This is a genomic window from Maribacter spongiae, assembly GCF_047345125.1.
GTDB lineage: Bacteria > Bacteroidota > Bacteroidia > Flavobacteriales > Flavobacteriaceae > Maribacter.
In genome coordinates, this window is the sequence record NZ_JBLFEQ010000008.1 from 1 (window position 1) to 57,671 (window position 57,671).

Consider the following 57,671-nt stretch of genomic DNA (forward strand, 5'->3'; position numbering starts at 1 on the left):
CCCCGATGCGGAGCAGAACGTACAATCGGACTGGAACCAGACCACCGTGACGGCCGACGATTTCATACTGAACAAGCCTACTACGATAACGGGTGCCCAGGCGGCGGCCATTGCGGCGAACACTGCGAAGGTCACCAACGCTACGCATACCGGGGACGTGACCGGCGACGTGGCCCTTACGATATCCGACGATGCCGTTACATTAGATAAACTTGCAGATGGTACTGTTGATGGCCAATTGATGAGATGGAATGGAACAGATTGGGAATTGGTACTTCAAGAAGCAGACGATGTAGATTTAGCAACGGATATTGACGTTGATAATGATGGTACAGACGAAACTAATGTCCAAGATGCCCTAGCGGCTTTCGCGGCTTTACCACAAATCTATGCTACTGGAAAAGTAAATGCCAATGGAACTACAGCGGCAATATACAACGCAGCGATTACCAAAATAACTACGAATAACGGTTCCGGTGGCCCTGAAGGGGATTATCAGGTTACTTTTTCCACAGCATTGTCAAATGCAAACTATATTATTCAGCTTACAATTCCTGATTGTGGAGGGGATTGCCCTGGCAATTCAGGAGCTGATTATGATGATCCAGGTATTACTTATTACGATCAGCAAACAACTGGCTTTAAGGTTAATATAGGCGATAGTGATAATGGTACCACACAAAAAGACGATATTGACCTAGACTTCATGTTTACAGTGATAATCATACCAAACTAATAATTAATTAAGATTACAAAAACACACCAATGAAAAATACAATTCTAATTATCATTTTTTTAGTGACCGTCTTTGCAGGGAACGCACAGCTTGATGCAGATTCGGTAACAGGAATGCCTACTGGAACTACTGCGGAAATTACCGCTATTACAACAGCAGCGATCGGTTCTTCTGCTTATAATACGGATGATGATCAGGTATATATATACACAAGTACAGGATGGGTGGCTTCAGCCGATGATCAGGGTGCCAATGAGGTAAATCTGGTATCACCGGTAGATTCTAATGGGGATAGCACCAACGAGACTACCGTAGAGGATGTGGTTCAAGCCATAATTCCAATTACCTCTGCATCGGGAAGAATTTTTTATCCTCCTTCGATAGAAATAGATGCATCAACGAATATAGTTGATGAAACAAAAGATTTATATGCTGAATACGTAGCTCAGTTCGCTTCTGCAAATACAATAGCTAGTAATGGAGCTCCAAGCACTATACCTATTTATGCAGCAAATGAGTTATACTATTATGTTACCTATTTTGATCCGGCAGTTTTTGCGAATATAGAGATTAATGCTAGTGGTGTTATGGAATATGATATAATTGGTCAGCCATTGGACTATAATTCTTTAATAAATGTTGTATTCGTTGTAAAATAATAAAATCCGACCCCAAATCAATTTGAAACCGATCAACACATATAAAAAACTATTCCTCAGCTTCGTTTTTACATTGCTGGGGATTGCGGTATCCCATGCGCAATTTTTATTGCAGGCACCCAGCAGTGGCGATGAGAATAATTATCGTTGGTTTGAAGCTTCCGATACATCTACCGTATTGGGAACCGATTTCTTTTATGAAGCGACCGTTCCGGGCATTTATTTTGCGACCTATGACGGTACCTTATGTGGGTCAAATGCCACGGGCTATTTTATAGTAACGGATTGCAATGCCCCGGACAATCAAGTGACGCTGGATATTTCCGCCAATGTGGTCTCGGGAGCAACGGTAAGTTGGACTCCTGCCGTTTTGGGAAATCAATTAAATCCAACTGTTACGGCCACGGAGACCGTTATTAGATATACCGCCACCGTTACCAAAGTAGGGAATGATACAAGCTTGCCCAATTTTACGGTGGTCTGTTTACAGCAAGCGGCTACTTTGGCCGATGACCTTGTGAGTACCGATGAGGATATTCCCGTAATTATAGATATTTATGCAAATGATTCGGATTTACCTGTGACGGGTTCATTGACCACAACAAATCCGACGGATGGCTCGGTCAGTATCAATGACAATGGAACACCGAACGATCCAACAGATGATATCGTTACCTATACACCGAATCCCGATTATAATGGTTCGGATAGTTTTGATTATACCATATGTAACCAATCCGGTGATTGTAGTACCGCTACGGTAACGATTGATGTATTGCCGATAGTGGATGCAATCGATGATTCCGTGGCGACTAATGAAGATACACCTGCCGTTATTGATATATTGGCCAATGACAATGATATACCGACCTTAGGTACGTTTACAAATACCGCTCCAACGGACGGTAGCGTAGCACACAATGACAATGGAACACCGAATGATCCATCGGATGACAATATTACCTATACTCCCAATGGTGGCTATGTAGGAACGGACTCTTTTACCTATACACTTTGTGATAACCTATCAAATTGTAGTACCGCAACCATCACCGTAGTGGTAACGGATGTATCGGATTTGGATTCCGATGATGATGGAATCGTAGATAGTTTTGAAGACTTGAATTTGGATGGCGATAATGACCCTTCTACAGATCCAACAGATTCAGATAGTGACGGATTTGCGGATTATCTGGATATTGATAGTGATGATGATGGGATCCCTGATAATATAGAAGCACAGACCACGGTAGATTATATTGCACCTAGTGGAGTGGATGTTAATGGTAATGGTTTGGACGATGCTTATGAGGACAATGGTATTTTAGGTCTATTCCCGGTCGATACGGATTTTGATAGTTTACCCGATTACCTTGATGCCGATAGTGATAATGATAATGTGCCGGACAATATAGAGGCCCATGACTTTGATCATGATGGCATCGCGGATACAATGTATATTGGGTCTGACAAAGATGATGATGGTTTGGACGATGGGTATGAAGGAACGACTACCGTTGATATTGATGTGAACGATGAGTTGGACGACCCATATGGTCAATTACCGAATACGGATAATGATGATGAATCCGATTATAGGGATAGCGATGATGACGATGACGGTATTGAAACCATTGATGAGGACTTGGACTTGGACGGTAACTACGCAAATGATGACAGCAACGGAGATGGCATTCCCAATTATTTGGATTCGGATTTAGGAGAACAAGCGGAAAACGTAAAAGTAATCAATGTAATTACACCTAATGGGGATAATGTGCATGATGTACTACGAATAGACGGTCTTGAGAACTATCCGAACAATACCTTGAAAATTTATAACAGATGGGGCGTTTCCGTGTTCACGACCAGAGCGTACAATACCAATGGTAATGTTTTTGACGGAACCTCCCAGGGGCGTGTCACGGTTAATGAGGACAATAAACTACCCGTAGGAACGTATTTCTATATATTGGATTACGAGGACAATGGAGCCATGAAGACCCTTACAGGATATATTTATATTAATAGATAAGAGCAATGTTCAATTTTAAATCAACCTTAGTTCTAGCTACAAAACCATCTTTTGGACTACTCTTGCTATGCCTTGTTATGGGAATGATGGGATATGCGCAACAAGATGCCCAATATACACAGTATATGTACAATACGGTAAGTGTAAACCCTGGTTATGCAGGTTCTCGCGGACAAATAAGTATCGGGCTTTTACATAGGTCCCAATGGGTGGGATTGGAAGGAGCTCCGGTTACACAGACCCTTAATGTGCATTCCCCGATCGGGTATCGGGGTGTGGGTTTAGGGTTTTCCGTTGTAAACGATAAAATTGGACCGACATCGGAAACCAACCTCGACATAGACTTTTCCTATACGATTTGGACATCTACGGAAGGGAGGTTGAGTTTTGGTTTAAAAGGCAGTGCCAATCTTTTGGATGTTCGTTTTTCCGAACTGGATGAATTCTCCTCCGACCCGATCTTATTACAAAATATAGATAAAAGATTAACTCCCAACATTGGAGCGGGAGTATATTACCGTACCAATAAATTTTATGCGGGTTTATCGGTTCCCAGATTTTTGGAAACCTCCCATTTTGAGGAATCTTCGCTCTCTACCGCCAAAGAGCAAATGAATTTTTATTTCATTACGGGATATGTATGGGATTTGACCCCCTTGGTAAAGTTTAAGCCTACCCTTCTTACCAAGGTGGTGCAAGGAGCTCCCTTGCAGGTGGATCTGTCCGCCAATTTTATGCTCAATGAAAAATTTATTGTGGGAGCGGCCTATAGATGGGATGCAGCTTTTAGTGGTATGGCCGGGTTTAATCTCAGCAAAAAATTTCTTATCGGCATAGCCTATGACAGGGAAACGACGGAGTTGGGCAGTGCCGCTTTCAATGACGGTTCTTTCGAGGTCATATTAAGATATGATTTTATTTCTTCCAAGAACAATCTAAAATCACCAAGGTTCTTCTAGCTGATTTAGGCAATTATTCTTTGTTCTTTTTTTCAAACACGTATACTTAAATTGTGTAAAGACCTTATTTTTACATAATGAAGGAAGAAGAAGTGATTCTCGTTAATGAAAATGATGAGCAGATCGGGACCATGCCCAAAATGGAAGCCCATGAAAAAGCGGAATTACATAGGGCATTTTCAGTTTTTGTTTTGAATGACAGCGGAGAAATTATGCTACAGCAAAGAGCTGCGCATAAATATCATTCCCCTTTGTTATGGACCAATACCTGTTGCAGCCATCAACGAGTGGGGGAGAGCAATATTGAAGCAGGCAAGAGGCGACTTCGTGAAGAAATGGGTTTTTCCACCGAATTGAAGGAACTTTTTTCTTTCATCTATAAAGCTCCTTTTGATAATGGCCTAACCGAACATGAACTAGATCATGTAATGATCGGGTATGCTAACGAAGCACCCCATATAAATACCGATGAAGTAGGGGATTGGAAATGGATGAAACCGGAAACCATAAAAAAAGATATAGAGGACAACCCCCGGGATTATACGGTATGGTTCAAAATAATCTTTGAAAAGTTCTACCAATATTTACTAGATAATATACGGCTAAATGAAAATAAAGGTTAGTAGAAAAGCGCATTTTAATGCGGCACACAGACTGTACAGAAAAGATTGGTCAGACGGTAAAAACGATTCCATATTCGGCAAATGCAGTAATCCAAATTTTCATGGCCATAATTATGAGTTGATCGTTAGTGTCTATGGGGAAATAGATCCCGAGACAGGATTTGTGATGGATATGAAAATATTGAAAACCTTGATAAAAACAGAGATAGAGGATGCTTTTGATCATAAGAATTTAAACATAGAAGTTCCGGAATTTAAGGATTTGAATCCCACGGCCGAAAATATTGCCATTGTTGTTTGGAACAAACTAAGACCACATATTGACGCAGATCATCTGTTGGAAGTGGTCCTTTATGAAACCCCACGTAATTTTGTAACCTTTTCAGGATAATCGATGATGAATTTATACCCCTTAAAATTTAAGCCTATTTTAAAGGAACGTCTATGGGGCGGAACCAAATTAAAAGAAGTCCTGGACAAACCCATAAATAACGATATTACCGGTGAAAGTTGGGAACTCTCAACAGTCTCCGGTGATGTTTCGGTGGTGGCCAATGGAAATCTGGCGAACATCTCTTTGCAAGAGCTTATAGATCAGAATCCCCAAGCTCTTTTGGGTAAAAGTGTGGTGGATAGGTTTGGGACGGATTTCCCTATTTTGATCAAGTTTATAGATGCCAAAAAGGATCTTTCCATTCAATTGCACCCTAATGATGAATTGGCAAAAAAGAGACATGGTTCTTTTGGGAAAACCGAGATGTGGTACATTATGGATGCCGACCCGGAGGCGGAACTTATTGTAGGCTTTAATAAAAACGTAACCAAGGCCGAATATTCCAAAAGCCTGGAAGAGGACAAATTGTTGGAATTATTGAATTACGAACCTGTTAAAGAGGGAGACACTTTCTTTATAAATACAGGTAAGGTCCATGCCATTGGAGCAGGCGTGTTATTGGCAGAAATCCAACAGACCTCGGACATCACTTATCGTGTTTTTGATTTTAACAGAAAAGATAAAAACGGTAATTTAAGGGAACTACATACAGAACTGGCCTTGGATGCCATAGATTATGAAAAAAAGGACGATTTTAAAGTAAAGTACGATAATGCTATGGAAGCTTCAAACTTCATGGTGGATTGTCCGTACTTTAAAACGAATTTCCTAAACCTGACGAAAGATTTTTTTATTGATGCTACGGACCGGGATTCATTTACAATTTATATGTGTGTAGGCGGAAATGCTAAAGTAAAGGCCATAAATGAAGAGGTTGATGTAAGGAAGGGCGAAACAATTTTGATACCGGCATGTTCCCCTAACATTCTGATCAAGACGGAAGGGGCCAAACTATTAGAGGTTACTATTTAAGGATTCCTTATACTTCATACAATTCTAAAATTGTATTTTTGCCAAAAATAAATAGTAATGGCAAGCATTAAGAATTTAAAAAAAGATATTAATAATGTTCTAGGCGATATTATTGAGGCGGTCTATATTGTGGAAGCCGCCAATAATAAACCGGATTCCAAGGAAGGCTCTAAAATTATTGATGGGGCCATAATCATCTTTGACGATTTAATAGCTAAAGTGAACCAAAGGGACGTAGAAAATAGAAAGGTACATTTAAAAGAAGTGCGTTCAGAACTGGAAACAAAAGCAAAAGGCTTGGTGGATGAGCTTAATAAACTAGGCTAGAAAAAATAATGTATTGTAAAAAAGCATCCCGGATGGGATGCTTTTTTTATTGTTTTTCCCCCAAATATTTTTGGAGTGCCTTACCATATTTGGAAGCAGCGACTTCCGGAGTTAAGATGCTTAAAATAGAATCTAAATATTTTGGGTTGGCATCTGGAATTTCCTTTAAGGCAATATAAGGGGCCACATAAGAATCCTTATTGTTTATGGCAAAATTAATGGCATGGACATAACCCCTTTGTGTGTTTCTGACACTGAGCCGTTCTACCGAATCAATACTTACTTGATTCAAAGAATCTTCTGTTTGTAGTGCATTGATCATTATTTCCAGGCTCTTTTTGTTGACATTGGACATAATCTTGCGATATTCCTTATACTTTATGTGACTTTTAGAGCCTGTTATCTTAACATTGGTGTCAAAAGTATTCCAGTTCGTATTAATATTAATAGTACCGGGTTCTCCAAAAAAGGTTATCCTGTCATTAATGTCATTGTTGTCCTTTTTGTCCAGATACAAATAGAATATTTCCGGGCTTTCCAGTTCTGTTTTAAAGGTAAAACTGCCGTCGCCATCAATAATCAGGGAATCCAAAGATATAAGAACGGTATCGGGTACATGCTGTAGGTACAACTTTCCTTTTTTAAGGCCTTTTATTTTTCCGGTTACCGTCATGGTATTTACGGTATCGTCCTTGCCACAGGAGCTTAAAAGCAAAATGATGCCCAGAACGGTAATTATATTTTTCATGCCACGATTTTAGGTCGCAAATATCATTATTTTTTTGGAATATGGATCAAAGGATTCCTGGTCAAATTAAAGATAAACTACATTTTGGAGGCAATTTCCATGAGATAAGCACATAACAAAGCACCTCCCGTGCCCACAACATAACCAAGAACGGCCAATAATACCCCCACCGAAGTCAGTGAAGGATGAAACTCCGCAGCTACGACCGGTGCGGATGCCGCACCGCCTACATTGGCTTGACTGCCCACCGCCAGGAAAAAATAAGGGGCTTTTATCAGTTTTGCGACAAGGATCAATAATCCGGCATGGATGGCTATCCAAATAAGACCTATGGCAATAAGTCCCGGATTTTCCAATACTTTGCCCAAATCCATTTTCATACCGATGGTAGCTACCAAAATATAAATGAACATACCACCAATTTTACTGGCCCCGGCCCCCTCATAGTTTTTGATTTTCGTAAATGATAACAGAATACCAATTGTGGTAGCTATGACCACCATCCAAAAGAAACCGGACCCTAAAAAGGAAAGAAAACTTTTTTTATCATTGATTATTTCAAAACCTGAACTCAGGAACTCGCTTATGTTGTTGCCAAAAAAATGGGCTATCCCAACGGCCGAAAATGCTAGGCTTAGCATAATCATATAATCCTGTAGGGTGGGTACACGGGTTATTTTTTCCGTAAATTCCGTTACCTTTATTTTTAACGTTTCAATAGCAGAGGTATCCGCTTTCAACCAGTGGTCGATTCTCTTTGTTTTACCCGCCCCCAATAGAATAACTGCCATCCAAACATTGGCCACTACAATGTCTATCAAGACCATACCACCATACTTTTCGGGGGTATATTGGAAAATTTCCAGCATGGCCGCTTGGTTGGCACCACCACCGATCCAACTACCGGCTATGGTGGACAGCCCTCTCCAAATCGCATCAAAATCATTTCCCGCCACGGTTTCCGGGGAAAAAATGGAAACGATAAGAATGGCAATGGGCCCACCAATAATAATTCCCACACTGCCGGTTAAAAACATGATGAGTGCCTTTGAACCCAAATTGGCAATAGCCTTTAAGTCTATACTCAATGTCATGAGCACCAAAGCTGCCGGAAGTAAGTACCTACTGGCCATAAAATATAGATTGGAACTTTTGTCCGATATTAATCCGCTGCTGGCCAAAAGTGCAGGTAATAAATAACACATCAATACGGCCGGGACAATGGAATAAAACTTCCTCCAAAACCCTCTCTTAATACTGGAAGTGTAGAAAATAAAGCCCAGGCAAAGTGTTATAAGTCCAAAAACTATGGTATCGTCTGTAATCAAAGGTTGGGCAAGGTCGGTCTCCATAAACAAGCTTTGGTAGTTTGTCAAATATAATCAAATAACTAGGTGCTGGTTTAAGAAATGGGCCACTCCATTTTCGGTATTTTTTAGGGTGATATGATTCGCAATGGTTTTTACCTCTTCACGGGCATTTGCAACAGCTATACCTAAACCACATTTTTTCAACATCTCCATATCATTATAATTGTCTCCAAAGGCCCATACATCGTCCAGGGTTTCATTACCCGACAATAAAAGTTCAATGGCCTTTAATTTGGAAACGGCCTTGGGCGCTATTTCAATGAGTGTATCGTTGGAACGATAAAGATTCAATATAGATGAAAATTTATCGGTCAACATGGGCATTAATCTATCCGAACCTTCCTTGGTACCCATCAACATTATTTTATGCGCACTTACATCTCTTGTTTCCCAATCCGAAAGTGTCTCTAAGGTTGATTTAAAAACCGGGTCGGTCCTGGTGTATAATGTTTCTTTTTGGACCCTTTCCGAATCTTTGGGTACATACCATTCATCTTTATAATATAAACCCAGATCGGTTTTTAAGGGTTCTGATAATTGATGGATCTTCGCAACGATTTCCAGAGGTATGGTTACGGATAATTTTTCCTTTTCCCCATCCAATATCAATGCTCCGTTATAACAGATCAAAGGTTGGTCGTTAATTTTTAATCGCTTTTGAAGATAACGCATACCATTGGGCATTCTGGCCGATACCAAAATGACCTTGACCTCATTTTTGATCCGACCTATTTCTGCTATCGTAACTTCGGAAACATCACTTTTTGTGGTCAATAAAGTACCATCCAAATCTGAACAGAGTATTTTTATTTTCATTCTAGATATTTAACCAATAGGTAAATTTAAGATTTATGGACCTAAATTTCGGTTCAAATATATTGACCGAGTAATTATCGTTATATACGATGAAAAGATCAGAAAGTGGTGCAAACCGCCATTGTAATCTTGAATTGATACCTAGATTGTTCCTTTGATTGCTGTATTGAAAAAGTGTGGACCAAAAAATAGATTTGTTAAAAGTAATCCCCACCCTTGGACTTACCAGCCACAAATCTGCATTGGGATGAGGATTTGGAAGACTTATTTTATCATAATTGATATCAAGGCCCAGCCTTATTTTGGGCTGTATTCTCAAAACGGCCTCTGCTCTTGTGGAGAAACGGGATCCGTTAAAGAAGCCACCATAGGAAACGTCCCCTTCGAACGCAAAAATACGGGCCCTGTTGGATCGATAGCTTAAACGTGCCACATCGAAAATATAATTTCTGTTTCCGGGAAGTTCCACCGCTCCTTCGGTTCCTGTTGGATCGAAGGAATCCGTTAAAAATATCCCTCTATTTACATATTCAAATTCAAATTCCGAAAAATTCTTGAAATCAAAACTATAGCGCACCCTGATATCGTGATCGGTCTTTTTGTAATCGAGTCCCGGTCGTAAAGTAATCACGGGAAATATTTCTACCCCATGATTGTTAATGGAGCCGCTTTTCGGCCAAAACGATCTTTGTATGGAAGTGGCCGATTTTATAATGTCCGTTCTTCTAATAAAACCCAAATCCGATTGAAAATCCGCTCCTATATAGACCAAATCACTAAAAACATTCCAAAATCTTGAATTTCTTCCTAAGAAAGCTCCGGCAGAAAAATTACCCTTGCTATCTCCCGGTTGAAATGACTTGTGCAAATAAAATTTACCTGACCATACGTTGTTTTCGCTGACCAGATTATAATCCATCCCGATGACCCGATTGTATACATCTTCTTCTCTTATAAACTCCTCATTGCCCAAAGATTGTCTGTTAATAAAGAACATGCCAATATTGGATCGGGCAAAAATCTTTTGTTGCAAGGCGAACATTAAATTGTTGTTGGACGCAATTTCCTGTTCCCGATCTTTATCGGTCTGAACGGTAAGAAATCCAAGTCTGAGGTTTTTGTTGAGTTTGCCACTGAGCCGTAGTCCTCCCAGAATATCATTTTGGATAGAATTTCCGGCACTGTCCGTAGCAATTCCGATACGACGGGAAAAAAACGGATTGGCATCCCGGCCACCCCCAAAGCTTCCGAAGAGATCATTATTATCTACAAAAAACTGCCTTCTTTCGGGTAAGGAAACCTCAAATCTTGTGAGGTTGGTAAAAATATCATCCACTTCAACATTGGAGAAATCAGGATTAACTGTAATATCCAGATTCATGGCGTTACCGATCGCTATTTTGGCGTCTCCACCAATTTTAATGTCATTTCCGGAAACATTGGTCGTATAATCTTTATCGGCAATTGCATTGATATAAGGAACCAGGGTTAGCGGTGTCCTGGACCTGCCCAGCGGTTTTTCAAAATACATATCTCCCATAAAGGCCAGATTGATGACACTTTGGTTTTGGGGAATTATGAACCAGTTGCTCCTTTCATTGGATTGCATATCAAACCGATAGCTCTGGAACCGCCATTTGGTCTCGCCTTCGGCAAATTTGAAAGAGGTTAAGGGAATTGCCATTTCCGAGGTATAATAGCCATCGAATATTTTACTTTCCCCTCTCCACTTTACGTCCCATGATGTGGTAAAACCCCTTAGACCTTGCCCTCCACCTGAGATTAAGGCCTCACGCCTAACACCATATGGATTAATACCGAAGAGAAAGGCATTGGTGCCGTCGTTAAAAGTATCAAAAATAATACTGATATTATCATTGCCACCTGCCCTGAAATCCCGCTCAAGGGAGGGGATTACATAGTCATTTCCAGGGGTATATACCTTAATGCCCACATACAGTGTTTTATCATCCGTAAGTATTCGAATATCGGTCTGGTAGCGTGCCGGCACATCATCCGATGGAAAATACTGTTGAAATTGCCCCGCACTTTCGGCAGTCTGCCAAACGGATTCTTCCAAAACACCATCTATCGTAATCTTGTCCGTGGTATGTTTTACGGTAAATGATTTTTCAAGGTCTTGGGCATAAGCGTTGCTATATGACGATAAAAGTGCGATCGCACTTAAGATCCTGATCATTTTTGGGTGGAATTAGCAAACAAAGTTAGGAGTTTACTGCGTTAAAAAAATCCCAAAATTATTTAGCTTCCCCCTTCTTTTTTGGTGTTCTTTTGGCTTCTTTTAGACTTTTCATTAGCATCCACTCAATTTGACCATTGGTACTACGGAACTCGTCCGTAGCCCATTTTTCGATTGCTTTGAGCATATCTTCATTTATCCGTAATGCAAATCCCTTTTTCTTGCTCATTCATCAACTGCCTTGAAGTGACGCCGAATAACTTTTAATGCGTCCGTTTCTTTTTGAGTGCCGATCAATAATCTTTTCCCCGATTTAAATGCTATCTGAATGCCCTGGTTTCCCTTTATGTTGATGGCACTGCCTTTTTTGCCCATTGAAGAGCGGTACCCCCAACCACCGTACTCTTTGAGAGGATTATAGGTTTTGATATAGCACTTCTCCATTTCGTTCCAAAGAATGGTCCTATAAGAAAGATTGAATGGAAAAAATTGATAATGTACGCCTCTTTCGTCTATTTGGGTCCGTAATCTCATTATATGGAATAAAAGTAATATAGGAATTATGGAGACACCCATAACGGATTGCCCGATTATGTTCGTTGAACCTACATTTCCAATGGCTTCATTGGCAATATACCATTTGTATGCACAAAATGATAGAAATACGAGCAAACCCGTATTAATTAGCCGTATCCACCATTGATCAAAACGTTGGGTCTCATTGAAAATACGCATTTTCCTAGTGGTTTAAAGTACCGGTATTTACTACGGGCGAAACGTCTTTATCCGAACAGAGGACTACCATAAGATTGCTCACCATTGCCGCTTTACGTTCCTCGTCCAAAGCTACCGATTCTTTTTTATTCAACTCTTCCAAGGCCATTTCCACCATGCTTACCGCCCCTTCCACAATTTTATGCCTGGCTGCCACAATAGCTGTTGCCTGCTGTCTTTTTAGCATAGCGTTCGCTATTTCCTGGGCATAGGCCAAATATCCTATCCTAGCTTCTAAAACCTCTATGCCCGCCATGGAAAGACGTTCTTGGACTTCGGCCTCCAAGGCTTCGCTTACCTCGTTTACACTAGATCGTAACGTTATATCTTCAACAAGCCCTTCATCGGCGAAATTATCATAAGGATACATACTTGCCAACTTTCTGACCGCCGCATCGGTCTGTACCCGAACAAAATTCTGATAATCGTCTACATCAAATGCTGCTTTATACGTATTGGTGACTCTCCAGACCAATATGGTGCTTATCATCACGGGATTTCCCAATTTATCGTTCACTTTTAGTCGTTCACTATCAAAATTACTGGCACGTAATGAAATCTTCCGTTTAGAATAAAAAGGATTTACCCAAAAGAATCCATTCTTTTTTATGGTCCCCACATACTTTCCAAATAATAGAAGGACCCTGGAACTATTTGGATTAACAAGTACAAAGCCGGGAATACAGAGTATCGCAAGAAAAACCATAAAAACACCTATATATATTCGTAACAATGGGATTCCCCCAATAAGAAGTAATAGACAAACAAATAGCACAACATACCCGTTCATCGGATTGTAATTTTTTTCAGTATTCATAATAATGATATTATTTTAATATCGTAAATATATCAAAAATAATTATGCTGCCAAAATTTAGAGGTTTACAATAGTGTTGGAGTTGCTCCTAAATTTTCTTTACTTTTTTTTGATTTTTTTCCGGGATATATGCGTGTACGATTTTGTTTTAAGGTCAGGCCCATTATATTTAACAATGCTTTACAATCCGATACCTTATTTTTGGGTAAAAGTGAAATAATGAAAAGATTGACTTTAATCTTATTTTTAGCATTTCAGGCCTCATTTGGCAATGATATGGTATGGTCCAAGACCGGACATCGTGTTATAGGGGAAGTAGCTGAAAACTATTTGAGCAGAAAGGCCAGAAAAGCCATTGCTAAATTATTGAACGGTCAAAGTTTGGCTGCCATCTCCAACTTTGGGGATGAAATTAAAGCGGATAAAAGATATAGGGAATTCAGCGCTTGGCATTATGTGAATTTCCCGGAAGATAAGAAGTACGGTGAGGTACCACCCAGTAAGTATGGTGATTTGATTACGGGTATCCATAAATGCATAAGCGTTGTAAAGGATCAAAATAGCCCTTCTGGCCAAAAGGCGTTTTACCTGAAGTTATTGGTGCATTTGATAGGTGACCTTCACCAACCCATGCACGTAGGAAGGCTTAAGGATAGAGGTGGTAACGATTTGCAAGTGCAATGGTTCGGAAGGGAAAGCAATCTGCATAAAATTTGGGACCTGAATATGATCGAGGACTATGGTATGAGTTATACGGAACTTGCGGAAAAATTACCAAAAATCAATAAAGCGCAGGTAAAGGAGTTGCAAAAGGGAGATATTTATGATTGGGTAGAGGAATCCCGGGATATTGCCAACCTGCTCTATGCATCCGTAACGGCGGGTGAGAAAATAGGGTATGGGTACGGTTATAAATGGTGGGGTACGGTAGAGCATCAGTTACAAAAGGGAGGAGTACGGCTGGCCGCTGTTTTGAACGCCATTTTTGGATAACGGCCTTAAGGAAACCATAAAATGCATAAATCAGACAAAATATGTTTGGCACGACCTTTGAACTGTATTGGATACAGTTTATTATGAGGACATTAAAATATGTTGCCTATATTTTAAAGACAGTAATGGACTTGGGTTCGGGCAATAAAAAAATCGGTTCTTATAACCGATTTTTTATGGTATGATGCGAAAAGTCAGGTTGATGCGCTCCCCTATAATTCTGCTGGTCTTAGGGATTTGATGCTTCCAAAAATGTTGTGTTTCGCCCTGCATCAACAATAAACTACCATGACCCAATAAAAGTTTGTGCTTTTGCTCTGGCCTGTAATCGTGTTTTAAATGAAAATAACGTTGTTCCCCAAGGCTTACGGATGCAATAACGGGATTTTGTCCCAATTCCTTTTCATTGTCGGCATGCCAACCATTACCGTCCTTGCCATCCCGATATAGGTTTAAAAGGCAGGTAGTGAACTTTACGGGGGCCAATTCCTCTATTTTTTGTTTGATTTGAATTAATCCTGGACTGAATTCATGTGGGTACATGGTAATATTGGAATAGCTATAAGGTTTTTTATTATTCGCAAAAAGAGCGGTTAACCTGGGTTGTGGATATACTTTTCCAAAAACTTTTATTTTGTCCTGCTGCCATGGTGTTGTTTCCCTTAATAGCCTAAAATAATGATCCGCTTTTTTTAAGTCTAAAAAATGAGGATAATAACAAATGTCGGCATCGGGTACATCCAGTTTGGTGCATGGGTCAAAAAACATAGTAAGGTCTAGAATAGTAAAGACATAACGTATATTATTTTAGATACTTTTTATAGCGTTCTTTTTTATATTGGGGAACAGCCTCGTTTGCCATAAAAAGATCCAGTGTGTCCCTGGGTTTTTCACGAACGAACATTAATTCAAAAAACTGTTGCACGGTTAACGGGTTCGTAGACTGTTCTATAAGTTGAACATTATCTCCCTTTTGTATGTGACCTTCTTCAAGGACCCTTACATAGGTGCCCGAACGGTTATGATCTATAAATTGTCCCAGTATCTCTTGAGTGCCGAACCTGATTCCCAATTTGTAACAAGGTTCTCGGGGTTGGGAAACCTGGATCAAAGCCGTACCTATTTTATATATGTCCCCGATTCTCATAACGGATTCATCCAACCCTTCTATAGTAAGGTTCTCCCCGAACATGCCCCAGTCCCAATCCAAATGGGGATATTTCCCTTTCCAATAATCGTAGTTGCCCGATGAGTATAGGTAACAGGCCTTATGGATGCCGGCATGGTGTACCCGGTCTATGACCGTATCTCCTTTTACATCGGTTTTACCTAAGAAAAGAGGTTCGTTGGCGGGGTACTTAAAAATACCCGTCCGTTCCTCGGCTCCGTTCCAGGTTACCGTTGTGGCCGTTCCTATATTAGTGGATATTACTTTCATATCATGAAGATAAAAAAAGCTGTCTTAAAAAGACAGCTTAGAGGTATTCGTTTTAGGGAAATGATTTATTTTTCTTTGTCCAATTGCTTTGTTAGGAAGAAACCTATCAATAGCCCTGTTCCTGCCGTTAAGAATATAGATCCTGGCATGGCAATTTCCATGTTTACGTGAGAACTATAGTGTAATATCCCGCCCAGCATAATGCCCGCACCTATTCCCATTAACAGTAACGCCAGATTTAAAACCAGAATTTTCCAAAAAGGTGCGGCTTTTTCTCTTTTTCCTCTTACAAAAATACTTGCTTCGGCCCCTTTTTCTATCAATGCCAAACGTTCTTTGTTCCTTGTAGAGAAAAAAAGATAACAAATACCGAATATTACCAAGAACAAGCTAATAAATACAAAGGCTACTTCCATAATCTGATTGTTTTTTAATTGATTAATAAACACCGTTTGCCCATAGGACGACACTTCTTTTTAAAAGGTTACCGTATTTATTAAATTTTACCTCATTTGTAACCGCTATCGCATTTTTATCGTCCTATATGTGAAAATGAACCAAGATCACGACCAACCATTAATAGAACGTACGCTTTTGGGTGATGTGCAAGCGTTTGCCATTTTGGTGAAAACCTACCGGCATATGGTCTATACATTGGCCTTGAAATTGGTACGTAACGAGGCAGATGCGGAAGAAGTGGCCCAGGACACCTTTTTAAAGGCATATAATGCCATGGCCAGTTTTAAAGGGGAATCCAAGTTTTCTACCTGGTTGTACAAAATCGCCTATCATAAAGGTTTGGATCATTTAAAAAAAGAAAAGCGCCAGTTGGAAGTACGTAAATTGGATACCCATACCCAATATGATTTTGCGATTATAGAGAACCAATGGGATACTTTAGAAGGACAGGAAAGAAAAGAAGTTATACAAAAAGCGATCAATAAACTAGATGGGGACGATGGTGTTTTAATAACGCTATTTTATTATGAGGAATTATCCCTAATAGAAATAGCCCGTATATTTGGGGTAAAGCCCAATACGATAAAGGTAAGGCTCTTTAGGGCTAGAAAAAGACTGGCAACCCTCTTGGAAAAAATCTTGGAACCTGAAATAACAATGGGTCATGGAAAAAAATAAGGATAGGGAATTGGATTTATTTTTAAAGGATGCGATCAAGGCAATGTCCTTGGATAAAGTTTCCAAGGATTTTACGGCAGACGTTCTGTATAAAATAGAACTGGAGCGGGAGCATTCTAAAGCGTTGTATTACAAACCTTTGATTTCCAAACAAATTTGGGGAATGATTTTGTTACTGTTTTTAGGGCTATGTATCTATTTGGTGCTTGGGGGCAATATAGGCTCCTCGGTATGGTGGGAAGCCCTAAAAATGAATATGGCGGAAAATTTTGACCTCGTCCAAAGGTTCTCTAATTTTCAGGTAAATGAAAATTTAGTTTACGGTGCCGTAATACTCGCCTTTTTTGTTCTCTTGCAGGTAATTTATCTAAAACGTTATTTTGCCGACCGTAATGTGGTTATATGATTTTCAGTACAACAAAAAAGGGTAGAACTAAAAAAACCGCTTCAAATTCATGAAGCGGTCCGCAATTATTATTAGAGAACAAAAGGCTTATTTCACCATTTCATAACTTCGTTTGATGAACTCCGTTAATTCGGCACCTTTTAAAAGGCCTTTGGAGAGTCTGGCCAGATCTAGTGATTGATTGATCAGACGTTCTTTTTTCTTTGCCGTTTTAGTGTTCAGTATTTCACCCACCAATTCGTGATTGGTATTTACGACCAAATTATACATCTCTGGCATATTGCCCATTCCGAACATACCACCCCCGCCTCCGGTCTGTTGCATTTCTTTCATTCTGCGCATAAATTCGGGTTCCGTAATAATAAAAGGCGAAGCGTTGCTGTCCATAGCTTCCAATTGTACGGTGTAGCTACTTTTTTCACCAAATACTTTTTCCAGGTCCGCTTTCAGTTTCTCTTTTTCCTCATCGGATAATTTAGAGATTTGCGTATCCTCCTTTTGGATCAGCTTGTCAATATGATCGGCATCTACGCGTACAAAGGAGATTTTCTCTTTGGAGGTTTCCAGTTTTTGCATCAAATGGCCAATGATAGGGGAATCCAATAGCAACACCTCATATCCCTTGGCCTTGGCAGCTTCAATATAGCTGTGCTGTGCCTCTTTATCGGAAGCGTAAAGAATGACTAATTTATCATCTTTATCGGTCTGGTTTTCCTTTATTTTTTCCTGCAATTCCTCAAAAGTATGGAATGAACCATCTATGGTTGGATAGAGTGCAAATTTATCGGCCTTCTCAAAGAATTTGTCTTCGGATAGCATGCCATATTCGATAACGATCTTAATATCGTTCCATTTTTGCTCAAAATCCTCCCTGTTGTTTTTGAAGAGCGAATTTAATTTGTCCGCTACTTTTCGGGTTATGTACGAAGATATTTTCTTTACGGCCCCATCTGCCTGTAAGTAAGAACGGGAAACATTCAACGGGATATCGGGGGAGTCTATGACACCACGTAGCATGGTCAGGAACTCCGGAACGATACCTTCCACATTGTCCGTTACAAAAACCTGGTTCTGATATAACTGAATCCTGTCTTTTTGGATATTCAGATCATTCGTTAATTTAGGAAAATAGAGGATACCGGTAAGGTTGAAAGGATAGTCCACATTCAAATGAATATTGAACAATGGCTCTTCAAATTGCATGGGGTATAGTTCCCGATAAAATTCCTTATAATCTTTTTCCTCTAGATCGGCGGGTTGTTTGGTCCATGCCGGGTTTGGATTGTTAATGATATTATCTACTTCCTGGGTAGGGGCGGGATCTTCTTCTTTGGCACCTTCCGGTTTTGGCAGGGTTTCCGTTTTGGTTCCGAACTTGATCGGGACCGGCATAAACTTGTTGTATTTGCGTAACAGTTCACTTATTTTGTTGTCTTCTAAAAACTCTTTGGAATCATCGGCAACATGAAGGATGATTTCCGTTCCACGCTCCTCTTTTTTGGATTTTTTGGTGGTGAAATTCGGAGAACCATCACATGACCAATGTACAGCGGGCTCGTCCTTAAAACTCTTGGTGATGATCTCCACTTTGTCCGCTACCATAAAAGCGGAATAAAATCCAAGTCCAAAATGTCCTATAATACCCGCATCTTTAGCAGTATCTTCATATTTATTCAAAAATTCCTCGGCACCTGAAAAAGCTACTTCATTAATATATTTTTTTACTTCATCCTCTGTCATTCCGAGCCCCTGATCTATAACATGGAGCTTCTTTCCTTTTTTATCGACCTTAACTTCGATCATAGGATTGCCATATTCTATCTTGGCTTCTCCAATAGAGGTCAAATGCCTTAATTTTAGGGTTGCATCCGTTGCGTTGGATATCAATTCCCGTAGAAAAATTTCATGATCACTATATAAGAACTTCTTAATCAACGGAAATATGTTATCTACCGAAACATTTATTTTACCTGTTGCCATAATCTTTTACTTAATTTTTTGATTTGTATTTCTGTAATGAATTTTACTAAATGCTATTTGCATCTATGCATTGACAAAAAAAATACCATACTTGAATACAGTGACAAACTGACATATTGAACTCATCAGGACAAATTTCAACTCATTTTCGGTCAAATACAAAAAGTCAAGAGGAGTTCATTCTTAAGGATAAAATAGCTGCATATAAAATAGTTGGCTATCTTGCATTACGGATCAGTTAATTTTTAGAACGAAAATTCACCAATGTATAATTCAAAAATATCGGGGCTGGGCCATTATGTGCCCGAGAATGTGGTAACCAATGATGACCTGTCCAAAGTAATGGACACCAATGATGAATGGATCCAGGAGCGCACCGGGATAAAGGAAAGGAGACATGTGGTAAAAGGTAGCGGGGACACTACCACCGCAATGGGCGTTAAGGCGGCTAAAATAGCTATAGAAAGGGCCGGTATAGATAAGGGCGATATAGATTTTATTGTTTTTGCCACGTTAAGTCCGGATTATTATTTTCCCGGTCCCGGTGTTTTGGTGCAGCGGGATCTCGGAATAAAGACCGTTGGTGCCCTAGATGTGCGTAATCAATGTTCGGGGTTTGTTTATGGTATTTCCGTGGCGGATCAATATATCAAAAGCGGTATGTACAAAAACATACTCGTCATTGGTTCGGAGCTTCATTCCTATGGTCTGGATATGACCACACGGGGTAGAGGGGTTTCCATAATCTTTGGTGATGGTGCTGGAGCTGCCGTTTTAAGTAGGGAGGTGGATAATACAAAAGGAATCCTTTCTACGCATTTACATTCAGAGGGGCAACATGCAGAGGAACTTTCGTTAATTGCTCCCGGTATGGGAAAAAGATGGGTTACGGATATCATTGCCGAGAACGACCCCGATGATGAATCTTATTTTCCCTATATGAACGGTCAATTTGTGTTCAAGAACGCCGTAGTCCGTTTTAGTGAGGTAATTATGGAGGGGCTTCAAAAAAATAAACTGCAACCTACCGATATTGACCTGTTGGTTCCGCATCAGGCAAATTTGAGAATTTCCCAATTTATCCAAAAAAAGTTTGGCCTAGAGGATGGCCAGGTTTTCAATAATATCATGAAATATGGGAATACTACGGCGGCATCCATTCCCATTGCACTAACGGAGGCCTGGGAATCAGGTAAGGTAAACCCGGGTGATCTGGTGGTCCTCGCGGCTTTTGGAAGTGGATTTACATGGGGCAGTGCCATTATCCGCTGGTAGGAGTAAAAAATAAAAACCCATGGTAACACCATGGGTTTTCAGATGAATCCCGAATCATAAAAAACCAACCAAATTCCCAACTCGGGTTCAATCTTATTATAATAGACTGTTCCGTATCGATAATGTTACGTGCTGATTCATTTTTAACGCGATCTTAACGGGTATAAAAAGCGAAACCCGGAACAATGTCCGGGTTTCTTTGCTGATAGGCTATACTAAACACTAACCATTAACTATAAAAATATAGCGTTACCAACAACGTTAATATTGTATGGTAAGCAAAGGGGAACTTTATTTACCGACACTAAGAGACGGAATTTTTATGGAATAATCATATTTATTTTTAAAGTTTAACATCTGAATTAACACATGAAAAAAACGCTTGTTTTTGGAGCATCCTTAAAACCAAATCGTTATAGCAATTTAGTTCTGAATGCATTAATAGCACAGGGTATCGAAACGGTTGCATTTGGGGTACGACCTGGAGAAGTCACAGGGGTACAAGTTAAAACCAATTTAAATGACTTCCAAAATATTCATACCATAACTTTGTATTTAAATCCCGGACACCATAAAGAATATTATGACGCTATAGTTGAATTGAGGCCAAAACGCATAATTTTTAATCCCGGTACGGAAAACCCTGAGTTTTATACATTGCTGATAGCTAATAAAATACAAGTAGAAGAGGCTTGTACATTGGTGTTGTTGGCTACGGGACAATTTTAATAAGAATATGATTTCCAATATTACCGATCTTTTTCAAATCCTTATAGTTAAGTTGGATTTTGATAACGTTCAATTTTAAACGGTAACAGGATTCCTTTTCTTTTTTCGAATCAGGAAGAGCCCTAAAAACGTCAATAGTCCATTCAAGGGAAGCAGTTCGTAACCAAAAATATAACCGTTCAATATTTCGGTTGGAATTTTGGCCAACCCCACAATCGTACCTACGGATATAAGTGCCACTAGCCATACATAATTATCCTTTATCTTATAATTGGTGAAGATGCCGAATGCAAAAAGCCCTAAGAGTGGCCCATAAGTATAGGAGGCCACGGTCAAGAGCCCGTCTATGACATTCCGATCCAAAATATATTTAAAGGCGATTACGACCAATATGAGTAATAAGCTCATGCCGATGTGGGTAAAACGGCGAATACGCTTAGCTTCTGCCTTGGTTTTTTTCTCCGTACCCAAAAAATCGATACAAAAAGAAGTGGTCAAAGAAGTGAGTGCACTGTCCGCACTACTATAGGCAGCAGCGATCAATCCTAACATGAAAGTAATGGCCACGGTAATCCCCAGCCCACTGTTCAATGCTATTTCTGGAAACAACAGATCGGATTTGGGTTTACCGTCCATTATGGGAAGGGCTATTTGGTGGGTGTCCGCATAAATGAACAATAAAGCACCCAACAGCATAAAAATAAAGGTAACCATGACCATAACCACGCTAAACGAGACCATGTTTTTTTGTGCTTCCCCCAGGTTTCTACAGGTAAGGTTTTTTTGCATCATATCCTGGTCCAGCCCTGTCATACATACCGTTATGAACATTCCCCCGAAGAAAGATTTTAGAAGGTGGTTTTTTGCGAAAAAATCATCAATAAAAAAAGTCTTACTGTATTTTTGCAACTCGGTAGAACTTAAAAAATCGCCAAAGCTCCAGTTCAATTGGTCCAAGATAAAATATATGGAAAGGCCTATGGAAAGCAACATAAAAAGAGTCTGCAACGTATCTGTCCATACAATGGTCTTTATGCCTCCCCTAAAAGTATAGATCCATATTAACAGAACGGAAAGGGTTACGGTAACCTCAAAGGGAACGTTCCATACATCAAATACGAATTGCTGTAATACGATGGCCACTAAAAACAATCGAAAGGAAGCACCCAGTACCCGGGATACGAAAAATGAAATTGCCCCTACCTTATAACTCACAAAACCAAAACGATCGTCTAGATATTCATAAATACTGGTTACGTTCTGTCTGTAGTATATGGGCAATAGAATATAAGCCGTTATGAAATATCCCAAAAGATAGCCAAAGACTACCTGCATATAGCTAAATTGGGAAGCATCTACCCAACCGGGCACCGAAATAAAGGTAACTCCGGACAGAGAAGCCCCTACCATTCCAAAAGCGACCAGGTACCAGGGCGATCGTTTTCCGGCCTTAAAAAAATCCTCATTGGAATCATTTTTTCCGGTGAAATAAGAGATGATCAATAAAAGGAGGAAATAACCACCGATCAAAAAGAGGATATGTATGCCGGACATGATAAATATTTTAAGGGCAAAGTACAAAAAGTAAAAATAGTGCGTAATTTTATCCCCAAACGATGCTGGATGGATTTTTCTTCAAAATTATTGGAAAATGCGGTCTATGAAATGTCCCAATTACCGGGCATTGGTAAACGTACCGCACTCCGTTTGGTTTTACACCTCTTAAAGCGACCGGAGACACAATCCGAACAATTGTCCGATGCGATCCTAAAATTAAGGAGTACGGTCAGGTATTGTGAAAATTGCCATAATATCTCGGATACCCCCATTTGTGAAATTTGTGCCAATCCAAAAAGGGATGCCACATTGGTCTGTGTGGTAGAGGATATAAGGGATGTCATGGCGATCGAGAATACAGGGCAGTTTAGAGGTCTGTACCATGTATTGGGAGGCAAGATTTCTCCAATGGAAGGTATTGGTCCACAAGATTTAAATATTACCTCTCTGATCACTAAGATGAAACAGGGCAAAATAAAGGAACTTATCTTTGCGTTAAGTTCTACCATGGAAGGAGATACCACCAATTTCTATATCTATAGGCAAATAGAGAATTTGGAGGTGCGGACATCTACCATTGCTAGAGGAATAGCCGTAGGTGATGAACTGGAATATGCAGACGAGGTAACGCTAGGTAGAAGTATCTTGAACAGGGTGCCTTTTGAAGGTTCCTTGAAATCGGATTAAGGAATGTAAAAATATCACAAAATCAATAAATAGGGGTATATTTTATTATTTTTACAAAAAATATAACGTATTACAGCTTTAGATTATTAATATGTCAAAATTTGAATTAAAACTGCCTCGTATGGGAGAGAGTGTGGCAGAAGCTACATTAACCTCTTGGCTTAAAGAAGTTGGGGATACCATAGAAATGGACGAGGCTATTTTTGAGATAGCTACGGATAAAGTGGATAGTGAAGTTCCCAGTGAAGTAGACGGGATTCTGATCGAAAAGCTTTTTAATGTGGACGACGTAATTAAGGTAGGGGATACCGTTGCTATAATTCAAACAGACAAAGAAGACCAAGTAAACATGGAAGAAGTGTCCATGGCTACTACAGATGAACCATTGGAAGAAGAGATGATAGCTGCTGCCGAGACCATTCTGAAAGATGCCGGGGAAACAATTACGGTTCCAGTTACCGATCACGGTGGTTCGGAACGTTTTTATTCTCCTTTGGTGAAAAATATTGCCCGGGAGGAAAGAATCTCGATAGAGGAATTGGAAGCCCTGAACGGAACCGGTAAAGAGGGTAGGGTTACCAAAAACGATATTTTGAGCTATGTGGAAAATCGGGCTAAAAACGGCGAAGTAAAACCTGAAAAAACCGTTGTTGAACCACAGGTAAAAAACCGGGCAACCGAAAAACAAACGGATATTCCTACTAAAGTAGCACATGGTGACGAAGTTATCGCGATGTCCAGAATGGGCAAGCTTATCGCCAAGCATATGACAGATAGTATTTCCACTTCTGCCCATGTACAGAGTTTTATTGAGGTGGATGTGACCAATATTGTTAATTGGCGCAATAAAATGAAGGATACCTTTCAAAAACAAGAAGGGGAAAAACTGACCTTTACGCCCATTTTTATGGAAGCGGTCGCCAAAGCATTGAAGAAATACCCTATGATGAACATTTCCGTAAACGGGGATAGTGTTATTAAGAAAAAGAACATTAATATAGGTATGGCGGCGGCACTTCCCGATGGCAATCTTATTGTTCCTGTAATTAAAAATGCAGATCAGCTGAATTTGGTAGGTATGGCCAAGGTGGTCAATGATTTGGCAAAACGTTCCAGGGATAATGCCTTAAAGCCGGATGAGGTTCAGGACGGGACCTATACGGTTACCAATGTAGGTACCTTTGGAAGCGTATTTGGCACGCCTATTATAAACCAGCCGCAGGTGGGGATTTTGGCATTGGGAGCTATAAGGAAGATACCGGCCGTGATCGAGACCAAAGAAGGGGATTTCATCGGCATCCGTAGCAAAATGTACTTATCTCATAGTTATGACCACAGGGTGGTCAACGGTGCCTTGGGCAGTATGTTCGCCAAAGCCGTAGCGGATTATCTGGAAGCCTGGGATATTGATAGGGAAATTTAGGATTTTCATATACGGGTCCATTTTCTCGATTTCTTGGTTAGGTGTATCTTTAGGATTTTAATAATTTATCGATCCATCAAAACATGTATGTTCCTTCCTTTTCAAAACAAGGCTTTTGGTTATTGTTTGCAGGCTTATTTGCTTTACCCCTTACTTCCCAACAACCATCTATAGGTGAGAAAAAAGAACCTTTAAAACTTTTTGTGGAATGCAATTGTGAAAGGAATTACATCCGTCAGGAAATAGATTATGTAAACCATGTTCGAGACCAATCTTTGGCCAATGTACAATTGTTTATATATGATGTAGCCAATGGTAGTGGGGGGAGAACCTATATGTTGGAGTTTAAGGGGGCCAGGGATTATGAGGCTATCTATGGAAAACTACAATATGAAACCTCTGTCAATATGACTTCTGACGAGGTTAGAAAAGGGTTGGTCAAAAAAATAAGATCGGGCTTGTTAAGATATGTCATGGAATCCGATTTGGTGGAGGATATTACCTATACGGTCAAAAAGGACAATACAAATAAAATTCGGGATATTGATTTTGATGACCCCTGGAACAATTGGATTTTTGAAATTTATGGAGAGGCGGAACTGGACAAAGAATCAAGCAGAAGGGAGTTTGAATATGAAGTTGGGTTTGAAAGTGATCGAGTAACCGAAAAATGGCGTATACGGGCGGATTTGGAAATGAATCAGGCCAGGAGCCAGTTTGAGAGGGATGACGAGACATTCAAGAGCGAACGATTACGATATTCCCTAGATGCCAGTATTGTGAGGAGCTTATCCGATCATTGGTCGGTAGGCATATTTGTAGGGGGAAGGCATAATTCATTCACCAATTTGGATTTTTCCACTTTTATACGTCCGGCAATCGAATATAATATATTTCCCTACAAAGAAGTATTGAGAAGGGAAATCGTATTTGCCTACCGTATAGGGTATTTTTATAATGATTATATAGACACCACTATTTTTGGGCAAAATAGCGAGGGAATATTTGATCACTCTATGGATATTCAATTGCGGTATCGACAACCTTGGGGAAATGTCTATGCCAGGTTAAGGGGATCTACATTCTTGGAGGATCTCAATAAAAATAGGATTCAGCTTTTTGGAAGATTATCCGTTCGTATTTTCAAGGGATTGGCCACCACTTTTTCGGGGAATTTTGAGGGTATTCGGGATCAGATAAGTTTACCGGCAGGAGACGCATCCATTGAAGATGTGCTGTTACAGCAAAAACAAATTGCGACCAATTTTGAACTTGGTTTTCGGGTGGGGCTTAGTTATACCTTTGGTTCCGCATTTAACAATATTATCAATAACAGGCTTTAGATTTTCCGGGAGAAAATATTTTAAAATTAAATTTTGGAAAGGTATCGTAAGGACTATCTTTGTGAAAAGTCCCAAAAATGGAATTAAAACTCACTCGACCTATTTGTTTTTTCGACCTTGAGACCACAGGTACCAATGTGGCCAAAGACCGCATTGTTGAAATCTCTATTTTAAAGGTTTTTCCCAACGGAAACAAGGAAAGCAGGACATGGTTGGTGAATCCGGAAATGAACATTCCGGATGAAGTAATTGCCGTGCATGGCATTTCCAATGAAAAAGTTGCCAATGAACCTACCTTTGGGCAATTGTCCAAGGAGATTTATAAGATGATAAAGGATAGTGATTTGGGCGGGTTTAATTCGGATAGGTTCGATATTCCTTTGTTGGCCGAGGAAATGCTGCGGGCAGACATTGATTTTGATATGAAAAATGCAGTCTCCGTAGATGTACAGAACATTTTTCATAAAATGGAGAAAAGGACCCTGGCGGCGGCCTATAAGTTTTATTGTGGCAAAGAACTCACGGATGCCCATAGTGCGGAGGCAGATACCTTGGCGACTTATGAAGTTTTGCTTTCGCAATTGGACCGTTATCCAGAATTGGAAAATAACATTAAAAAACTGTCCGAGTTCTCAAGGAGGAAACGATCTGTTGATTTTGCAGGGTTCATAGCCCTTAACGAGGAAGGGGAAGAGATTTTTGCCTTTGGAAAGCATAAGGGCCAGAAAGTACACGATGTATTGGAACGGGAACCAGGGTATTTTGGATGGATTCTGAATGCGGATTTTCCACTGTATACCAAAAAAATATTGACACAAATAAAACTGAGCAAGCTCAATAATAAGCTCGGTTAGTATTTTATTCAAAATTTATGAAGCTTATTTGTATTGGTAGAAACTATACCGACCACATTGCGGAACTCAAAAATGAAAGACCGGTAGAACCGGTCGTTTTTATAAAACCGGATTCTGCCGTGCTTCCCAAGCAACAGGATTTTTACATTCCAGAATTTTCCAGTGATGTGCATTACGAGGTCGAGGTTTTGGTCAAGATAAAAAAAGTAGGAAAGCATATTTCGGAAGAATTTGCACCCACTTATTATGATGAAATAAGCTTGGGCATAGATTTTACCGCAAGGGATTTACAATCTGCATTAAAGGAAAAAGGACTTCCTTGGGAAAAGGCCAAGGGGTTTGATGGTGCCGCGGTCATAGGCAAATGGTTGCCCAAACATAAATTCGAGGACTTGAACAACATCGATTTTGACCTGAAAAAGAACGATGAGGTCGTGCAGGCCGGGAATACTTCTTTGATGCTATGGAAAATAGACGAGATAATAAGCTATGTTTCCAGGTTCTTTATGTTGAAAAAAGGAGATGTAATTTTTACGGGAACTCCTGCCGGTGTTGGCAAAGTAAGTGCAAATGATTATCTTTCCGGGAGTTTGGAAAATGAGGAGATTTTTACGGTAAAAATAAAATAATGATTTATAGTCTGGATAAAATAAATGAAATGGCGGAAGGAGATGAGGATTTTATAAATTCCGTTATCTCTGTTTTTCTAGAAGAAGTTCCTGTAGACTTGGAAGCTTTGGAAGTTGCCTTGATAGATAAAAATTACGATCAGGTGTATAAGTTGGCCCATAAAATAAAGCCCAATGTGGATTTGCTAGGAATGGAACAAACACGTGCGGTGGCTTTGGAAATGGAGACTTTAGGTAAAAATGAGGCCAATATGGAGGATATTGAAAAACTCTTTCCTGCCTTAAAAACAGATATTCATCAGGTCGTAGCCGAGTTGAAAAAGGATTTTAGCCTCTAATGCTTGCGGAAATTATTACCATTGGCGATGAAATCCTCATCGGTCAAATCGTAGATACCAATTCCGCCTTTATTTCCAAAGAGTTGAATAAAATAGGCGTTTCCGTCTATCAGATTACTTCCGTTCAAGATAATAGGGAGCATATTATGGAGGCGTTGTCAAATGCCAGGTCCAAGGTGGATCTGGTTATTGTGACCGGCGGTTTGGGACCTACGAAAGACGATATTACCAAACATACCATTTGCGAGTTCTTTCAGGATAAATTGGTGGAGGACCAAAACGTACTGGATCATATTGAAACGCTTTTTGCCAAACATTTATCCACTCCAATTTCAGATTTGAACAGAAAACAGGCTTGGGTGCCCAGCAAGGCCAAGGTATTGCACAATGAATTTGGAACGGCCCCTGGAATGTGGTTTCATGAAGAGGGTACTACCTTCATTTCCCTTCCCGGAGTGCCTTTTGAAATGAAAAATTTGATGGTCGATCAGGTTCTCCCAAAAGTAATCGAGTTATATAAGCGCCCGCATATCGTTCATAAGACGATTATTACCTATGGTTTGGGAGAAAGTGCCATTGCCCAAAAGATTGAGGAATGGGAAGATAACCTGCCGCCTTTTATAAAGTTGGCATATTTGCCCAATTTGGGAAAAGTACGCTTAAGGTTAACCGCAAAGGGGGAGGACCACAAGAAATTAGTAGATGCAATAGAGGAAGAATTTCAAAAATTGATTCCGTTGATAGGTGAGATTATCTATGGAACGGAGGATGAAGAAACTTTAGAGGAAGTAGTGGCCAAATTATTGACGGAAAAAGGAATGTCCCTGGCGACCGCCGAAAGTTTTACGGGAGGGAGGATTGCCAAGTCCATAACGGCTATTCCCGGAGCTTCGACCTATTTTAAAGGGAGTGTCGTGGGCTATGCTACAGAAGTTAAGGTCAATGTGCTCAGCGTTCAAGAATCTTTGGTAACGGAGCATTCCGTGGTCAGTAAAGAGGTGGCCATGGCCATGGCGGAAGGGGCGCAAAAGCTCATGAACGCAGATTTTGCCATTGCCACTACAGGCAATGCCGGACCCGCAAAAGGCGATTCGGATGCGGATATTGGAACCGTCTTTATAGCTATTGCATCACCCGAAGCTGTTTTTGCACATGGATTCCACATGGGAAATCATCGGGAGAGAATAGTGCAAAAGTCTGTAAATAAAGCGTTTGAACTGCTTAGGAAAGAAATTTTAAAAATGTGAAGTAGATTGTTGCCCGAAAGATAAAAATGATATAAATTTGCACCCTGTTTAAAGAAAAATTCGGCACAATGTCTAAAGTTTGTGAAATTACGGGAAAGAAGGCCATGACAGGGAACAATGTATCCTTCTCTATCAATAAGACCAAAAGAAGATTTAACGTAAATCTTTCCAAGAAAAGGTTTTACATTCCAGAAGAAGATCGTTGGATTACTTTGAAAGTTTCTACTCGAGCTTTGAAAAGTATCAACAAAAAAGGTATTTATGCCGTATTGAAAGAGGCAAAAGCTCAAGGATTCATAAAGTAATCTGGAAAAATTAGCGTAAGATGGCAAAGAAAGGTAATAGAATTCAAGTAATTTTAGAATGTACCGAACACAAAGAGTCGGGGCAATCTGGAACTTCCAGATACATTACTACCAAGAATAAGAAGAATACTCCGGAAAGGATGGAATTGAAAAAATTCAATCCTATCCTGAAGAGAATGACCGTTCATAAAGAGATTAAATAAGGTTTCCGTTCGTACGGGAACAATAATAAAATAATTAGTCATGGCAAAGAAGACCGTAGCGAGTTTACAGACAAGCTCCAAAAGATTGACAAAAGCTATAAAAATGGTTAAATCACCAAAATCGGGTGCTTATGTTTTTGTAGAATCCGTAATGCCACCAGAAATGGTAAACGAGTGGATTGCCAAAAAATAAGACTTTTTAACTAAAGAAGTTATTGAGCCCCTTTCCTACGAAAGGGGCTTTTTAATTTTTATATTTGAGCAACTATTAAAATAAGAATGGGTTTATTTAAAAAGATTTTTTCATCGGAGAAAAAAGAGACCTTGGATAAGGGCTTGGAAAAGACCAAAACCAGTTTCTTTTCCAAGTTGGGAAAGGCTGTTGCAGGCAAATCCAAAGTAGATGATGATGTTTTGGATAATTTGGAAGAAGTTTTGGTAACTTCGGATGTGGGGGTAGAAACTACCTTGAAAATTATTGACCGTATCGAGGCCAGGGTGTCCAGGGATAAATATATGGGTACGGATGAACTGAACGGAATCCTGCGCGAGGAAATTGCCGGATTGCTATCGGAAACCCATGTAGGGGAAGCAACACGGGTACAGGTCCCCAAAGATATAAGACCCTATGTTATCATGGTAGTGGGCGTTAACGGTGTGGGCAAAACAACTACCATTGGTAAATTGGCACATCAATTTAAGGCTCAGGGATTAAAAGTCGTGTTGGGTGCGGCAGATACGTTTAGGGCAGCGGCCATAGACCAATTGCAGGTTTGGGCGGATAGGGTAGATGTTCCTATCGTAAAGCAACAAATGGGCAGTGATCCCGCTTCAGTGGCTTTTGATACGCTCAGTTCGGCAGTAACACAAGATGCAGATGTTGTTATTATAGATACGGCCGGCCGTTTGCACAACAAAGTCAATTTAATGAACGAACTGACCAAAGTAAAAAGGGTCATGCAGAAAGTCGTGGAGGACACACCACATGAAGTATTATTGGTATTGGACGGCTCAACGGGGCAAAATGCCTTTGAGCAGGCCAAACAGTTTACCAAGGCCACGGAAGTTACGGCCTTGGCAGTGACCAAACTGGACGGTACGGCCAAGGGTGGTGTAGTGATAGGCATTTCGGACCAATTTCAGATTCCGGTCAAATATATTGGAGTAGGGGAAGGAATAGAGGATCTTCAAGTCTTTAATAAGTACGAATTTGTGGATTCGTTTTTTACGATTAAAGGTCAATAGTGCGTTTATTTAGAACTATATCGTTTTTCAAGATCGTTTTTCATTTCCCCAATAATCCTGATAAAAGGAATGTCAGGATCATATTAAGAAAATAAATCGCCCCTTTTATAGGGCTACGATTATATTTTAAGGTATAAGGTGGAAAAAATAAACATTTATGAAAAAGCTCATCATTTTATTTGCAATACCCCTGTTGTTTTCATGCAATACCCAAAAAGAACAGGTTAAAAAACAAGAAGTTGTACTGTGGGAACGGTACAACGATTCCCTTGAAGTGGTGGCAAACGCAGACCATGAGAAGGAACGGATGCGTTACAAGCTTATCCAATCTAAAGTATTGGATAAAAATGCTGTTTTCTTACCCTTATACGATGAGGTATATAAAATAACGGAAGAAACGTACAATGTCTTGAGACCTTTGGTGTTGGAAAAGGATATCTATGCGCTTGGATCCCTTATTGAAGAAGGTAAGTTGACCTATGAAAACCTGGTCCTCTTTTATCTATACCGTATTTATAAGTATGAACTGGACAATACCACCACCTTGAACACGGTAATCGCCTTAAATAAGGATGTGGTAGAACAGGCAAGGACATTGGACAACTTAAAGAAAACAGGTAGAACACCAGGGGTAAAACATCCTATTTACGGTATGCCCATTTTGTTGAAGGACAACATTAATACGATGGGAATGAATACCACGGCCGGCAGTATTGCGTTAGCTGAAAATGAAACGGGGGATTCGTTCATCGTAAAACAACTTAAAAAGAACGGAGCCCTTATTTTGGGTAAGGTCAATTTAAGCGAATGGGCCTACTTTCTGTGTTCGGGATGCCCGGTAGGATACAGTGCCTATGGCGGACAAACATTAAACCCTTACGGAAGGCGTGTTTTTGAGACGGGAGGTTCCAGTTCCGGCAGTGGAACGTCCGTTGCGGCTAATTATGCCGTTGCGGCGGTAGGTACGGAGACTTCAGGTTCTATTTTATCACCGAGCAGTCAAAACTCGGTAGTAGGCCTAAAACCTACGATCGGTTTATTGGGCCGTTCCGGTATCGTTCCCATTTCCAGTACTTTGGATACCCCGGGCCCCATGACCAAAAATGTTGTGGATAATGCCATACTGCTGTCCGCAATGATCGGGAAGGATGAGGATGATTCGGCTTCGGTAGCGTTTAAAGGTGCCTATATGTCCGTTCCGTTAACAAATGCTTCTTTAAAAGGGAAACGTTTTGGTGTTTTTGCTTCACTTATGGAAAGTGATTCCATATATAGGGAAACCATTCTTGATATAAAGAATTTAGGTGCCGAAATCATTGAATTTACCCCTCCAGAAGTTAAAATGGACGGTTTTTTGAGTATCCTGAATATCGATATGAAAAATGATCTGCCCGAGTACTTGGAAAAATGTACGGATCCCAAAAAGGTAAGCATACGATCTATTGCGGATGTGGTGGACTTTAATAACTTGGATTCCCTGATCCGCATTCCCTATGGGCAAGCCCTGTTTGAAGGCATTTTGGCAGATACGACCACCACAGAGGGTCTAGAAGGGATAAAGACCAGCTTGGAAAAAAACGGACGTACCTTCTTTGATACGGTCATGGACAAATATAAATTGGATGCCGTTTTATCCATTAACAATTACCACGCGGGCTATGCCGCCGTGGCCAAATACCCCGCTTTGACCGTTCCCATGGGGTATAAAAATACGGGAGAACCCGTTGGTTTGACTTTTATTGGAAAGCAATTTACAGAAGCACATTTATTGCATTTGGGATCGGCCTATGAAAAGGCGTTTCCCAATAGAAAAATGCCGGAAGGGTATCAATAAAATAGGAATATAGATACTAGTACCTATATACGATTGCTGACTATAATTTTGAAATAGATAATGTGAATTAAAATTACGATATGGGAAACGGAATGATTATATGTACAGTTATTGAGGGAGTAAAAAACTATAGCCAACAAAGAACTGAATTAAAAAACAAATCCTTTTAAGTTAATCTCGACACGTGGTTTTCATCATAGGGCAGTCCTGATTTCGTAATTACAAATGTTTGTTTCAACAGTTTGTTCGCTACCGCTATTAAAGCCAATTTTTTGCTTTTTCCTTTTCAGCAGCTCGGTTTGAAGGGAAGCTTACAAAACCACATTAGAAAGTTGTTTAGCCGAAACCGTTAATTTAATATAAAGACTTGGATAGCATAGAAGAACAAATACATAATATTGACCTCAAGATGTTGGATTGTCGGCATAAACTGGAGCGAATGAAAAAACGTATTCCATGGGGAATTTTGGGAGGGATTGCATTCGTATTTATATTTCCTTTTCTTCCGGGGCGTCGTGGAAGGAGACCTATGATAGAGAGTTGGGAATATCATAATGTCGTAATATTTAGTGCAATCCTATATGTTATTGTTTATCCCATTGGATACGTCATAGGGAAAAATAAAATAGAAAAAAGATTGAGGAATTAAAACTCAAAAAACATCTGATAGGAAAAGAGTTTGATCTTAGTGGAAAAAAGCAATATAAAAAATAATAGTTATCATTAAAAACCCTGTTCTAATTCACTTAAGTTATAAGAACACGTACTATACTCCGCAAATTATCACCGATCCATAACCCAAAAAAGAAAACTATGCAGATTAAGCGAAAATCAATAATACTACTTACCGGAATGTTTTTGCTTTTTGGTTTTACCGCCTGTAAAAACAAGGAAAACAATACTAAAGTCAGCCCCAATGTCATTATCTTTTTTACGGATGATCAAGGGTATGCGGATTTGAGCAGTTATGGAGCGGAAGGGTTTGAGACGCCACATTTGGATCAATTGGCCGCCGATGGTATAAAATTCACCAATTTTTATGTTCCTGCCCCGGTCTGTACACCATCCAGGGCAGGGCTTTTGACCGGACGTTATCCTAAAAGGAGCAATCTTCACGAACGCGTGCTTTTTCCTTATTCGGATACGGGACTTTCAACAGAAGAATATACGATGGCGGAAATGCTAAAAGAAAGTGGTTATGTGACTTCTTGTATCGGTAAATGGCATTTGGGACATAAAGAGGAGTTTATGCCCAACAATCATGGGTTCGATGAGTTTTACGGCGTACCATATTCAAATGATATGGACAGTTATTATTACGAGGATAAGGATTACCAATCGCCGCCATTGCCGTTTTATCGGAACAAGGAATTATTGGAGAGCGGGCCTGATCAGCAATTTCTGACCAAAAGATATACAGAAGAGACAATTCGTCAGATAAAGAACAGGGGAGATAAACCTTTCTTTCTTTATTTGGCCCATAATATGCCCCACAGGCCATTACATGCTTCATCCAAATTTAAAGGAAAAAGTAAAAAAGGACTGTATGGCGATGTTATTATGGAATTGGATTGGAGTGCCGGTGAAATAATAAAAACGTTAAAGGAAGAAGGGATTTACGGGAATACCATTTTTATTTTCACTTCGGATAATGGTCCCAGGGTCGGTTCGGCAAAACCTTTAAGGGGTAAAAAGGCCCAAACGTGGGAAGGTGGCCAGCGTGTTCCCGGAATTATAACCTGGCCCGATAAGGTTCCGGCAGGAATTGTAAGCGATGGTTTTCTGAGCACGTTGGACTTATTTCCTACCCTTGCGAAAATTGCAAAAGCAAAATTGCCCGATAATCTGATAATGGACGGAAAAGATATAAGTGAATTCCTATTATCACCAGAATCTATAAAGTTACCGGAACGCCCGTTCTATTATTTTTCAAGAAGCGGTGAAATAGAGGCTGTTCGATTGGGAAAATGGAAACTCCATACGAAAAAGACAATAGGATGGAATACCGATTTAAATGGTATTTTTCCTATTTCACTTTATAATCTGGAGCTTGATATTTCAGAAAAAAATAACGTAGCCGATCAATTTCCGGAGATTGTTAAGGAGTTGATGATTATGATGGATGAATTTGAAAAAAAGATAGAATAGAAGATGGGTACTATAATTTCTTTTTCTTGATCGGATAAAAGGGAGAAATAGATTTGATTTTTTTAGTTTAATAAGTCTATATACCCCTAAAAATTGTTTATGTGTATTCTTGTTCATCGAATAACACGTGTAAAAAACCTCCAATTGTCATTTACTTGCCCTACCTTATTGTATTTTTGCGGCCTATAAGAATACTATGCGGACAAAATCACTTAAAAAGAACAAAATCAATGTAGTAACCTTGGGTTGTAGTAAAAATATCTACGATTCCGAAGTGCTTATGGGGCAATTGCGTGCCAATGATAAAGAGGTGGTACACGAGGAGGAAGGCAATGTTGTAGTCATCAATACCTGTGGTTTTATTGCCAATGCCAAACAGGAAAGTATAAATACGATATTGGGGTATGTGGAAAAGAAAGAAGCTGGAACGGTAGACAAGGTTTTTGTTACAGGATGTTTAAGTGAGCGTTATAAACCGGACCTGCAAAAAGAAATTCCCAATGTAGATGAATACTTTGGTACCAGTGAGCTTCCTAATCTGTTAAAGGCCCTGGGTGCGGACTATAAACATGAATTGATCGGGGAGCGGTTAACCGTTACACCCAAAAACTATGCATATTTAAAGATTGCGGAAGGCTGTGATAGACCCTGCTCTTTTTGTGCCATTCCCTTAATGCGGGGAAAGCATAAAAGCAAACCCATAGAAGAACTCGTTACGGAAGCGGAAAAACTTGCGGCAAAAGGAGTAAAAGAATTGATTCTAATAGCACAGGACTTAACGTATTATGGCCTGGATCTATACAAAAAAAGGAACCTGGCCGAATTGCTCCGGGCCTTGGTAAAAGTGGATGGTATTGAGTGGATCCGATTGCACTATGCTTTTCCTACCGGTTTTCCTATGGAAGTATTGAAGGTGATGAAACAAGAACCGAAAATTTGTAATTATCTGGATATTCCATTACAGCATATTTCGGACCGTATCTTAAAAAGTATGCGTAGAGGTACCACACAGGCCAAAACCACTGAGCTATTGCAGGATTTTAGAGCGGCGGTTCCCGAAATGACCATACGGACTACATTAATAGTGGGTTACCCCGGGGAAACCCAAGAAGATTTTCAGACCTTGAAAAACTGGGTGGCCGAGATGCGGTTTGAACGCTTGGGCTGTTTTACATATAGCCATGAAGAAAATACACATGCCTATACGCTAATAGATGACGTGCCGGAGGAGGTAAAGCAGGAACGGGCCAATGAAATCATGGAGTTGCAGTCCCAGATTTCCTGGGAGCTCAACCAGCAAAAGATAGATAAGGTTTTCCGATGTATCATAGATAGAAAAGAAGGCAATTATTTTATTGGACGCACTGAATATGATTCCCCCGATGTTGATAACGAGGTACTGATAGATGCCACAAAACACTACGTGAAACAAGGAGAGTTCGTTAATGTCAAAATCACCGGAGCCGAAGATTTCGACCTCTATGGAACCCCGGTTTAATCCGTATTCTTTTGTTGCATCATTTTTAGGGTAAATCCGCCCAATATCAGAATAACAATGCCCATGACCACCCAAAGGTAAATCTGATCCTCAAAAAGAGTAGATGTTGGGGATGTCGGTTTTTTGGGAATTACCTGTTCCATCCCCAGGTTCACTGACGTTACATTTTGGGGAATATGCGAACGGGTTTTAGAAATATCGTATTTTGGAGCATCGGCATCGGCATTTCCATAGACCAAATAATAAATGGCAGGTTCTGAGAAACGGGCAATAAGTGCATATTCAAACCCCTTTATCTTTATGCCCTTTATTTTTAAAGGCCGGTTGTCATGATCTGTAATGATTACCCTTAGTTTTTGCGCCAATACAGGGTTAAACTGAAATGGATTGTTTTCCAGCGAACTCAAAATACCCCGTGTAAGATTGCGATAGGTATATTTCCATCCCTTTTGGGTTTCCGTACTGTCCGATACATATTGAATGACGATAGACCGATAATAATCTATGGCATCGGAAATATTTAATTGGAGCGAACTTATGGCAATGCGATTTTTTAAATTGACATCTACGATCGTTTTTTTGTTTTCTTCGGATAACTTAAAGTTCCTTATGGTATGGTCCTGATAGGTCGGTTTAATCGAGTCCGTCAAAAATATATCGGCCGAATCCAATAACGGTCGGATATCGCTTTGTACCCATATGCGATAAAAACTGTAATTGGCAGTGGGGAATTTGAGTTTTGTAAAATTATAATCCGTTTCGGCACTGGTTATGGCCAATATACGATAATCATCAAGCAGGGTAAACCATTCTTTTTGGTCATGGCTTCCTTCCAGAACAACCCTCCAATCAAAATTTTGATTGTGAAACCTTAAGTTAATTTCATTGATTGATCGGTTTTCAACGGCCTTATAGGTAAAATAATGACCCTTTGCATTAAAACCTGTATTCATCAATTTAAAATTGACTTTTTGTCCGGTCTTCCGGCCTTTTGAAATTTTTAGGATATACGGTGCCTCAATAGTATCTTTTTCCGTTATCCCATAAATTCTAATATCCGATAGATTTTGGGAAACTTCCTGGAAAACGGTGTTTGGCAAGTTTATTTTATGCCATGTTTCCGAAACTCCTTGGAGTTCCATTTTTTTACTATAGGCCCCTAACTGCCCAAACAGCCCTACATAAAAAAATAACGATCCTAAAAGGAAAAGACTATTTTTCATTTTCATCACCAATGATGTCTTTATACTTATTGTAAAGGAAGGATATGATCAATAATAAAACGCCTAAGGATACAAAAACAATAGTTTTGAAAATGGTATCGAGAGATGCAATATCATAGAAAAAGAGTTTTATCAAGGTTGTGCCAAACAATGCTATAGCGGCCACGCGCAGGTATTTTTTCTTTTTCCAAATGCCCAGGGCAATCAATAAAAGAGCATATGTTCCCCAAAGGATACTCAACCCGAGCCTATATACCTGTTTGGTACCTGCAATATCCATCCAATGTAACAATTCACTGCTGGCCACCCACAGGATAATCGTATGAACGATCAATTCAAAGGGAATTTTGAAGTTGATTTCCATGAAAGGTCGCCTAATGAGCCTGTAAACGACATATAAAAGAAAGGCAAAGAAAGTCAGGGCAATATACCGGATACCTATGTGGAAGAATCCAATGGTAAAATATTCGGACAATATCTGATTTAAATAATTTTCCCTGAGCTCACTAAGCGTATAAAGTCCGTTTGTTAAGAATAAGACAGTCAAAAATAGACTTAAGATCAAAGTAACGATTCCCAACACCCTATTTTTATGTTTTTTGATGTTAATCCATGTTAAAATACCCAAAAACAGAAACGAATAGTTGAACAACCAAATAGTGGAAAAATCCTTTAGATCATAGTTGAACCGGGGGTTGGAAAAATCATTGGCGTTTGTAATTTCTACTTTGGATGCATGGAAAAGCGTATCCCAATAATACCCTATTTCCACATAAAAGGAAGCATACAGGGTAACGAGAAATATTGCCGGAATTCCAATGGACATTATTTGGGAAATAGAGGTTTTCCGTTCACTATTATATACGGCGTTGACCCAGTTGATAAATCCGAAAGCAAGGGAGCAGCACAATGAGGTCAATAGCATAATATTAAAAAAGGGTTTCATGCTGTCATTCCCTTTTGCCGTTCCAAGACCATCATAGCCTAAGAGCCAGTCATGGGCAAGACTAAAAAAAGCCAAGAATATCATGGGGTAGGACAAATGTTCATACGTGGAAACCTTCTTGCTACGACCGATCCAAAATAAAAGTGCCGCTTCCAATGCCCATAATAATGTGACCCAATTTCCATCCAATTGTACTGGAATGGCAATGGTAATGAAGGTCAATACCAAACCGGAAATCAAGAAAAATAAATTGCGGTCGGCCAGTTTTCTTTTGTAGATGATAAGGCTCACCATAAAATGAATAAAGGCGTTGGCCAACGTAAAAAGGCCCAATAATTCCTTTCCGGTCTCGTGATGGTTTAAAAGACCGTAACCCAGACCATAGAAAATAAAGGAATTAAGCAACACCATAAAAACATCCGATGTTTTAAACTTCTCATTTTTTAATAATTTATAGGATAGGAATGTGATATAAAAGAGGACGAAAAAGACGGATATGACACAAAAAGCCAATAAAAAGTGAATCTCCCGTTCATAGGAGACCATTGCCCAACTTAAGTAAATAAGCCATGTAAATATAAAGGAAACAAGGTATAAAGGCTTCCAATATCTTTTAAAGGAGATGACCAATATTCCAATATTTATCACGGTCATGTATCCAAACAAGATTAAGGCGTTACCAGAATCGTTACTCAATAGAAAGGGAATCGCATAGGCACCCACAAGGCCAAGATGGGCAATGATCTGTCTGTTGTAGTTTAATGAGGCCACTACACCAAAAACGGTAAAGAGCAACATGGCCCCAAAAGTTAAGGTTTGGGGGAACAGGGCATAAAAGCTATAGGCCGCAAAAGTGATAAAATACATAATGGCCAGGGCCCCGCCTACCAGAACAGCACTGTAGTTTTCATATTTGGCCTTTAATTTAATGCCGAAGCCTATGAGCCCTAAACCAATGAGGTAACCTATAACAATTCTGGTCAATGGACCTATCAGGTTATTTTCTATGGAATATTTTGCACCGATAAAAACACCGATAATCGTAATAAGGATACCGACTTTATTGATGAGGTTTTCGCCGATGAATTTTTCCCAATTGGATTTTCTTTTGGGAAAGGCCCGAGATCGGTCAAATTTTGTATTGACATTGGTTACGGGGTTCAATTCCTGACCGATTTTGGCTATAGTTTTTTGGTTTTTTGGAGTATGGGTTTCGGGAATATCGTTCAGTGTTTCTTTTTGGTCCCCGGATGATTTTTCCTCAAGTCTTCCCTTGTTGCTTTGCTTTATTCGCTCAATATCCTTTTTGAGATGATTTATTTCAAGGCCAAAGTCCTGCTGCTTTTTGAGCAAGAGTTCCAGTCGTTCCAGGAGCTTGGATATTTCTTTTTGATTTTCGGACATATATAACGGTTGTCTGTTTCCTTAAAGAAGGGCTAGAGGTATCAATATAAGTGTTTAACTCACAAGTTTGCCGGAAATATCGGGTTTTTTGTTCCAATGCCCCGTATGTATAAACGATGTAATCACATTTTTTAGTTAATTCACCATAAAGAGGGCATTGGCAAAGAAGAGTTTGCCATTTTCCCAGAAACCACGAAAAAGAGGATTGTCCACCATATAGATTACCTGACCTTTTCCCATACTTTCCATTCCAAAGATCAATGTTTCATCAATTTTTTTTCGAGCCTTGCTTCCCGCAAACCCGGAGACCGGAGTGTTGGCATTTTCACCAAGGTAAACGGCACTGCCCCCATCTAAATAACTATAGGCCCTATTGCCTATTTTTAAAGTGAAATAGGTGTCTCCATATCCATAGGCAAGGGGGTTGGTCGGGTCAACCGTGGCTTTGAAAATAGCACCGGTTATTTGGGATTTGATACGTTCGCGTTGAGAAGCATCAAAGGATTCCAGACCAATTGATGTATCCTTTTCTTCTTCCTTTTTTTTGATGTGAAAGGGCTCATCGGATGATAATCCGTCAATGGCACCGCCCATGGCGATTAATTTGCCGCCTTCGTTTATCCAGTCTTTGATATTGTTCAGTGTATTCTTCTTAAAAAAACTGGTATAGCTAGACCCATCGGGTAAAATCAATACGTCGTATTTTGATAGGTTTATCCCATTAAAATAACTCTCGTCCAATACGGCTATAGGGTAATTCAATTGTTGCTCAAAAAAATGCCAGATTTCCCCAAATCGCAAAGTGTTGGCAGGTTTTCCGGAAAGTGCGGCAATCTTGAGATTTGGGATCATGGCTACGGAGCTGGAGCCAAAATCTTTTCCGCTATCTACAAATCCCGTTTTTGCGTGAGTTAAAGGTTTCGAGAATTTTTCCGAAGCTTTTTCAAGAATATCGGTAAAATCATGCAAGTCCTTATTATCGGCACTTACGATGATCAAACTTCCCCTTTTGTAGGCTTTGCCGTCCATGACAAAAGGCATATTGGCATACCTTACCCTTACATTGTGCTGTAGTAATTCAGCAAGGAATTTGGCATCGTTCATACTGTTCCAATCGGTCAAATAGGCATAGCTCCCCGTTTTGACCGCTCCATATTCCTGAATATTATGCGGAATGTCATTTTTTGCAATGGTATTTTCAGAGGCTATGGCATTAAGGCCATAGGCATAAGGCAGGGACCATGCCGTTATATCATAGGTGACGGAATCACTCAATTTTGCTTTGGGTTCAAACAATACTTTTACTAAAGTACCCTTTGGCTGATCGGAAGAAACGATCATGCTTTCCTCCGTGATTTTCATGTTACCGATTTTTCCTGTTTTGTAGTCAAAACCTTTTGCGGATCCATTTTTTCCATATCCGAAGGCTATATCGTGCTGTATTAATAGATTTTCCAACGCACGCAACTTATCCCGATTGCCATTGAGTACATAGCTTTTGTATTTATAGTTTCTGTTCAGGTAGAATTTCTTGAATTCGGCATTTAGTTTTTCCGCATTATTATTGGCCACTTCAATTGTGGAGAGTCCCGTGGTATGGTGATGGGCAATGCGGTCTTTTAAAGTCAGGGTATCGCCAATACCCGTAATGACTCCTAACCCGGCCCTTCCGCTACCGCCTTGTTCATAGGTCATGCCAATGCTTCCATTGTAAGTGGGGTAGGTGTCCCCATAACTGGGGTATAATAGGTCAAATACTTCTTTTGTAAAATAAAACCAGCCGTTTTTATCAAAATATTTAGCATGGTTCTTTCCGATGGTTACCTGAAATTCACGTTGAAAATCGGTAATCACCTCATGAAAGGGTTCGGCCGCCGGAGCAAAATAATATGGATCGTCTACACCTTGCTCATGAAAATCCACATGTATATGGGGGAGCCATTTGTTAAACTGTTTCAATCGCTGTTGACTTTCTATTTGCGTTGACCAGGCCCAATCCCGATTCAAATCGAACATATAATGATTGCTTCTTCCGTTCCACCAACCTTCATAATGCTCTTTTGAGTTGGGATCAACATTATATTCGGCATTTTTATATTGATTGTACCAATTTACGTACCGATCCCTTCCATCCGGATTACTGCAGGGGTCTATAAGCACAATGGTATTTTCCAAATAAGTACTTTTAGAAGTCAAAAGTTCATAAATAGTCTGCATGGAAGCCTCGGTACCCACACTTTCATTTCCGTGTACATTATAGCTCAACCAAACGATGGATTTTTTTGCCCGACCCTCGCTCCTCATGTTTTTTAAATGTTCCAATCGGATGTTTTCCAGATTTTTGATATTCGATTTTGAAGAAATACAAGCAAGAAGAAGCGATCTGCGCTCATGGGTCCTGCCATATACTACCAGTTGCACCCTATCGGGTTCCTGTTGGGCCAAATATTCGTAATAATCTACCACCTCGTGGTGTCTGGAGAAGGCACTTCCCAGTTCATGACCCAAAAATTCCGATGGGGATTTGAGCTGCGCCGAAAGAAAAACAGGAAAGATAAAAAGCAGGGAACGTAAAACTTTTTTCATAAAAGACCTTTAAGACGAACAAACTCAAATCTACCAAATAATTACTAAAAATAGCTGGTGTACATTGAGCTTTTTGACGATTGTTTAAAAATTAAAAGGTAGTGTAATTAACGTATTTTTAGGAACTCTAAAATTCGAGAGTTTTATATTTACCCTCATTTTTACCGTAATATGGACATTGATTGTTTATCCTTTAGAAAGACCGGCTATTTTTCCGAATTAATATGTGACTATATTGAAGCGGACACCAAGGTAGCCTCTTTATATAATCGTTTTCCGGACATAAAAGGTTTTAAAGGACAGATAAAGGAAAAAGGGAACAACTTTTCACAAGAAAGTAGACAAATATTGAGTGCGGCGTTATTGGAACAATACAAAGGGTTTGAACCCAGTGAACCGACATTAAAAAATATTCGATTCCTTCAGGACAAAGACACTTTCACTATTGTTACCGGTCACCAGTTGAATCTTTTTACCGGCCCCTTATATTTTTTATATAAGATTATCTCTACCATTAACCTTACCCATGAATTAAAAAAAGAATTTCCCGATTACAATTTTGTACCCGTTTATTGGATGGCTACGGAAGATCATGATTTCGACGAAATCAATTATTTTAATTTTCAGGGAAAGAAGATCCAATGGAACATAAATGCCAGTGGTGCCGTAGGTCATCTAAAGACGGATGGTTTAGAGGATGTCCTTAAAATATTTTCCAATGCAATAGGTAATAGTAAGAATGCAAATGCCCTAAAAGACTTGTTCAAGGCAGCTTATCTTGACCATGATAATCTAACGGATGCCACACGATATTTGGCCGATAAACTATTTGGTAGTCATGGATTGGTTATTGTGGATGGAGATGATATTCAATTGAAGCGGCAGCTTGTTCCTTTTGTCAAACAGGACATATTAGATCAACCTGCATTTGAAGTGGTTTCGGAAACGGCGGAAAAAATTCGAGGGATTTCTTCGGAGTACAACATTCAGGTAAACCCTAGGGAAATTAATTATTTTTATTTGATTGAAGGGGTCCGGGAACGCATTGTGGAAAATAATGGAAGGTATGTTGTAAACAATACCCGAATTTCATTTTCAAAAGAAGAGTTGTTTGTGGAGTTGGAATCCCATCCGGAGCGGTTTTCCCCAAATGTTATTGCTAGGCCGTTATATCAAGAAATTGTCCTTCCCAATCTATGTTATATTGGAGGGGGAGGTGAAATAGCCTATTGGCTGGAGCTGAAATCCTTTTTTGAAGTGATGGGAATTCCTTTTCCCATATTGCTTTTACGAAACTCCGCTTTGGTCATTTCCGGGAAACAATCCGGTAAACTTGAACGAATGGATCTTTCCATAGAAGATCTGTTCCTGAAGCAGAATAGCCTGATCAATAAAAAAATCCGGGAAATATCCAATATAGATATTGATTTTTCACCTCAAAAAGAGCTGTTGGAGGAGCAGTTTAAAGGAATGTACGAGTTGGCGAAAAAGACGGATAAATCTTTTTTAAAGGCGGTAAAGGCACAAGAGGTCAAGCAAAAAAAAGGATTGGACAATTTGGAGAAACGACTTTTAAAGGCGCAAAAAAGAAAATTGAAAGATCATGTGATACGGCTTACCGGTGTTCAAAATGAGCTTTTCCCCGGAAAGTCCCTACAGGAAAGAAACCTCAATTTTTCGGAGCTCTATTTGGCCATGGGAGAGGAATTGGTTCCTACACTGATAAAGGCGCTACATCCATTTTCGTTGAATTTTACAATAGTGACTATTAGCTAACAACGGATGCGTTTTGAGAGTGTTTTTAAAAACGGTCAAAATTTGGATCAATGACCAAATAATCCCGATCGGGATTACGGCAATAAAGAAATAGATGTTTCTAGGAGCTGCCTAGCAGGGAACATTCCTTTGTTAAACCTAAATAATACCAGGAATAAGGAAAGCTAAAAAAACTTATAATTACATGATGAATTTCGAATAGGATAGGGAAAACTACTTTTGTGGATTTTAAATAAATCTTTCATGCATAATATAGACATAGAACTGGTTGAAATGACCCTGGATGTAATGAAATACGCAATTAACCGTATTACCAATACATCACCGGATATGGGACAACCTAAAAAAGAAGAAGAACTACGAAAAATCGTTGGGGATACCATTACGGCGGACGGGATCGGTGGAGAAAAGGCTTTTGAACTCTTTAAAGATGTTTTGGTAAAGGCAACGGTTCCCATTGATCATCCCAGGCATTTGGCCTTTGTGCCCGCAGCACCCACTAGAGCGGCCATAATGTTCGATTTGGTGACTTCCGCATCAAGTATCCATGGGGCTTATTGGATGGAAGGGGCCGGAGGTATTTTCTGTGAGAACGAAGCCATGAAATGGTTGGTTTCCTTGACCGGGCTACCCAAAGGGGCTTTTGGGGTATTTACCAGTGGTGGTACGGCCGCCAACCTTTCGGCAATGGTGACCGCACGGGAAAAATGGCGCAAACATCCCGGGAATATAAATAAAAGAGCCCTCGTAATCACTTCTTCCGGGGCACATTCATCAATAAAATCTATGGCCAAAGTAATCGATGCCGATATTGTTTTGGTAGAAACGGAAGACCTGATGACCAAGGAACTTTTAGAAGATAAAATTAAAAGTTTAAGTGCCGAGCAGCGAAAAAGACTTTTTTCCGTTGTTGCTACAGGAGGAACGACCAATGCCGGAATTATTGATGATCTATCCGGTATATCCGAAGTCTGTGAAAATGAAAATCTTTGGTTTCATGTAGATGCGGCATATGGTGGAGGAGCACTTGCGGCCAATACCGTCCGTCATCTGTTCAAAGGTATAGAAAAGGCGGATAGCATTACCATAGATCCCCATAAATGGCTGTTTTCCCCATACGATTGTGGCGCAGTTATTTATAAGGATCCCGAAGAAGCCAGGCAGGCCCATTCCCAAGAAGGTTCTTATCTAGAAATCTTCAAGGATGAAGGAGCGCATGGTTTTAACCCCTCGGATTACCAAATACAATTAACAAGAAGAATCAGGGGAATGCCTTTGTGGTTTTCATTGGCCATGTACGGTACCGATAAATATACATGGGCCGTTGAGAAGGGAATAGAACTTGCCAAATTGGCAGGGAAAATTATAAAGGAAAACCCAATCGTTGAATTGGTTAGAGAGCCTAGTTTATCCTGTGTATTGTTTAGGAGAAAAGGATGGGAGCCAAAAGATTATAGGGATTGGACCTATAGAAATCATCGCGAAGGATTTGCTCTTGTTACACCTACAAAATGGAAAAAAGAGACTGGTTATGAAACCATATCCAGATTTTGTTTTATAAATCCCGATACAACCGAACAGGATATCAATGCTATTTTAAAAACTATGGAATAGACGATTTGCAAAGAGGGAACACTCTTTGTGGATCAGCTATAATTATGGAACAAGAAATTCCCCGTTCCATTTATTTTTTTCATTTGAAAATCTGATCCGCACATGGTCGGTTTTTTTTAATTTGAGATATTCTATCTTAAAAGGTTGTATCTCTATCATGCAGAAATAATTTTTGTCGTTTAAATATGTGACATGATCAGGGTCGTTTATCGCATTTCCGGGTGCAATTGTTGTTGTGTAGTCTTTTCTGTTGTTCGGTTGAACTTCATGCCAGTATTTTTTTAACAGATTTTCATCGGCAATAATATGGGCTTTCCCTTCTATTTTTAATTGTAGTAATTTTTTAGGATGAAAAAATAAAAGGCTCACCTTATTATTTTCCTTGATATGCGTTATTTTTTTTGAACGCTTGTCCGTATAGAAGATAAGTTTTAGGTCTTTGGAAACATAACGGAGAACCACGGTCCTAAGTCTTGCCAAATTATCCATACCCGTTGTCGCCAACGTAAAATATCTAAAGGGATGCCCTTTTTCTACTACGGATTTCTGTAGTTCCTTATTCAGTTCTTGCCAAAAAACAGGGGTCATTTCAAGTGCTTTTCTATAAAATTATAAAAAAATATAATGAACAGGGTAGGGTTTTTGAGCCTTTAGTTGTTCTATAGGTAAATTGCTATGAAGAAGATTTAAGGTACTTCTTTAAATGATTCATGCTTAGGTTGGTTTTTGATTTTGATTAAAAAAGCTCGGGGTGGTTTCCGGGCTTTCTTTTTTTTTGAAAAAAAGTTATATCCTTTTGTAAGGAAAAGGAAAGTACTACGTCTTAATCATTGAATACAAATTGCTATGAAAAAGAATTATGGATATAATTCTTAAGATTGTATTCGTTTGGTTGGTTGAATGGAAAGCCCGGTTGATTCCCGGGCTTTTTTTTGGAATATATATTACGTTTTTCTTCGCTTCTAATTTTATTTCCGGATAAATATATTTGTAGGAATTAATTTAATAAACTAATTACCAGTGAAATGTGTTTTATTATTTAAATGAAAAAATAAAGCACTATTTTATTTCACCTTATAGTCCAATCGCATGGTAATGGATGCCGTTTTGTTTTTTGATGTGGTGTTATACGCTCCTCCCCAAGAATAATTTTCCCCGGAATTTTGACCGGTTATTTGAAATACGCCCATTTTGGCGGAAACCAGATTGCCTAATCCACTACCGGAATTTTCGGCGATTTTTTCTGCCCTGATTCTCGCATCTTCCGTTGCCTTGGATATCATTTCTATTTTTAGGTCCGCTAATTTTGTATAATAATATCTGGGAGGGGAAGAATTAAATTGGACCCCTTTATTTAAAAGTTCCGTTATTTCTCGCGATACTTCTTCTATCAACAGAACTTTTGGGGATTCTATTTTAACGGATTGGGTCAGTTGATATCCTCTGAAAGTGCTGCCCACGTAGTTTCCGTTTTCATATTTGTTATCCCTTAATTCGCTGGTCTGAACACTATTGAAGATAATATTGTTTTCCTGGATCCCTTTGGAAACCAGATATTTTTTCACAATATCCTTATCATTGTTCAATCGTTCAAAAGCAGACCGTAAAACAGTATTGTTCGTTGAAAATTGCCCTTCCCAGACAATAAGGTCGGAAGTGAAATTTTCATTTCCTAAGCCGGTAACCGAAATTATTTGAGCCGGGTTGGCTCTTTTTACATAGGCGTTTCCTAAAAAATAGGCCGCAATTACTATTGCCGTCCCAAAAATAATCGCTGTAACGTGCTTCATGGATTTTGTTTTTAAGCTAGATAATAAATATACCAAAAAGATACTTTTTCAGAACGGTCAAATTACTATTTTTGCCCATGCAAAATAACGTCCTTATTCTCGATTTCGGTTCACAGTACACACAACTCATCGCCAGAAGGGTTCGTGAACTGAATATTTTCTGTGAAATAAAACCATATAATAAACTTCCTGAAGATTTATCCGGCTATAAGGCGGTTATTCTGTCCGGATCGCCCTACTCGGTCAGGGCCGAAGATGCCCCTCAAGTGGACCTGTCCCAAATTCGGGGAAAGAAACCGCTGCTAGGGGTATGCTATGGAGCTCAATACTTGGCCTATTTTAATGGGGGAAATGTAGAGGCTTCCAATACCCGGGAATACGGCAGGGCCAACTTGTCTTATGTAAAGGCCGAGGAACCGTTTTTTGCCAATGTATCAAAAGGAAGTCAGGTGTGGATGAGTCATGCGGATACTATAAAGGCATTGCCGGACAATTCAGAATGTTTGGCCAGTACCCATGATGTGGAATATGCGGCCTATAAATTCAAGGACGAAGATACCTATTGTATCCAGTTTCATCCAGAGGTATATCACAGTACGGACGGGAAACAAATACTTGAGAACTTTTTAGTGGATATTGCCGGAGTAGGGCAGACCTGGACACCTAATGCCTTTGTAGAAACAACGGTAACCGACCTGAAAGGACAAATTGGTACGGAAAAGGTAATTCTGGGACTGTCGGGAGGGGTGGATTCTACGGTTGCCGCCGTTCTATTGCATAAGGCCATTGGTAAAAACCTGCATTGTATTTTTGTAAACAACGGTTTGTTGCGTAAAAACGAATTTTCCGATGTACTCCAGCAGTATGAGGGGATGGGACTAAATGTAAAAGGGGTGGATGCTTCGGCACGCTTTTTGGATGCTTTGGCCGGTGAGAGCGACCCCGAAAAGAAACGAAAAATAATCGGACGGGTATTTATTGAGGTGTTTGATGACGAAGCCCATAAAGTGGAAGATGCCAAATGGTTGGCACAGGGCACTATCTATCCGGATGTGATAGAATCGGTTTCCGCAACAGGGGGGCCATCGGCTACCATCAAAAGCCATCATAATGTAGGGGGATTGCCCGATTTTATGAAATTAAAGGTAATAGAACCCTTAAAAATGTTGTTTAAGGATGAGGTAAGAAGGGTAGGTGCCAGTATGGAGATAGATGATGAGCGCTTGGGAAGGCATCCTTTTCCGGGGCCAGGTCTGGCCATTCGTATTTTGGGGGACATTACCGCGGAAAAGGTGGCGATTTTGCAAGAGGTAGATGCCATATTTATTAATGGATTGCAGGAATGGGGACTTTATGATAAAGTTTGGCAGGCCGGGGCCATGCTTTTGCCCGTAAATAGTGTAGGGGTTATGGGAGATGAACGGACATATGAAAAATGCGTAGCTTTAAGAGCGGTAGAAAGTACGGATGGTATGACTGCGGATTGGGTGAATTTACCTTATGAATTTTTGCAGAAGACCTCCAATGACATTATCAATAAAGTAAGAGGGGTAAATAGGGTAGTCTATGACATTAGTTCCAAACCCCCGGCTACTATAGAATGGGAATAATTATGCAAAATAAATTTAAGACATCATTACTTGCAATAGCACTTCTGTTATTGGCATCCTCAAAGATTCTTGCCCAAAAATTCGATACCCATGCTGTAAAAGAAGGCGAAACCTTGGAGGGTATTGCCCAAAGATATGGGATAACCACGGCAAGCATTCTCCAATACAACAAGGAGATAAAAGCCGATGAGAAGCTTCGCGCCAACACCATTCTTGTAATTCCTGGAGAAGTCAAGACAATTAAATCCCCTGAAGATGAAGTGGCCAGTTTGATTAGGGGCATTATGCAGGATTCCGTCGTTAAACGTGAACCGGTCGGTTTTACGATACATAAAGTTAGAAAGAGGGAAACTTTATATGGTATTGCCAAACGTTATGCTATTACGGAGGAAGAGTTAAAGAAATTCAACAAGCAATTGTATGCATCCCAATTAAAGAAGAAAATGGAATTGCGCATTCCAAAATACAGGACCCCAAAACCCGAAGAGCATGTTTTGGACCCCAATAATTATGAAAAATATGTTGTGGCCCCAAAGGAAACCCGTTGGAGTATTGCCCATAAATATGGTATTACCATAGATAGCATGCTGATTTTGAACCCCGGTCTTTCTAAAACCAGTAATTATTTGGCAGAGGGATATGGATTGTTATTGCCTAAAATGCCCGGGAGCAGTGTTGAAAATCAGGAAACCCAATTGTATATCTCTTATACCGTGCCGCCAAAAATGAATTTCTATAGATTGGAAAAAGATTTTGGCGTTAAGTCCGGTGAAATCATCAGATTGAACCCTGAGATTACCGAAAGGGGCGGATTAAAAGAAGGAATGGTCATCCGTATTCCGGAAGTGAAAAGGGACCCGGGAGAAATCAATACGGAAAATTATATTTTTTATGAAGTAAAACCAAAGCAGACCGAATTCCGGTTGACCCGTAAGTTTGGAATATCATGGTCAGATTTGATCGAACTGAACCCGGATTTAAAAAATGGGCTCAAAGCCGGTATGGTGTTAAAATTGCCCAAGGACCAGGAAGGTGATTTTGAAGTTCGGAATTCGTTGGTGTTGGATAAAATCAACCTTTTGGACAGTATTAATGTTGAAAACAGACCAAAGGTACTGTTCTTATTGCCTTTTCGTTTAGATAGATTAAACCTTAACGATAAGGAAACGGTGACGAAGACCATAACAAATAGAAAGAGCCTCAAATATAGTTTGGGCCTTTATTCCGGTGCACTCGTAGCCCTGGACTCCATTAAGTCCCTGGGAATCTCGGTAGATGTAAAGACCTTGGACAACCAATTGGATCTGAACAAAACAAAACAAATCTTGCTACGAGAAAATATTTCTGATTACAACGTTATTTTTGGCCCTCCGGATTTACGGTCCCTAAAAGAAATCTCGGTACAAGCTGCCCAATATCGGGTTCCGGTAGTGGCCCCTGTACTCACCAATAGCGATATTAGTTTGGGGAACGTATTTTTCTCCTATACCAATGTGGAAGTGTTGCGTACACGCATGCTCGAATATGTCGAAAACCATATGACCGATCAAAACATTTTAGTAATTGCGGATGAGTCCAATAAGTCTGTAGAAGAAAAAATAGTGGAACGTTTTCCAAATGCCAAAGTGGTTTTGGTAAAGGAGGAGGACGAAAATATTGGCATCGATCGAGATAAATTGGCCAGCGTGTTATCCGAAGATGTGGAGAACTGGGTTTTTGTTGAATCCGATAATTTTAAACTCATCTCGAGCCTTGTGTCAATTTTAAATGCCTTTAATAATACATTATTGGATATTGAAGAGAGCAAGGAAAAAATTAAGCTACGAATGTTTACCACGGGAATGAACGATGGTTTTGAGAATGATGTCATTTCCAGCACCCATCTGTCCAACCTTAATTTCACTTACCCGTCTGTATTTAGGGAAGTACCTACGAACGCATTCGTAAAAAGATATAGAAAGCGTTTTGGTGATAGCCCGGATCGGTATGCCGTACGTGGATTTGATCTGGTGTATGACGTATTGTTAAAATTGGCCTATAAAAATGATTTGATCGGGGTTTCCAAATTTATGGGAGCTACCGAGTACAACGGAAATAAGTTTGATTATGAAAAAGATCCTATCTCCGGCTATTTCAATCAAGCATCCTATATTATGACCTATGAGGATATGCAAATTAAAGAATTAGAATAAATATGACTTCCAAAGTAACGTATAAGGGCGGATTAAGAACAACTTGCGAACATCTTAAATCAGGAGATACATTTATGACCGATGCACCTACGGACAATAATGGCCTGGGACAGGCCTTTTCGCCGACGGACACTGTAGCGACAGGTCTCGCCAGTTGCATGCTTACCATGATGGGTATAAAAGCCCGTGACCTAGAGGTAAACCTTGAAAATACTACAGCAGAGATCACCAAACATATGGCCGCTTCGCCACGGAGAATTTCCAAAATAGAAGTGAAGATTAATTTGCCTTCCAATGTTTCGGATAAACATCGCAAAATACTGGAAAATACGGCCAATACGTGTCCGGTGCATTATAGTCTACATCCCGATATAGAAAAGGAAATCGCTCTAAATTGGATATTATAAGGTCATTCCTGATCGTTGTTTTTTTGTTTCAGGGAAGTGCATTAAGTGTTTTTGGGCAAGAAGAGGTCCTTTGGAAAGCCGATAAAAGATTGTATTGGAAAGATTTCAAGGGAAAAGTGCCTATTGGAGCTTCGGCAGCTGCCGTTACGGCCAGTGGCATCAATTATCAATTTTCTGCCTACTATGAAAATAATGAGATGAAGGTAGATTATGAGGTGCAGGCATTTTTCTATCCCACCAAATCTTGGTACAGGCCAAAAATATGTAATGAAATTACTTTGGCCCACGAACGGTTGCATTTTGATATTACGGAGCTTTTTGCACGAAAAATGCGCATGGAAATGGCTAAAACCCAATTCGCCAAAAATAGTAAGGCTAAAGTCAAATCGCTGTATAAGAGCATATTGAAAGCGTTAAACGATTATCAAAATGAGTACGATATGGAAACCGATTTCTCTCGAAATCTGGAAAAGCAGAAAGCTTGGACAGCAAAAATTAAAAAAGCTCTAAATAATTAAAACCGTCCCTTTTAGGATAATTGGGTAGGATCGTTATACATCACAAATAGTTATTCCCTGTTTTAATGCTGAAATTTTGTCTTCCCAGGTAGGGATAAATTCTTGTGCAACATAACCTGTATACCTCGTATCTAAAATAGCTTTCATGATAGCCGGGTAATAAAGTTCCTGGGATTCGTCTATTTCATGGCGTCCGGGTACCCCTGCAGTATGATAATGCCCAAAGTAGGGGTGATGGTTTTGAATACTCCTAATAATATCGCCTTCCTGTATTTGCATGTGATAAATATCATAGAGCAATTTAAAATTATCGCTACCCAAGCGCTTGCAGAGTTCAATGCCCCAAAGGGAATTGTCGCACATATAATCGGGATGGTTCACTTGATTAAAAAGTTCCATTTGTAACACTACCCCGTGTTTTTCGGCCAGGGGTAATAGTTGACTTAGTCCGTTAACACAATTTTGTAGACCTATATCATCATTAATACCTCTGCGATTACCGCTAAAACAGATAAGGTTGGTGTAACCGGCTTCTGAGACCTTTGGAATCATTTCAATATAATTCTTTATTAATGTTTCATGATATTGGGGATCGTTCCAACCTTCCGTTAGACTTATTTCGGCACCATTGCACATGGCACAATGAATGTTGTATTTTTTTAGCAATGGCCATTCCTCGGGCCCCATAAGGTCAATAGCCCTAATATCCATATCGTTAAGGGTCTTTAGAAATTCTTCCAGGGGAATATGGTCATAACACCAATAACATACGCTATGGTTAATATTGTGCTTTAGTTTCATGAACTCTTCTTGTTTTTTGTACTTGAGTAGTTTTGTAAATCAATATGCCAAGAGGTACTGTGATAGATATTTCAGTAAAATATTTTCCTTTTATGGCACATTTTAAATTTTTCTAAAGATAAATTTTTTTAGTTTTAAAAATGGAAATAAGACCCGACAGGCAAAAATTAATTGAACTCGCACATTATAAAATGCCCTTTGGGAAATACAAGGGATATTATCTGGTAGACCTTCCCCAACCTTATTTGGTCTGGTTTCGCCAAAAAGGATTTCCCAAAGGCAAATTGGGGGATTTACTGGAATCCATGTTAGAAATAAAAATGAACGATCTGGAACCCCTGATTCGAAAAATACAAAAAGATTTTCCAGGGGAAACCCGATAATTTCATCGGGCAATTTGTACTTTTGTATCCCGTAACATAGAAACCCACATATGGCACAAACCAAATACATCTTCGTTACGGGCGGTGTAACTTCTTCATTAGGAAAAGGAATTATTGCAGCTTCCCTGGCAAAACTATTGCAGTCTAGAGGATATAAGACCACTATTCAAAAGTTAGATCCCTATATAAACGTAGATCCCGGAACTTTAAACCCGTACGAACACGGGGAATGCTATGTTACTGATGATGGTGCGGAAACGGATCTGGATTTAGGGCATTACGAGCGATTCTTAAATGTGAGGACCTCACAGGCCAACAATGTTACCACGGGGAGGATTTACCAAAGTGTCATTGAAAAAGAGCGCCGAGGCGAATTCTTGGGAAAGACCGTTCAAGTGGTTCCCCATATTACCAATGAGATAAAGGAGCGGGTGCAGTTATTGGGCAACAGTGGAGATTATGATATTGTGATTACCGAGATCGGAGGTACCGTTGGGGATATAGAATCTTTACCTTATATAGAAGCGGTAAGGCAGTTGTTATGGGATTTGGGGGATAACAACGCCATTGTGATCCATTTAACGTTGGTTCCTTTTTTATCGGCGGCGGGAGAACTAAAGACCAAGCCCACACAACATTCCGTAAAGACATTGATGGAAAGCGGAATTAAGGCCGATATCCTGGTCTGCAGGACAGAACATCAAATTTCGGACGAGATAAAAGACAAATTGGCACTTTTTTGCAATGTAAAGCGCGAAGCCATAGTGCAGAGTATTGATGCTTCTACCATCTATGATGTACCATTGTTGATGCAGGAAGAGGGGCTCGATACCGTTACCCTAAAAAAACTGGCCCTATTGGACAGTAAAGAACCGGATTTGACCCATTGGAAAGGGTTTTTGCAACGGCATAAGAACCCAAAGAACAAGGTGACCATTGGCTTGGTGGGCAAGTATGTTGAATTGCAGGATTCTTACAAGTCTATTTTAGAGGCCTTCATACATGCAGGGGCCGCTAATGAGGTGAAGGTAAAAGTACGTTCCGTACATTCCGAATATATAAATGAACAAAATTTTGAAAATAAACTAAAAGATCTGGACGGTATTTTAGTAGCTCCGGGCTTTGGTGAAAGAGGAATTGAAGGAAAAATAAAGGCCGTTCAACATGCACGTGAAAATAACATCCCCTTTTTAGGAATATGCCTGGGCATGCAAATGGCGGTAATTGAATATGCCAGAAATGTTTTAGGTCTAGAGGGTGCCAATTCCATAGAAATGGATGAGCGGACAACACATCCCGTCATCAGTTTAATGGAAGAGCAAAAATCCATAACCAATAAAGGCGGAACCATGCGTTTAGGTGCGTGGGATTGTACGTTAACGGACAAGAGCTTGGTTAAAGAAGTATATAACGGAACTCAAGAGATTTCTGAGCGTCACCGCCACCGTTATGAATTCAATAATGAATTTAAAGCGCAATTGGAAAAAGCGGGCTTGTTAACATCAGGTATCAATTCCAAGACCGGTCTTGTGGAAATAGTAGAACTAAAGGATCACCCTTGGTTTATAGGGGTGCAGTATCACCCGGAATATAAGAGTACGGTTGCCAATCCACACCCGTTGTTCGTAGGTTTTGTAAAGGCGGCTTTAATACGCAAAAAGGCACAAACTAATGCCAGTATGGCATAAACTCCACATTTGGGCATATATTTGCTCTCTAACGACCAAACTATTACCTTACGAATTAAGAGAATCTAGATGGAAGAAAAGAAGTTGGATGTAAATTCTATTATCGGTTTTGTGCTGATTTTTGGAATTCTCATCTTTATGTTTTATAACAATAGGCCTACACCGGAAGAACTGGAGGCAGAAAAAGCAAAACAAGAACAGGTAGCGACCGAGGCGGCCGAGAAAGCTATTGAAAAACCAGTTGTAACTAAGAGTCCTGCGATCAATTTGCAAGATTCCTTGGCAATGGCCAATTATAAGAGCCAGATCGGAGCGTTCGGATTTACGGCACCCACGGAAGGAGCCACTATTTTGGAAAACGATGTGTTGTTCCTTAAGATAAATAACAAAGGAGGACATATTATAGAGGCCAAAATGAAAAATTTTGTCACCTATGATTCCGTACCCGTGCATTTAATAAAGGATGGCAACGGTTCCTTTGGGTTGAACTTTGCTACTTCGGACAATAGGGTGCTCAATACCAAAGATCTGTTTTTTGAACCTTCTTTGACCAATGATAATGGCAATCAAGTATTATCACTAAAAGCAAGGACGTCGAATACCCAATATTTGGAATATCGATATGAAATGAAGCCTAATGAATATATGGTGGATTTTACCATTAGAAGCCAAGGATTGGATCAGGTGATCAGTGCGAACAAGCCGGTTACCTTGGATTGGAGACTTAAGGGAATAAGACATTCCAAAAGTATAAAGTATGAAAATAGGTACACACGTTTGACCTATAACCATGAGGACGATAAAATAAGCAAACTTTCCGAAGGAAGTGATGATGAGGAAACCGAAGAAGATATTAAATGGATATCCTATAGGCAGCACTTTTTTAGCACCATTCTAGCTACCGATGAACCCTTTAAAACAGGAGAACTTACCTCCAAAAATTTGGTAGAGGAGGAAAGTAGGATCTTTGGCTTTACCAAAGAGTATTCATCGACATTGCCATTGGAAATAAAAGGAGGGGAGTTGACCCAAAACCTGCATTGGTATTTTGGGCCTACGGATGTTGAAGTACTCTCGGAATACAAAGATTTGGGGCTGGCCGATTCCATACCTTTTGGTTGGGGTATTTTTGGTTGGATCAATAGATATGTATTCACACCCTTTTATTCGTTATTGAGTACGTATTTCCCATACGGTATAGCCATTGTTATCATGACCATATTGGTACGTTTGGCCATGTCTCCCGTAACCTATAAGTCCTATTTGTCCCAAGCTAAAATGAAGGTGTTGAAGCCGGAAATCACCGAATTGGGGGAAAAATACAAGGACAATGCCATGAAAAAGCAGCAGGAAACCATGAAACTATATGGTAAGGCCGGTGTGAGTCCTATGAGCGGTTGTGTACCGGCATTATTACAAATGCCCATTTTCTATGCACTCTTTATGTTCTTCCCAACATCCTTTGCATTGCGACAAAAGGCTTTTTTATGGGCGGACGACCTGTCATCGTACGATACCATTTTTGAGTGGACGACCAACATACCGTTGATAAGTACTTTTTACGGAAACCATGTGAGTTTGTTCCCTATTTTGGCCTCTATAGCGATTTTCTTTTATATGATGATGACCACCGGCCAGAATATGCCGCAACAACCGGGCATGCCCAATATGAAATTCATCATGTATTTGATGCCATTTATGATGTTGATTTTCTTTAACAATTATGCCAGTGGATTGAGTTTGTACTATTTTGTTTCCAACCTCATTACCATTGGAATCATGTTGGTGATCAAGAACGTTATTTTAGATAATGATAAGATTCATGCCCAAATACAGGAAAATAAAAAGAAACCTAAAAAGGAAAACAAGTTTCAACGTAAGATGCGGGAAATGATGGAGCAGGCAGAGGCACAGAAAAAGGCCGGCAGATAACCTTTCTGGAACGAATTATATACAAAAAGCCCCTGAATAATTCAGGGGCTTTTCCATTGATTGAGGTTGGGTTTGGAAAGATTTGGGGAGACGAAGATGCTT

The 57,671-nt window shown here is 39.8% G+C and carries 55 protein-coding genes and 1 pseudogene; 37 read left to right on the plus strand and 19 right to left on the minus strand.

Annotated elements, in window-relative coordinates; translation table 11 throughout:
- From ACKWB9_RS11745 to ACKWB9_RS11780, 8 genes are all read left to right on the plus strand, one after another.
- The coding region (locus tag ACKWB9_RS11745) for a hypothetical protein (protein ID WP_414003213.1) at window positions 1-736 on the plus strand (736 nt) is incomplete at its 5' end.
- Window positions 737-765: 29 nt separating this feature from the next.
- Window positions 766-1,395 carry a hypothetical protein gene (locus ACKWB9_RS11750; RefSeq protein ID WP_414003214.1) on the plus strand — a complete coding sequence of 210 codons (630 nt, stop codon included), beginning with the start codon at window positions 766-768 and terminating at the stop codon, window positions 1,393-1,395.
- Window positions 1,396-1,417: 22 nt separating this feature from the next.
- On the plus strand, window positions 1,418-3,430 hold the full coding sequence (locus tag ACKWB9_RS11755; RefSeq protein WP_414003215.1) for an Ig-like domain-containing protein: 2,013 nt from the start codon (window positions 1,418-1,420) through the stop codon (window positions 3,428-3,430).
- Window positions 3,431-3,435: 5 nt separating this feature from the next.
- Window positions 3,436-4,389 (plus strand): PorP/SprF family type IX secretion system membrane protein, encoded by a 954-nt coding sequence (locus ACKWB9_RS11760; protein WP_414003216.1) that lies wholly within the window; start codon window positions 3,436-3,438, stop codon window positions 4,387-4,389.
- Between the two features lie 77 nt (window positions 4,390-4,466).
- Window positions 4,467-5,012 (plus strand): isopentenyl-diphosphate Delta-isomerase, encoded by a 546-nt coding sequence (gene idi, locus ACKWB9_RS11765; protein ID WP_414003217.1) that lies wholly within the window; start codon window positions 4,467-4,469, stop codon window positions 5,010-5,012.
- Window positions 4,996-5,403 (plus strand): 6-pyruvoyl trahydropterin synthase family protein, encoded by a 408-nt coding sequence (locus tag ACKWB9_RS11770; protein ID WP_414003218.1) that lies wholly within the window; start codon window positions 4,996-4,998, stop codon window positions 5,401-5,403. The genes idi and ACKWB9_RS11770 overlap by 17 nt, the downstream gene beginning before the upstream one ends.
- Window positions 5,404-5,409: 6 nt before the next feature.
- On the plus strand, window positions 5,410-6,378 hold the full coding sequence (locus ACKWB9_RS11775; protein ID WP_414003358.1) for a type I phosphomannose isomerase catalytic subunit: 969 nt from the start codon (window positions 5,410-5,412) through the stop codon (window positions 6,376-6,378).
- Between the two features lie 57 nt (window positions 6,379-6,435).
- On the plus strand, window positions 6,436-6,705 hold the full coding sequence (locus ACKWB9_RS11780) for a hypothetical protein (RefSeq protein WP_414003219.1): 270 nt from the start codon (window positions 6,436-6,438) through the stop codon (window positions 6,703-6,705).
- 46 nt (window positions 6,706-6,751) lie between these two features.
- Here ACKWB9_RS11780 and ACKWB9_RS11785 read toward each other — a convergent pair whose 3' ends face one another.
- From ACKWB9_RS11785 to ACKWB9_RS11815, 7 genes are all read right to left on the minus strand, one after another.
- Complete coding sequence (locus ACKWB9_RS11785) at window positions 6,752-7,453, minus strand: DUF4369 domain-containing protein (protein ID WP_414003220.1); 702 nt, start codon at window positions 7,451-7,453, stop codon at window positions 6,752-6,754.
- Between the two features lie 77 nt (window positions 7,454-7,530).
- Entirely contained in the window at window positions 7,531-8,805 is a 1,275-nt protein-coding gene (locus ACKWB9_RS11790; protein WP_414003221.1) for a DUF819 family protein, read from the minus strand.
- Window positions 8,806-8,835: 30 nt separating this feature from the next.
- Window positions 8,836-9,639, minus strand: a complete 804-nt coding sequence (locus ACKWB9_RS11795) for an HAD family hydrolase (RefSeq protein WP_414003222.1) — start codon at window positions 9,637-9,639, stop codon at window positions 8,836-8,838.
- Between the two features lies 1 nt (window position 9,640).
- On the minus strand, window positions 9,641-11,839 hold the full coding sequence (locus tag ACKWB9_RS11800) for a DUF5916 domain-containing protein (protein ID WP_414003223.1): 2,199 nt from the start codon (window positions 11,837-11,839) through the stop codon (window positions 9,641-9,643).
- Window positions 11,840-11,897: 58 nt separating this feature from the next.
- Window positions 11,898-12,068 carry a type II toxin-antitoxin system antitoxin gene (locus ACKWB9_RS11805; protein ID WP_414003224.1) on the minus strand — a complete coding sequence of 57 codons (171 nt, stop codon included), beginning with the start codon at window positions 12,066-12,068 and terminating at the stop codon, window positions 11,898-11,900.
- Complete coding sequence (locus ACKWB9_RS11810) at window positions 12,065-12,574, minus strand: hypothetical protein (RefSeq protein WP_414003225.1); 510 nt, start codon at window positions 12,572-12,574, stop codon at window positions 12,065-12,067. The genes ACKWB9_RS11805 and ACKWB9_RS11810 overlap by 4 nt, the downstream gene beginning before the upstream one ends.
- Before the next feature lie 4 nt (window positions 12,575-12,578).
- Window positions 12,579-13,430: an SPFH domain-containing protein gene (locus tag ACKWB9_RS11815; protein WP_414003226.1), complete on the minus strand. Its 852-nt coding sequence runs from the start codon at window positions 13,428-13,430 to the stop codon at window positions 12,579-12,581.
- 219 nt (window positions 13,431-13,649) lie between these two features.
- On the opposite strand from ACKWB9_RS11815, the gene ACKWB9_RS11820 reads away from it, so the two are divergent.
- On the plus strand, window positions 13,650-14,423 hold the full coding sequence (locus ACKWB9_RS11820) for a S1/P1 nuclease (RefSeq protein ID WP_414003227.1): 774 nt from the start codon (window positions 13,650-13,652) through the stop codon (window positions 14,421-14,423).
- Between the two features lie 174 nt (window positions 14,424-14,597).
- Here the strand turns inward: ACKWB9_RS11820 and ACKWB9_RS11825 are convergent, their stop codons facing one another.
- The 3 genes from ACKWB9_RS11825 to ACKWB9_RS11835 form a co-directional block, all read right to left on the minus strand.
- Entirely contained in the window at window positions 14,598-15,191 is a 594-nt protein-coding gene (locus ACKWB9_RS11825; RefSeq protein ID WP_414003228.1) for an alpha-ketoglutarate-dependent dioxygenase AlkB family protein, read from the minus strand.
- Between the two features lie 34 nt (window positions 15,192-15,225).
- A complete protein-coding gene (locus ACKWB9_RS11830) occupies window positions 15,226-15,861 on the minus strand; it encodes an MOSC domain-containing protein (RefSeq protein ID WP_414003229.1) in 636 nt (211 codons plus the stop codon).
- A 65-nt stretch (window positions 15,862-15,926) separates the two neighbouring features.
- Window positions 15,927-16,277 (minus strand): DUF6249 domain-containing protein, encoded by a 351-nt coding sequence (locus tag ACKWB9_RS11835; RefSeq protein ID WP_414003230.1) that lies wholly within the window; start codon window positions 16,275-16,277, stop codon window positions 15,927-15,929.
- 136 nt (window positions 16,278-16,413) lie between these two features.
- Here ACKWB9_RS11835 and ACKWB9_RS11840 point away from each other — a divergent pair, with 136 nt between their 5' ends.
- Both ACKWB9_RS11840 and ACKWB9_RS11845 read left to right on the plus strand, forming a co-directional pair.
- A complete protein-coding gene (locus ACKWB9_RS11840; RefSeq protein ID WP_414003231.1) occupies window positions 16,414-16,998 on the plus strand; it encodes an RNA polymerase sigma factor in 585 nt (194 codons plus the stop codon).
- Window positions 16,985-17,404: a hypothetical protein gene (locus tag ACKWB9_RS11845; RefSeq protein WP_414003232.1), complete on the plus strand. Its 420-nt coding sequence runs from the start codon at window positions 16,985-16,987 to the stop codon at window positions 17,402-17,404. Before ACKWB9_RS11840 ends, ACKWB9_RS11845 begins: the two co-directional genes overlap by 14 nt.
- An 87-nt stretch (window positions 17,405-17,491) precedes the next feature.
- Here ACKWB9_RS11845 and htpG read toward each other — a convergent pair whose 3' ends face one another.
- Entirely contained in the window at window positions 17,492-19,384 is a 1,893-nt protein-coding gene (htpG, locus tag ACKWB9_RS11850) for a molecular chaperone HtpG (RefSeq protein ID WP_414003233.1), read from the minus strand.
- A gap of 264 nt (window positions 19,385-19,648) precedes the next feature.
- Between htpG and ACKWB9_RS11855 the strand changes: the two genes are divergently transcribed.
- Both ACKWB9_RS11855 and ACKWB9_RS11860 read left to right on the plus strand, forming a co-directional pair.
- Window positions 19,649-20,659 carry a 3-oxoacyl-ACP synthase III family protein gene (locus ACKWB9_RS11855; protein ID WP_414003234.1) on the plus strand — a complete coding sequence of 337 codons (1,011 nt, stop codon included), beginning with the start codon at window positions 19,649-19,651 and terminating at the stop codon, window positions 20,657-20,659.
- Between the two features lie 369 nt (window positions 20,660-21,028).
- Window positions 21,029-21,388 (plus strand): CoA-binding protein, encoded by a 360-nt coding sequence (locus tag ACKWB9_RS11860; protein WP_414003235.1) that lies wholly within the window; start codon window positions 21,029-21,031, stop codon window positions 21,386-21,388.
- A gap of 75 nt (window positions 21,389-21,463) precedes the next feature.
- Here the strand turns inward: ACKWB9_RS11860 and ACKWB9_RS11865 are convergent, their stop codons facing one another.
- Window positions 21,464-22,942 carry a sodium:solute symporter gene (locus tag ACKWB9_RS11865; protein WP_414003236.1) on the minus strand — a complete coding sequence of 493 codons (1,479 nt, stop codon included), beginning with the start codon at window positions 22,940-22,942 and terminating at the stop codon, window positions 21,464-21,466.
- 69 nt (window positions 22,943-23,011) lie between these two features.
- Here ACKWB9_RS11865 and recR point away from each other — a divergent pair, with 69 nt between their 5' ends.
- The 12 genes from recR to ACKWB9_RS11925 all read left to right on the plus strand — a co-directional run bounded on the left by recR (window position 23,012) and on the right by ACKWB9_RS11925 (window position 33,053).
- Window positions 23,012-23,632 carry a recombination mediator RecR gene (gene recR, locus ACKWB9_RS11870; RefSeq protein WP_414003359.1) on the plus strand — a complete coding sequence of 207 codons (621 nt, stop codon included), beginning with the start codon at window positions 23,012-23,014 and terminating at the stop codon, window positions 23,630-23,632.
- A 91-nt stretch (window positions 23,633-23,723) separates the two neighbouring features.
- Window positions 23,724-25,055, plus strand: a complete 1,332-nt coding sequence (locus tag ACKWB9_RS11875; RefSeq protein ID WP_414003237.1) for a dihydrolipoamide acetyltransferase family protein — start codon at window positions 23,724-23,726, stop codon at window positions 25,053-25,055.
- Window positions 25,056-25,138: 83 nt separating this feature from the next.
- The gene (locus ACKWB9_RS11880) at window positions 25,139-26,398 is read left to right on the plus strand and encodes a DUF481 domain-containing protein (RefSeq protein ID WP_414003238.1); all 1,260 of its coding nucleotides are present in this window, start codon (window positions 25,139-25,141) and stop codon (window positions 26,396-26,398) included.
- A gap of 77 nt (window positions 26,399-26,475) precedes the next feature.
- Window positions 26,476-27,252 carry a 3'-5' exonuclease gene (locus ACKWB9_RS11885; RefSeq protein ID WP_414003239.1) on the plus strand — a complete coding sequence of 259 codons (777 nt, stop codon included), beginning with the start codon at window positions 26,476-26,478 and terminating at the stop codon, window positions 27,250-27,252.
- 17 nt (window positions 27,253-27,269) lie between these two features.
- Entirely contained in the window at window positions 27,270-27,881 is a 612-nt protein-coding gene (locus ACKWB9_RS11890) for a fumarylacetoacetate hydrolase family protein (protein WP_414003240.1), read from the plus strand.
- A complete protein-coding gene (locus tag ACKWB9_RS11895) occupies window positions 27,881-28,219 on the plus strand; it encodes an Hpt domain-containing protein (RefSeq protein WP_414003241.1) in 339 nt (112 codons plus the stop codon). The genes ACKWB9_RS11890 and ACKWB9_RS11895 overlap by 1 nt, the downstream gene beginning before the upstream one ends.
- Window positions 28,219-29,466, plus strand: coding sequence for a competence/damage-inducible protein A (locus tag ACKWB9_RS11900; protein WP_414003242.1), 1,248 nt, complete (start codon window positions 28,219-28,221; stop codon window positions 29,464-29,466). The genes ACKWB9_RS11895 and ACKWB9_RS11900 overlap by 1 nt, the downstream gene beginning before the upstream one ends.
- Window positions 29,467-29,534: 68 nt before the next feature.
- On the plus strand, window positions 29,535-29,771 hold the full coding sequence (gene rpmB, locus ACKWB9_RS11905) for a 50S ribosomal protein L28 (protein WP_414003243.1): 237 nt from the start codon (window positions 29,535-29,537) through the stop codon (window positions 29,769-29,771).
- A 20-nt stretch (window positions 29,772-29,791) separates the two neighbouring features.
- Window positions 29,792-29,974, plus strand: coding sequence for a 50S ribosomal protein L33 (gene rpmG, locus ACKWB9_RS11910; protein ID WP_414003244.1), 183 nt, complete (start codon window positions 29,792-29,794; stop codon window positions 29,972-29,974).
- Between the two features lie 40 nt (window positions 29,975-30,014).
- Window positions 30,015-30,167 (plus strand): DUF4295 domain-containing protein, encoded by a 153-nt coding sequence (locus ACKWB9_RS11915; RefSeq protein ID WP_414003245.1) that lies wholly within the window; start codon window positions 30,015-30,017, stop codon window positions 30,165-30,167.
- Window positions 30,168-30,253: 86 nt separating this feature from the next.
- Window positions 30,254-31,219: a signal recognition particle-docking protein FtsY gene (gene ftsY / locus ACKWB9_RS11920; protein WP_414003246.1), complete on the plus strand. Its 966-nt coding sequence runs from the start codon at window positions 30,254-30,256 to the stop codon at window positions 31,217-31,219.
- Window positions 31,220-31,376: 157 nt separating this feature from the next.
- Window positions 31,377-33,053: an amidase family protein gene (locus ACKWB9_RS11925; protein WP_414003247.1), complete on the plus strand. Its 1,677-nt coding sequence runs from the start codon at window positions 31,377-31,379 to the stop codon at window positions 33,051-33,053.
- A gap of 166 nt (window positions 33,054-33,219) precedes the next feature.
- Here the strand turns inward: ACKWB9_RS11925 and ACKWB9_RS11930 are convergent.
- Window positions 33,220-33,339, minus strand: a pseudogene (locus ACKWB9_RS11930) (IS110 family transposase); the annotation flags it as partial.
- 153 nt (window positions 33,340-33,492) lie between these two features.
- Here ACKWB9_RS11930 and ACKWB9_RS11935 point away from each other — a divergent pair.
- The 3 genes from ACKWB9_RS11935 (at window position 33,493) to rimO (ending at window position 36,699) form a co-directional block, all read left to right on the plus strand.
- Window positions 33,493-33,702 carry a hypothetical protein gene (locus ACKWB9_RS11935; RefSeq protein WP_414003248.1) on the plus strand — a complete coding sequence of 70 codons (210 nt, stop codon included), beginning with the start codon at window positions 33,493-33,495 and terminating at the stop codon, window positions 33,700-33,702.
- A gap of 164 nt (window positions 33,703-33,866) precedes the next feature.
- The gene (locus ACKWB9_RS11940; RefSeq protein WP_414003249.1) at window positions 33,867-35,201 is read left to right on the plus strand and encodes a sulfatase family protein; all 1,335 of its coding nucleotides are present in this window, start codon (window positions 33,867-33,869) and stop codon (window positions 35,199-35,201) included.
- Between the two features lie 196 nt (window positions 35,202-35,397).
- Window positions 35,398-36,699, plus strand: a complete 1,302-nt coding sequence (gene rimO, locus ACKWB9_RS11945; protein ID WP_414003250.1) for a 30S ribosomal protein S12 methylthiotransferase RimO — start codon at window positions 35,398-35,400, stop codon at window positions 36,697-36,699.
- Here rimO and ACKWB9_RS11950 read toward each other — a convergent pair.
- The 3 genes from ACKWB9_RS11950 to ACKWB9_RS11960 all read right to left on the minus strand — a co-directional run bounded on the left by ACKWB9_RS11950 (window position 36,696) and on the right by ACKWB9_RS11960 (window position 42,858).
- Entirely contained in the window at window positions 36,696-37,922 is a 1,227-nt protein-coding gene (locus ACKWB9_RS11950) for a DUF3999 domain-containing protein (protein WP_414003251.1), read from the minus strand. The genes rimO and ACKWB9_RS11950 overlap by 4 nt on opposite strands.
- Window positions 37,912-40,272, minus strand: a complete 2,361-nt coding sequence (locus ACKWB9_RS11955) for a DUF2339 domain-containing protein (RefSeq protein WP_414003252.1) — start codon at window positions 40,270-40,272, stop codon at window positions 37,912-37,914. The genes ACKWB9_RS11950 and ACKWB9_RS11955 overlap by 11 nt, the downstream gene beginning before the upstream one ends.
- A 135-nt stretch (window positions 40,273-40,407) precedes the next feature.
- Window positions 40,408-42,858 (minus strand): M14 metallopeptidase family protein, encoded by a 2,451-nt coding sequence (locus ACKWB9_RS11960; protein WP_414003253.1) that lies wholly within the window; start codon window positions 42,856-42,858, stop codon window positions 40,408-40,410.
- A gap of 171 nt (window positions 42,859-43,029) precedes the next feature.
- On the opposite strand from ACKWB9_RS11960, the gene bshC reads away from it, so the two are divergent.
- Both bshC and ACKWB9_RS11970 read left to right on the plus strand, forming a co-directional pair.
- Window positions 43,030-44,634 carry a bacillithiol biosynthesis cysteine-adding enzyme BshC gene (gene bshC, locus ACKWB9_RS11965; protein WP_414003254.1) on the plus strand — a complete coding sequence of 535 codons (1,605 nt, stop codon included), beginning with the start codon at window positions 43,030-43,032 and terminating at the stop codon, window positions 44,632-44,634.
- Window positions 44,635-44,877: 243 nt separating this feature from the next.
- Entirely contained in the window at window positions 44,878-46,248 is a 1,371-nt protein-coding gene (locus ACKWB9_RS11970; protein ID WP_414003255.1) for a pyridoxal phosphate-dependent decarboxylase family protein, read from the plus strand.
- A 42-nt stretch (window positions 46,249-46,290) separates the two neighbouring features.
- Here ACKWB9_RS11970 and ACKWB9_RS11975 read toward each other — a convergent pair whose 3' ends face one another.
- Together ACKWB9_RS11975 and ACKWB9_RS11980 are read right to left on the minus strand one after the other, a co-directional pair.
- Complete coding sequence (locus ACKWB9_RS11975) at window positions 46,291-46,836, minus strand: pyridoxamine 5'-phosphate oxidase family protein (protein WP_414003256.1); 546 nt, start codon at window positions 46,834-46,836, stop codon at window positions 46,291-46,293.
- A gap of 476 nt (window positions 46,837-47,312) precedes the next feature.
- Window positions 47,313-48,038, minus strand: a complete 726-nt coding sequence (locus tag ACKWB9_RS11980; RefSeq protein WP_414003257.1) for an SIMPL domain-containing protein — start codon at window positions 48,036-48,038, stop codon at window positions 47,313-47,315.
- 77 nt (window positions 48,039-48,115) lie between these two features.
- Here ACKWB9_RS11980 and guaA point away from each other — a divergent pair, with 77 nt between their 5' ends.
- The 4 genes from guaA to ACKWB9_RS12000 are packed head-to-tail and all read left to right on the plus strand — an operon-like array spanning window position 48,116 to window position 52,765.
- On the plus strand, window positions 48,116-49,648 hold the full coding sequence (guaA, locus tag ACKWB9_RS11985; RefSeq protein ID WP_414003258.1) for a glutamine-hydrolyzing GMP synthase: 1,533 nt from the start codon (window positions 48,116-48,118) through the stop codon (window positions 49,646-49,648).
- Between the two features lie 2 nt (window positions 49,649-49,650).
- Window positions 49,651-51,840, plus strand: coding sequence for a LysM peptidoglycan-binding domain-containing protein (locus ACKWB9_RS11990; protein ID WP_414003259.1), 2,190 nt, complete (start codon window positions 49,651-49,653; stop codon window positions 51,838-51,840).
- Between the two features lie 2 nt (window positions 51,841-51,842).
- Window positions 51,843-52,247 carry an OsmC family protein gene (locus ACKWB9_RS11995; RefSeq protein WP_414003260.1) on the plus strand — a complete coding sequence of 135 codons (405 nt, stop codon included), beginning with the start codon at window positions 51,843-51,845 and terminating at the stop codon, window positions 52,245-52,247.
- Entirely contained in the window at window positions 52,235-52,765 is a 531-nt protein-coding gene (locus ACKWB9_RS12000; protein ID WP_414003261.1) for a DUF922 domain-containing protein, read from the plus strand. Before ACKWB9_RS11995 ends, ACKWB9_RS12000 begins: the two co-directional genes overlap by 13 nt.
- 33 nt (window positions 52,766-52,798) lie before the next feature.
- Here ACKWB9_RS12000 and ACKWB9_RS12005 read toward each other — a convergent pair whose 3' ends face one another.
- Window positions 52,799-53,566 carry a hydroxypyruvate isomerase family protein gene (locus tag ACKWB9_RS12005; RefSeq protein ID WP_414003262.1) on the minus strand — a complete coding sequence of 256 codons (768 nt, stop codon included), beginning with the start codon at window positions 53,564-53,566 and terminating at the stop codon, window positions 52,799-52,801.
- A gap of 140 nt (window positions 53,567-53,706) precedes the next feature.
- On the opposite strand from ACKWB9_RS12005, the gene ACKWB9_RS12010 reads away from it, so the two are divergent.
- The 3 genes from ACKWB9_RS12010 to yidC all read left to right on the plus strand — a co-directional run bounded on the left by ACKWB9_RS12010 (window position 53,707) and on the right by yidC (window position 57,569).
- Window positions 53,707-53,949 carry a DUF3820 family protein gene (locus ACKWB9_RS12010; RefSeq protein WP_414003263.1) on the plus strand — a complete coding sequence of 81 codons (243 nt, stop codon included), beginning with the start codon at window positions 53,707-53,709 and terminating at the stop codon, window positions 53,947-53,949.
- Between the two features lie 50 nt (window positions 53,950-53,999).
- On the plus strand, window positions 54,000-55,637 hold the full coding sequence (locus ACKWB9_RS12015; RefSeq protein ID WP_414003264.1) for a CTP synthase: 1,638 nt from the start codon (window positions 54,000-54,002) through the stop codon (window positions 55,635-55,637).
- 69 nt (window positions 55,638-55,706) lie between these two features.
- Window positions 55,707-57,569, plus strand: coding sequence for a membrane protein insertase YidC (yidC, locus tag ACKWB9_RS12020; RefSeq protein WP_414003265.1), 1,863 nt, complete (start codon window positions 55,707-55,709; stop codon window positions 57,567-57,569).
- Window positions 57,570-57,671: the final 102 nt, after the last annotated feature.

Coding starts and splice junctions, on each gene's coding strand:
- ACKWB9_RS11750 (WP_414003214.1), top strand. CDS start 766: ATGAAAAATACAATTCTAATTATCATTTTTTTAGTGACCGTCTTTGCA.
- ACKWB9_RS11760 (WP_414003216.1), top strand. CDS start 3,436: ATGTTCAATTTTAAATCAACCTTAGTTCTAGCTACAAAACCATCTTTT.
- idi (WP_414003217.1), top strand. CDS start 4,467: ATGAAGGAAGAAGAAGTGATTCTCGTTAATGAAAATGATGAGCAGATC.
- ACKWB9_RS11770 (WP_414003218.1), top strand. CDS start 4,996: ATGAAAATAAAGGTTAGTAGAAAAGCGCATTTTAATGCGGCACACAGA.
- ACKWB9_RS11775 (WP_414003358.1), top strand. CDS start 5,410: ATGAATTTATACCCCTTAAAATTTAAGCCTATTTTAAAGGAACGTCTA.
- ACKWB9_RS11780 (WP_414003219.1), top strand. CDS start 6,436: ATGGCAAGCATTAAGAATTTAAAAAAAGATATTAATAATGTTCTAGGC.
- ACKWB9_RS11785 (WP_414003220.1), bottom strand. CDS start 7,453: ATGAAAAATATAATTACCGTTCTGGGCATCATTTTGCTTTTAAGCTCC.
- ACKWB9_RS11790 (WP_414003221.1), bottom strand. CDS start 8,805: ATGGAGACCGACCTTGCCCAACCTTTGATTACAGACGATACCATAGTT.
- ACKWB9_RS11795 (WP_414003222.1), bottom strand. CDS start 9,639: ATGAAAATAAAAATACTCTGTTCAGATTTGGATGGTACTTTATTGACC.
- ACKWB9_RS11800 (WP_414003223.1), bottom strand. CDS start 11,839: ATGATCAGGATCTTAAGTGCGATCGCACTTTTATCGTCATATAGCAAC.
- ACKWB9_RS11805 (WP_414003224.1), bottom strand. CDS start 12,068: ATGAGCAAGAAAAAGGGATTTGCATTACGGATAAATGAAGATATGCTC.
- ACKWB9_RS11810 (WP_414003225.1), bottom strand. CDS start 12,574: ATGCGTATTTTCAATGAGACCCAACGTTTTGATCAATGGTGGATACGG.
- ACKWB9_RS11815 (WP_414003226.1), bottom strand. CDS start 13,430: ATGAATACTGAAAAAAATTACAATCCGATGAACGGGTATGTTGTGCTA.
- ACKWB9_RS11820 (WP_414003227.1), top strand. CDS start 13,650: ATGAAAAGATTGACTTTAATCTTATTTTTAGCATTTCAGGCCTCATTT.
- ACKWB9_RS11825 (WP_414003228.1), bottom strand. CDS start 15,191: ATGTTTTTTGACCCATGCACCAAACTGGATGTACCCGATGCCGACATT.
- ACKWB9_RS11830 (WP_414003229.1), bottom strand. CDS start 15,861: ATGAAAGTAATATCCACTAATATAGGAACGGCCACAACGGTAACCTGG.
- ACKWB9_RS11835 (WP_414003230.1), bottom strand. CDS start 16,277: ATGGAAGTAGCCTTTGTATTTATTAGCTTGTTCTTGGTAATATTCGGT.
- ACKWB9_RS11840 (WP_414003231.1), top strand. CDS start 16,414: ATGAACCAAGATCACGACCAACCATTAATAGAACGTACGCTTTTGGGT.
- ACKWB9_RS11845 (WP_414003232.1), top strand. CDS start 16,985: ATGGAAAAAAATAAGGATAGGGAATTGGATTTATTTTTAAAGGATGCG.
- htpG (WP_414003233.1), bottom strand. CDS start 19,384: ATGGCAACAGGTAAAATAAATGTTTCGGTAGATAACATATTTCCGTTG.
- ACKWB9_RS11855 (WP_414003234.1), top strand. CDS start 19,649: ATGTATAATTCAAAAATATCGGGGCTGGGCCATTATGTGCCCGAGAAT.
- ACKWB9_RS11860 (WP_414003235.1), top strand. CDS start 21,029: ATGAAAAAAACGCTTGTTTTTGGAGCATCCTTAAAACCAAATCGTTAT.
- ACKWB9_RS11865 (WP_414003236.1), bottom strand. CDS start 22,942: ATGTCCGGCATACATATCCTCTTTTTGATCGGTGGTTATTTCCTCCTT.
- recR (WP_414003359.1), top strand. CDS start 23,012: ATGGATTTTTCTTCAAAATTATTGGAAAATGCGGTCTATGAAATGTCC.
- ACKWB9_RS11875 (WP_414003237.1), top strand. CDS start 23,724: ATGTCAAAATTTGAATTAAAACTGCCTCGTATGGGAGAGAGTGTGGCA.
- ACKWB9_RS11880 (WP_414003238.1), top strand. CDS start 25,139: ATGTATGTTCCTTCCTTTTCAAAACAAGGCTTTTGGTTATTGTTTGCA.
- ACKWB9_RS11885 (WP_414003239.1), top strand. CDS start 26,476: ATGGAATTAAAACTCACTCGACCTATTTGTTTTTTCGACCTTGAGACC.
- ACKWB9_RS11890 (WP_414003240.1), top strand. CDS start 27,270: ATGAAGCTTATTTGTATTGGTAGAAACTATACCGACCACATTGCGGAA.
- ACKWB9_RS11895 (WP_414003241.1), top strand. CDS start 27,881: ATGATTTATAGTCTGGATAAAATAAATGAAATGGCGGAAGGAGATGAG.
- ACKWB9_RS11900 (WP_414003242.1), top strand. CDS start 28,219: ATGCTTGCGGAAATTATTACCATTGGCGATGAAATCCTCATCGGTCAA.
- rpmB (WP_414003243.1), top strand. CDS start 29,535: ATGTCTAAAGTTTGTGAAATTACGGGAAAGAAGGCCATGACAGGGAAC.
- rpmG (WP_414003244.1), top strand. CDS start 29,792: ATGGCAAAGAAAGGTAATAGAATTCAAGTAATTTTAGAATGTACCGAA.
- ACKWB9_RS11915 (WP_414003245.1), top strand. CDS start 30,015: ATGGCAAAGAAGACCGTAGCGAGTTTACAGACAAGCTCCAAAAGATTG.
- ftsY (WP_414003246.1), top strand. CDS start 30,254: ATGGGTTTATTTAAAAAGATTTTTTCATCGGAGAAAAAAGAGACCTTG.
- ACKWB9_RS11925 (WP_414003247.1), top strand. CDS start 31,377: ATGAAAAAGCTCATCATTTTATTTGCAATACCCCTGTTGTTTTCATGC.
- ACKWB9_RS11935 (WP_414003248.1), top strand. CDS start 33,493: ATGAAAAAACGTATTCCATGGGGAATTTTGGGAGGGATTGCATTCGTA.
- ACKWB9_RS11940 (WP_414003249.1), top strand. CDS start 33,867: ATGCAGATTAAGCGAAAATCAATAATACTACTTACCGGAATGTTTTTG.
- rimO (WP_414003250.1), top strand. CDS start 35,398: ATGCGGACAAAATCACTTAAAAAGAACAAAATCAATGTAGTAACCTTG.
- ACKWB9_RS11950 (WP_414003251.1), bottom strand. CDS start 37,922: ATGAAAAATAGTCTTTTCCTTTTAGGATCGTTATTTTTTTATGTAGGG.
- ACKWB9_RS11955 (WP_414003252.1), bottom strand. CDS start 40,272: ATGTCCGAAAATCAAAAAGAAATATCCAAGCTCCTGGAACGACTGGAA.
- ACKWB9_RS11960 (WP_414003253.1), bottom strand. CDS start 42,858: ATGAAAAAAGTTTTACGTTCCCTGCTTTTTATCTTTCCTGTTTTTCTT.
- bshC (WP_414003254.1), top strand. CDS start 43,030: ATGGACATTGATTGTTTATCCTTTAGAAAGACCGGCTATTTTTCCGAA.
- ACKWB9_RS11970 (WP_414003255.1), top strand. CDS start 44,878: ATGCATAATATAGACATAGAACTGGTTGAAATGACCCTGGATGTAATG.
- ACKWB9_RS11975 (WP_414003256.1), bottom strand. CDS start 46,836: ATGACCCCTGTTTTTTGGCAAGAACTGAATAAGGAACTACAGAAATCC.
- ACKWB9_RS11980 (WP_414003257.1), bottom strand. CDS start 48,038: ATGAAGCACGTTACAGCGATTATTTTTGGGACGGCAATAGTAATTGCG.
- guaA (WP_414003258.1), top strand. CDS start 48,116: ATGCAAAATAACGTCCTTATTCTCGATTTCGGTTCACAGTACACACAA.
- ACKWB9_RS11990 (WP_414003259.1), top strand. CDS start 49,651: ATGCAAAATAAATTTAAGACATCATTACTTGCAATAGCACTTCTGTTA.
- ACKWB9_RS11995 (WP_414003260.1), top strand. CDS start 51,843: ATGACTTCCAAAGTAACGTATAAGGGCGGATTAAGAACAACTTGCGAA.
- ACKWB9_RS12005 (WP_414003262.1), bottom strand. CDS start 53,566: ATGAAACTAAAGCACAATATTAACCATAGCGTATGTTATTGGTGTTAT.
- ACKWB9_RS12010 (WP_414003263.1), top strand. CDS start 53,707: ATGGAAATAAGACCCGACAGGCAAAAATTAATTGAACTCGCACATTAT.
- ACKWB9_RS12015 (WP_414003264.1), top strand. CDS start 54,000: ATGGCACAAACCAAATACATCTTCGTTACGGGCGGTGTAACTTCTTCA.
- yidC (WP_414003265.1), top strand. CDS start 55,707: ATGGAAGAAAAGAAGTTGGATGTAAATTCTATTATCGGTTTTGTGCTG.